This is a genomic window from Rossellomorea aquimaris (assembly GCF_001877785.1).
Classification (GTDB): Bacteria; Bacillota; Bacilli; order Bacillales; family Bacillaceae_B; genus Rossellomorea; species Rossellomorea aquimaris_A.
In genome coordinates this window covers 113,261-170,931 of sequence record NZ_MINN01000128.1, presented here as the reverse complement: position 1 = coordinate 170,931, position 57,671 = coordinate 113,261, and the positions used below count along the sequence as shown (strand labels likewise).

Annotated in this window: 56 protein-coding genes (2 of these 56 running past the window's edge); 15 read left to right on the top strand and 41 right to left on the bottom strand. The window is 46.8% G+C overall.

Annotated features, from left to right (window positions below):
* The 4 genes from BHE18_RS19315 to BHE18_RS19300 form a co-directional block, all read right to left on the bottom strand.
* Positions 1–552, bottom strand: partial view of an FtsX-like permease family protein gene (locus tag BHE18_RS19315; RefSeq protein ID WP_071620131.1) — the beginning only. Its footprint begins 1,392 nt before the window's first position; only the first 552 of its 1,944 coding nucleotides appear in the window; it begins with the start codon at positions 550–552; its stop codon lies off the left edge, out of view.
* Positions 542–1,303, bottom strand: coding sequence for an ABC transporter ATP-binding protein (locus BHE18_RS19310; RefSeq protein ID WP_071620130.1), 762 nt, complete (start codon positions 1,301–1,303; stop codon positions 542–544). The genes BHE18_RS19315 and BHE18_RS19310 overlap by 11 nt, the downstream gene beginning before the upstream one ends.
* Positions 1,304–1,403: 100 nt before the next feature.
* A complete protein-coding gene (locus BHE18_RS19305) occupies positions 1,404–2,408 on the bottom strand; it encodes a sensor histidine kinase (RefSeq protein ID WP_071620129.1) in 1,005 nt (334 codons plus the stop codon).
* On the bottom strand, positions 2,405–3,094 hold the full coding sequence (locus tag BHE18_RS19300) for a response regulator transcription factor (protein WP_071620128.1): 690 nt from the start codon (positions 3,092–3,094) through the stop codon (positions 2,405–2,407). The genes BHE18_RS19305 and BHE18_RS19300 overlap by 4 nt, the downstream gene beginning before the upstream one ends.
* A 151-nt stretch (positions 3,095–3,245) precedes the next feature.
* On the opposite strand from BHE18_RS19300, the gene BHE18_RS19295 reads away from it, so the two are divergent.
* The gene (locus BHE18_RS19295) at positions 3,246–3,629 is read left to right on the top strand and encodes a DUF2512 family protein (RefSeq protein ID WP_071620127.1); all 384 of its coding nucleotides are present in this window, start codon (positions 3,246–3,248) and stop codon (positions 3,627–3,629) included.
* 60 nt (positions 3,630–3,689) lie between these two features.
* On the opposite strand, the gene hflX is transcribed toward BHE18_RS19295, so the two are convergent.
* A complete protein-coding gene (gene hflX / locus BHE18_RS19290) occupies positions 3,690–4,955 on the bottom strand; it encodes a GTPase HflX (RefSeq protein WP_071620280.1) in 1,266 nt (421 codons plus the stop codon).
* Positions 4,956–5,472: 517 nt separating this feature from the next.
* Here hflX and BHE18_RS19285 point away from each other — a divergent pair.
* Positions 5,473–5,988, top strand: a complete 516-nt coding sequence (locus tag BHE18_RS19285) for a hypothetical protein (RefSeq protein ID WP_071620126.1) — start codon at positions 5,473–5,475, stop codon at positions 5,986–5,988.
* A gap of 47 nt (positions 5,989–6,035) precedes the next feature.
* On the opposite strand, the gene BHE18_RS19280 is transcribed toward BHE18_RS19285, so the two are convergent.
* From BHE18_RS19280 to BHE18_RS19240, 9 genes are all read right to left on the bottom strand, one after another.
* Positions 6,036–7,493 carry a CoA-acylating methylmalonate-semialdehyde dehydrogenase gene (locus BHE18_RS19280; RefSeq protein WP_071620125.1) on the bottom strand — a complete coding sequence of 486 codons (1,458 nt, stop codon included), beginning with the start codon at positions 7,491–7,493 and terminating at the stop codon, positions 6,036–6,038.
* A 61-nt stretch (positions 7,494–7,554) separates the two neighbouring features.
* The gene (locus BHE18_RS19275) at positions 7,555–8,754 is read right to left on the bottom strand and encodes an iron-containing alcohol dehydrogenase (RefSeq protein WP_071620124.1); all 1,200 of its coding nucleotides are present in this window, start codon (positions 8,752–8,754) and stop codon (positions 7,555–7,557) included.
* 250 nt (positions 8,755–9,004) lie between these two features.
* Entirely contained in the window at positions 9,005–9,460 is a 456-nt protein-coding gene (locus BHE18_RS19270) for a CotY/CotZ family spore coat protein (protein ID WP_071620123.1), read from the bottom strand.
* Between the two features lie 79 nt (positions 9,461–9,539).
* Entirely contained in the window at positions 9,540–10,553 is a 1,014-nt protein-coding gene (locus tag BHE18_RS19265) for a YheC/YheD family protein (protein ID WP_071620122.1), read from the bottom strand.
* Positions 10,554–10,565: 12 nt separating this feature from the next.
* Positions 10,566–11,768 (bottom strand): ATP-grasp domain-containing protein, encoded by a 1,203-nt coding sequence (locus tag BHE18_RS19260; protein ID WP_083573894.1) that lies wholly within the window; start codon positions 11,766–11,768, stop codon positions 10,566–10,568.
* 67 nt (positions 11,769–11,835) lie between these two features.
* Positions 11,836–13,104, bottom strand: a complete 1,269-nt coding sequence (locus BHE18_RS19255) for a nucleotide sugar dehydrogenase (protein ID WP_071620121.1) — start codon at positions 13,102–13,104, stop codon at positions 11,836–11,838.
* Positions 13,088–13,807, bottom strand: coding sequence for a hypothetical protein (locus BHE18_RS19250; protein WP_328585903.1), 720 nt, complete (start codon positions 13,805–13,807; stop codon positions 13,088–13,090). Before BHE18_RS19250 ends, BHE18_RS19255 begins: the two co-directional genes overlap by 17 nt.
* Positions 13,808–13,821: 14 nt before the next feature.
* A complete protein-coding gene (locus BHE18_RS19245; RefSeq protein ID WP_071620119.1) occupies positions 13,822–14,604 on the bottom strand; it encodes a glycosyltransferase family 2 protein in 783 nt (260 codons plus the stop codon).
* Between the two features lie 134 nt (positions 14,605–14,738).
* On the bottom strand, positions 14,739–15,824 hold the full coding sequence (locus BHE18_RS19240) for a YheC/YheD family endospore coat-associated protein (protein ID WP_071620118.1): 1,086 nt from the start codon (positions 15,822–15,824) through the stop codon (positions 14,739–14,741).
* A gap of 219 nt (positions 15,825–16,043) precedes the next feature.
* Here BHE18_RS19240 and BHE18_RS22755 point away from each other — a divergent pair, with 219 nt between their 5' ends.
* Both BHE18_RS22755 and BHE18_RS19235 read left to right on the top strand, forming a co-directional pair.
* Complete coding sequence (locus BHE18_RS22755) at positions 16,044–16,268, top strand: hypothetical protein (RefSeq protein WP_083573893.1); 225 nt, start codon at positions 16,044–16,046, stop codon at positions 16,266–16,268.
* A gap of 11 nt (positions 16,269–16,279) precedes the next feature.
* Positions 16,280–17,200, top strand: a complete 921-nt coding sequence (locus BHE18_RS19235; RefSeq protein ID WP_083573892.1) for a glycosyltransferase family 4 protein — start codon at positions 16,280–16,282, stop codon at positions 17,198–17,200.
* Between the two features lie 223 nt (positions 17,201–17,423).
* Here BHE18_RS19235 and BHE18_RS19230 read toward each other — a convergent pair whose 3' ends face one another.
* From BHE18_RS19230 to BHE18_RS19215, 4 genes are all read right to left on the bottom strand, one after another.
* Positions 17,424–18,812: a DUF2254 domain-containing protein gene (locus BHE18_RS19230; protein ID WP_083573891.1), complete on the bottom strand. Its 1,389-nt coding sequence runs from the start codon at positions 18,810–18,812 to the stop codon at positions 17,424–17,426.
* Positions 18,813–19,225: 413 nt separating this feature from the next.
* Positions 19,226–19,735: a mismatch-specific DNA-glycosylase gene (locus BHE18_RS19225; RefSeq protein ID WP_071620117.1), complete on the bottom strand. Its 510-nt coding sequence runs from the start codon at positions 19,733–19,735 to the stop codon at positions 19,226–19,228.
* Positions 19,736–19,912: 177 nt separating this feature from the next.
* A complete protein-coding gene (locus tag BHE18_RS19220; protein ID WP_071620116.1) occupies positions 19,913–23,242 on the bottom strand; it encodes a GH36-type glycosyl hydrolase domain-containing protein in 3,330 nt (1,109 codons plus the stop codon).
* Positions 23,243–23,260: 18 nt separating this feature from the next.
* The gene (locus BHE18_RS19215) at positions 23,261–25,426 is read right to left on the bottom strand and encodes a glycoside hydrolase family 3 N-terminal domain-containing protein (RefSeq protein WP_071620277.1); all 2,166 of its coding nucleotides are present in this window, start codon (positions 25,424–25,426) and stop codon (positions 23,261–23,263) included.
* Positions 25,427–25,796: 370 nt separating this feature from the next.
* On the opposite strand from BHE18_RS19215, the gene BHE18_RS19210 reads away from it, so the two are divergent.
* The 5 genes from BHE18_RS19210 to BHE18_RS19190 all read left to right on the top strand — a co-directional run bounded on the left by BHE18_RS19210 (position 25,797) and on the right by BHE18_RS19190 (position 32,130).
* On the top strand, positions 25,797–27,029 hold the full coding sequence (locus tag BHE18_RS19210; RefSeq protein WP_071620115.1) for a sugar ABC transporter substrate-binding protein: 1,233 nt from the start codon (positions 25,797–25,799) through the stop codon (positions 27,027–27,029).
* A gap of 131 nt (positions 27,030–27,160) precedes the next feature.
* Positions 27,161–28,060: a carbohydrate ABC transporter permease gene (locus BHE18_RS19205; protein ID WP_058297102.1), complete on the top strand. Its 900-nt coding sequence runs from the start codon at positions 27,161–27,163 to the stop codon at positions 28,058–28,060.
* Positions 28,061–28,092: 32 nt separating this feature from the next.
* The gene (locus tag BHE18_RS19200) at positions 28,093–28,911 is read left to right on the top strand and encodes a carbohydrate ABC transporter permease (protein ID WP_071620114.1); all 819 of its coding nucleotides are present in this window, start codon (positions 28,093–28,095) and stop codon (positions 28,909–28,911) included.
* Positions 28,912–29,416: 505 nt separating this feature from the next.
* Positions 29,417–31,054, top strand: coding sequence for a glycoside hydrolase family 13 protein (locus BHE18_RS19195; RefSeq protein ID WP_071620113.1), 1,638 nt, complete (start codon positions 29,417–29,419; stop codon positions 31,052–31,054).
* A gap of 89 nt (positions 31,055–31,143) precedes the next feature.
* Entirely contained in the window at positions 31,144–32,130 is a 987-nt protein-coding gene (locus tag BHE18_RS19190; protein WP_071620112.1) for a LacI family DNA-binding transcriptional regulator, read from the top strand.
* Between the two features lie 70 nt (positions 32,131–32,200).
* On the opposite strand, the gene BHE18_RS23885 is transcribed toward BHE18_RS19190, so the two are convergent.
* The 8 genes from BHE18_RS23885 to BHE18_RS19150 form a co-directional block, all read right to left on the bottom strand.
* Positions 32,201–33,133 carry a methyl-accepting chemotaxis protein gene (locus BHE18_RS23885; protein ID WP_083573890.1) on the bottom strand — a complete coding sequence of 311 codons (933 nt, stop codon included), beginning with the start codon at positions 33,131–33,133 and terminating at the stop codon, positions 32,201–32,203.
* A gap of 454 nt (positions 33,134–33,587) precedes the next feature.
* Positions 33,588–34,409 carry a DUF6612 family protein gene (locus tag BHE18_RS19180; RefSeq protein ID WP_071620111.1) on the bottom strand — a complete coding sequence of 274 codons (822 nt, stop codon included), beginning with the start codon at positions 34,407–34,409 and terminating at the stop codon, positions 33,588–33,590.
* A 116-nt stretch (positions 34,410–34,525) separates the two neighbouring features.
* On the bottom strand, positions 34,526–35,143 hold the full coding sequence (locus BHE18_RS19175) for a transporter (protein WP_071620110.1): 618 nt from the start codon (positions 35,141–35,143) through the stop codon (positions 34,526–34,528).
* A 150-nt stretch (positions 35,144–35,293) separates the two neighbouring features.
* Positions 35,294–35,575, bottom strand: a complete 282-nt coding sequence (locus BHE18_RS19170; RefSeq protein WP_071620109.1) for a glutaredoxin family protein — start codon at positions 35,573–35,575, stop codon at positions 35,294–35,296.
* Positions 35,576–35,591: 16 nt separating this feature from the next.
* Entirely contained in the window at positions 35,592–38,048 is a 2,457-nt protein-coding gene (locus BHE18_RS19165; protein ID WP_071620108.1) for a heavy metal translocating P-type ATPase, read from the bottom strand.
* An 18-nt stretch (positions 38,049–38,066) separates the two neighbouring features.
* Positions 38,067–38,282, bottom strand: a complete 216-nt coding sequence (locus BHE18_RS19160; protein WP_032086174.1) for a heavy-metal-associated domain-containing protein — start codon at positions 38,280–38,282, stop codon at positions 38,067–38,069.
* Positions 38,283–38,347: 65 nt separating this feature from the next.
* Positions 38,348–38,809 (bottom strand): CopY/TcrY family copper transport repressor, encoded by a 462-nt coding sequence (locus tag BHE18_RS19155; protein WP_071620107.1) that lies wholly within the window; start codon positions 38,807–38,809, stop codon positions 38,348–38,350.
* A 282-nt stretch (positions 38,810–39,091) separates the two neighbouring features.
* The gene (locus BHE18_RS19150) at positions 39,092–39,292 is read right to left on the bottom strand and encodes a cold-shock protein (protein WP_032086162.1); all 201 of its coding nucleotides are present in this window, start codon (positions 39,290–39,292) and stop codon (positions 39,092–39,094) included.
* A gap of 294 nt (positions 39,293–39,586) precedes the next feature.
* Between BHE18_RS19150 and BHE18_RS19145 the strand changes: the two genes are divergently transcribed.
* Positions 39,587–39,799: a hypothetical protein gene (locus BHE18_RS19145; RefSeq protein WP_071620106.1), complete on the top strand. Its 213-nt coding sequence runs from the start codon at positions 39,587–39,589 to the stop codon at positions 39,797–39,799.
* A gap of 108 nt (positions 39,800–39,907) precedes the next feature.
* Here BHE18_RS19145 and BHE18_RS19140 read toward each other — a convergent pair whose 3' ends face one another.
* The 6 genes from BHE18_RS19140 to BHE18_RS19115 all read right to left on the bottom strand — a co-directional run bounded on the left by BHE18_RS19140 (position 39,908) and on the right by BHE18_RS19115 (position 44,642).
* Positions 39,908–40,108, bottom strand: a complete 201-nt coding sequence (locus BHE18_RS19140; protein WP_032086162.1) for a cold-shock protein — start codon at positions 40,106–40,108, stop codon at positions 39,908–39,910.
* Positions 40,109–40,386: 278 nt separating this feature from the next.
* A complete protein-coding gene (locus BHE18_RS19135) occupies positions 40,387–41,082 on the bottom strand; it encodes an MBL fold metallo-hydrolase (RefSeq protein ID WP_071620105.1) in 696 nt (231 codons plus the stop codon).
* A 35-nt stretch (positions 41,083–41,117) separates the two neighbouring features.
* The gene (locus BHE18_RS19130; protein WP_071620104.1) at positions 41,118–42,362 is read right to left on the bottom strand and encodes a DUF418 domain-containing protein; all 1,245 of its coding nucleotides are present in this window, start codon (positions 42,360–42,362) and stop codon (positions 41,118–41,120) included.
* A gap of 123 nt (positions 42,363–42,485) precedes the next feature.
* Positions 42,486–42,689 (bottom strand): hypothetical protein, encoded by a 204-nt coding sequence (locus BHE18_RS19125; RefSeq protein ID WP_071620103.1) that lies wholly within the window; start codon positions 42,687–42,689, stop codon positions 42,486–42,488.
* 56 nt (positions 42,690–42,745) lie between these two features.
* A complete protein-coding gene (locus BHE18_RS19120) occupies positions 42,746–43,900 on the bottom strand; it encodes an ABC transporter permease (protein ID WP_071620102.1) in 1,155 nt (384 codons plus the stop codon).
* Entirely contained in the window at positions 43,890–44,642 is a 753-nt protein-coding gene (locus BHE18_RS19115; protein ID WP_071620101.1) for an ATP-binding cassette domain-containing protein, read from the bottom strand. The genes BHE18_RS19120 and BHE18_RS19115 overlap by 11 nt, the downstream gene beginning before the upstream one ends.
* Before the next feature lie 186 nt (positions 44,643–44,828).
* Here BHE18_RS19115 and BHE18_RS19110 point away from each other — a divergent pair, with 186 nt between their 5' ends.
* Positions 44,829–45,521, top strand: coding sequence for a LytR/AlgR family response regulator transcription factor (locus BHE18_RS19110; protein ID WP_071620275.1), 693 nt, complete (start codon positions 44,829–44,831; stop codon positions 45,519–45,521).
* A gap of 20 nt (positions 45,522–45,541) precedes the next feature.
* The gene (locus tag BHE18_RS19105; protein ID WP_141771941.1) at positions 45,542–46,525 is read left to right on the top strand and encodes a GHKL domain-containing protein; all 984 of its coding nucleotides are present in this window, start codon (positions 45,542–45,544) and stop codon (positions 46,523–46,525) included.
* An 80-nt stretch (positions 46,526–46,605) separates the two neighbouring features.
* On the opposite strand, the gene BHE18_RS19100 is transcribed toward BHE18_RS19105, so the two are convergent.
* From BHE18_RS19100 to BHE18_RS19090, 3 genes are all read right to left on the bottom strand, one after another.
* Positions 46,606–46,824: a hypothetical protein gene (locus tag BHE18_RS19100; protein ID WP_083573888.1), complete on the bottom strand. Its 219-nt coding sequence runs from the start codon at positions 46,822–46,824 to the stop codon at positions 46,606–46,608.
* A 441-nt stretch (positions 46,825–47,265) separates the two neighbouring features.
* Positions 47,266–48,030 carry a MerR family transcriptional regulator gene (locus tag BHE18_RS19095; RefSeq protein ID WP_071620099.1) on the bottom strand — a complete coding sequence of 255 codons (765 nt, stop codon included), beginning with the start codon at positions 48,028–48,030 and terminating at the stop codon, positions 47,266–47,268.
* A gap of 84 nt (positions 48,031–48,114) precedes the next feature.
* Positions 48,115–48,696, bottom strand: a complete 582-nt coding sequence (locus BHE18_RS19090; RefSeq protein WP_071620098.1) for a vWA domain-containing protein — start codon at positions 48,694–48,696, stop codon at positions 48,115–48,117.
* Positions 48,697–48,949: 253 nt separating this feature from the next.
* Here BHE18_RS19090 and BHE18_RS19085 point away from each other — a divergent pair, with 253 nt between their 5' ends.
* A complete protein-coding gene (locus tag BHE18_RS19085) occupies positions 48,950–49,438 on the top strand; it encodes a hypothetical protein (protein WP_071620097.1) in 489 nt (162 codons plus the stop codon).
* Positions 49,439–49,487: 49 nt separating this feature from the next.
* Here BHE18_RS19085 and BHE18_RS19080 read toward each other — a convergent pair whose 3' ends face one another.
* Entirely contained in the window at positions 49,488–50,360 is an 873-nt protein-coding gene (locus BHE18_RS19080; protein WP_071620096.1) for an AraC family transcriptional regulator, read from the bottom strand.
* 267 nt (positions 50,361–50,627) lie between these two features.
* On the opposite strand from BHE18_RS19080, the gene BHE18_RS19075 reads away from it, so the two are divergent.
* Together BHE18_RS19075 and BHE18_RS19070 are read left to right on the top strand one after the other, a co-directional pair.
* A complete protein-coding gene (locus BHE18_RS19075) occupies positions 50,628–51,245 on the top strand; it encodes a DUF47 domain-containing protein (RefSeq protein WP_071620095.1) in 618 nt (205 codons plus the stop codon).
* 15 nt (positions 51,246–51,260) lie between these two features.
* The gene (locus BHE18_RS19070) at positions 51,261–52,259 is read left to right on the top strand and encodes an inorganic phosphate transporter (RefSeq protein ID WP_071620094.1); all 999 of its coding nucleotides are present in this window, start codon (positions 51,261–51,263) and stop codon (positions 52,257–52,259) included.
* A gap of 230 nt (positions 52,260–52,489) precedes the next feature.
* On the opposite strand, the gene BHE18_RS19065 is transcribed toward BHE18_RS19070, so the two are convergent.
* The 5 genes from BHE18_RS19065 to BHE18_RS19045 form a co-directional block, all read right to left on the bottom strand.
* Positions 52,490–53,515 (bottom strand): fatty acid desaturase, encoded by a 1,026-nt coding sequence (locus tag BHE18_RS19065; RefSeq protein WP_071620093.1) that lies wholly within the window; start codon positions 53,513–53,515, stop codon positions 52,490–52,492.
* 191 nt (positions 53,516–53,706) lie between these two features.
* On the bottom strand, positions 53,707–54,885 hold the full coding sequence (locus BHE18_RS19060) for a DUF4145 domain-containing protein (protein ID WP_171910754.1): 1,179 nt from the start codon (positions 54,883–54,885) through the stop codon (positions 53,707–53,709).
* Positions 54,886–54,972: 87 nt separating this feature from the next.
* A complete protein-coding gene (locus tag BHE18_RS19055) occupies positions 54,973–56,466 on the bottom strand; it encodes an amidase family protein (RefSeq protein WP_071620091.1) in 1,494 nt (497 codons plus the stop codon).
* Positions 56,467–56,568: 102 nt separating this feature from the next.
* Entirely contained in the window at positions 56,569–57,003 is a 435-nt protein-coding gene (locus tag BHE18_RS19050) for a hypothetical protein (protein ID WP_141771940.1), read from the bottom strand.
* A gap of 122 nt (positions 57,004–57,125) precedes the next feature.
* A protein-coding gene (locus BHE18_RS19045; RefSeq protein ID WP_071620089.1) for a serine/threonine protein kinase crosses the window boundary here: on the bottom strand, positions 57,126–57,671 show its 3' portion. 120 nt of this gene lie beyond the right edge of the window; 546 of the gene's 666 nt are visible here — the last part of the coding sequence; the start codon falls outside the window, past its right edge; the stop codon is at positions 57,126–57,128.

Genomic DNA, 57,671 nt, shown 5'->3' with positions numbered 1-57,671 from the left:
GAATAACGCCAGAATACTCTGTCTCTTGATGAATAGGAAATTCATGAGCATGATCAGGATATAGATGGCGCTGAAGACAATAAACGTCTGAATCAGGGCCTGCAGAGAGAAATGAAGCTCAGCAATCGCATCCACACCCGTAATGTTGAACATAATCATGATGATCAGCTTGGAAAATGAAAATCCAATCATGATACCAAGTACCAGTGAGCCGAAATACAAGAGAAAATTCTCCATGGAAAGAATCCAGAATATCTTCCGTTTGGTCATCCCGATCAATTGAAAGAGACCGATTTCCTTGCTTCTCCTTTTAATGAAGATGGTATTCGCATAGAGCAGAAAGATTGAAACAATGGCTACCAGGAGGACCGACCCGGCTTTGATGGCCGCCCCTCCCTTGATTGATCCTTTCGCTGCATCCATCGATGGATCATATTGAAGGGTAACAAACGCAAAATAAAGAGCGACACTGAATACAAGTGCAAATACGTACAAATAGTAATTCTTCAGATTCTTCTTCAGATTCCTGAAGATGAGCGTATTAATGTTCATTCTGCACACCGCCCAGTACACCCTGTGTCTTCATTACGTCCTTGAAGAATGCTTGTCTTGATTGATCCCCTCTATTTAACTGGGTATAGATACGGCCGTCTTTAATAAAGATGACCCGGCTGCAATAGCTTGCTGCTACGGGATCGTGCGTGACCATGACAATCGTCGATTTCAGCTGGGAGTTCAGTCCCCCCAGTTTATTCAATAAGTCGGATGCCGATTTGGAATCAAGTGCCCCTGTCGGTTCGTCTGCGAAGATGATGCTTGGTTCGTGGATGAACGCCCGGGCGGCAGATGTGCGCTGCTTCTGCCCCCCTGAAATTTCATTAGGATATTTATCCTTTAATTCCTCTATTCCAAGTTGTTCAGCAAGCGCCGTAAATTTCATTTCAGCTTCTCTTTTAGGTGTTTTGGTGATCGAAAGCGGCAAGAGGATATTCTCCTTGACCGTCAGGGTGTCGAGCAGATTGTAATCCTGGAAAATGAAACCGAGATGATTCTTCCTGAACTCCGCAAGCTGCTTATCTTTCATTCTTGTCATCTCATTATTCTCGATCTTTATGGAGCCTTCACTCACTTTATCAATGGAGGACAATACATTGAGGAGAGTGGTCTTCCCTGATCCGGAAGGACCCATGATCCCGACAAATTCACCCTTGGTGATACGAATATCAATTCCTTTCAATACGTCCTGCTTGTTGAACTTATTCCCGTAGCTTTTGTGAAGTTTCACTGCTTCTAAAATCGTCATACTTAAAAACTCCTTTTGTTTGATACTTTTATTATAGAAAGCAGGAAAACCTTTTTCCTTTTATCCGCCGAACAAAATGGAAAAGCATGTGACATTTTTGTCACATGCCGATCGTGCCTTCAAAATCATTCCGCTCCGGGAAGGCGAGCGTGAATACTGTCCCTTTCCGCGGTTCGGATTCTGCCTTTACATTGATGTGCAGCGCATCGGCTGCTTTTTTTGTGAGGTACAAACCCATTCCTGTAGAAGCAGTGTTTTGGTGATCATCTGTGGACGTAAAGCCCTTTTCAAATATTCGGGGCATATCCTTCTGAGGAATCCCTCTTCCGAAATCGCGAATGATAAGGACGGTATGTCCATGTTCACGGCTGCTCCTGATTTCGATGTCCCTTTCACGGCTGTATTTTACCGCGTTCGTCAACAGCTGCCTGAGTATGAAAGCCAGCCATTTATTGTCTGAAAGAACGTCCTTCACTTCCAAATCGATGTCGAAGCCGATCCCTTTTTGGATACACCAGGATTGCACGGTTTTTATTTCTCCGTAAATCACTGTCTCAAGGTCTGTTTTCTCTATGTAAAGATCATTTTCAAGAAAGTCCATTCTCTTCTGATGAAGCTGCTGGTCGAGCAAAAGATGGATCCGGAGCCATTCGTATTTCAGCAGTGCACGTATCCCCGGATCATTCAATCGCTCAATGATAAGGCTCATCGCGGTCAACGGGGTCTTCGCTTCGTGGATCCAGGCGAGGAGCTCATCCTTTTCCTGTTCGATCATCCTTCTGTTCGAAGCGGCTTCCACCTTCAATTGATCCGCCTGCTCCGTCATGCTTTGGTGTACCACCTTTTCAAATGGAGTCCGGGGTTCAGGTAATCCCGTTATGTGCAGATTCGCATCCCAATCCTTCAGATTTTTGTAGTATTTTGTTTCCTTATGATAGCGGGCCACGGTAAAGAAGAAGAAAATAAGGCTTGAAAGGAAGACCACATAGAAAATCGATGATACTGGCAGAGAGGGATCAAGGTAAGCGACAAAAACCAGCAGCACCTGTAAACCGATAAAGATCAGAATCCAGCTTATTTTTTCCCGGATGAAATGACCGATCATACCGGATCCCCTTCCAGTGCCATATAACCCTGCCCCACTTTGGTTTCGATCTGATCACCCAGCCCGATTTCACCAAGCCGCTTCCGCAGCCGGTTGACATTTACAGTCAAGGTGTTATCGCTGATGAACCGTTTATCATCCCATAAAGAATTGATCAAGCTGTCCCTGGTGACGATTTTATTTTTCTGGCTGATCAATAGCTTCAGGATGAACATTTCATTTTTTGTAAGCTGGATGATGCCCTTATCATTCTTAACCGTATTCCTCTCATGATCCACAGCAGCCCCGCACCACGTCTTCAGGGTCACCTGTTCTGTATTGTAGTTGTAGACCCGCCTGAGGGTTGCCTGCACCTTCGCGATCAGTACATCAAAATAAAACGGTTTCTGGATGAAATCGTCCGCCCCGAGCTGCATCGACATCACCATATCCGTCGGATGGTCCCTGGAAGACAGGAACAAGATCGGCACATTTGAATGGGACCTGATCATCCTGCACCAGTGAAAGCCGTCGTACTTCGGGAGCTGGATATCGATTATCACAAGGTCCGGCTTCACATCGGAGAACCCCTTCATCACTTTGCTGAAATTCTCTATCCCATAAACATCGTATGACCATTGTGACAAACGGTTTTTCACTTCGTTATATAAAGTTGTATCATCTTCTATTAACAATATCTTGAACATCATTTTCACCACTTTTGTAAGGTACTTACAGTGTAGCGGAGAACGGAAGAATTTTCTAGAAGGACTTTTACTTTTCGTATGAGATGGTTAATTGTTTATCTTTCATCTCGGGCGGGAAAAACAAAGCACGTCCCGAAGGAGGAGATATCACATGAAGCATGCAAAAGCGTTCGCCATTAAAGGCATCATGATTCTGGCTGTGTTTTCATTCGTCCTGAGCCTCGGGTTCCGTATTTCTGCTGAAAGTACTGCCCTCATTGCCGTCCTGTTTGGAGGTGTCTCTTATGGTGTGGGTGATCTCGCCTTTTTACATAAAACGAATAATGTGGTCACCACCGCAGTTGAATTGATCATTGCCTTCATACTGGTATGGGCAGTGATTTCCATGATTGAAGGACTAGGCGCAGATGTCGCCCTGCCTTCTGCATTCATTTCAGCCCTGCTCATCGGTGTAGGGGAATATTTCTTTCATTTTTATATTTTTAGACATAAGCTTGGGTCGGTGGACGATAGGTCCGTTCATGTATCAGATTAATAGAACAGCATAACGAAAAGGACTTTACGCAGCCGTAAAGTCCTTTTCTCTGTTCTCTGTTTATTGCACCACATACTCCCGGTACTTCTCATAATCCGAACTCCTGCATTCCATCGTCAGCTTTGTGCCGTTCTCTTCATATTCGGTATGAAGCACGTTTGCATGCTCATTGAAATAAGATATCAGCTGTCCCTGGCTGAACGGGATGAGCATGTCGCATTTCTTATAGCCTTTAAAAATATGACTTTTGATGACATCGACCAGCTCATCAATGCCTTTTCGCTGTTTCGCGGATAGATAGATTCTGTCGTTCACAACGCTGCCAACCGATTCTTCATCGACTAGTTCCGCCTTATTGAAGGCGTAGACCATCGGGATGCCGCCCACTCCGATATCATCAAGCGTTTTGTTCGTGACTTCCATCATCGTTTCATGATGGGGATCAGAATAATCCACCACCTGGACGATGAGATCTGCCTCTGCCACTTCCTCAAGCGTCGAGCGGAATGCCTTCACAAGATGGTGGGGCAGCTTGTTGACAAACCCTACGGTGTCGGTCAGCAGGAAAGACTTATTATCAGGAAGTGTGATTTTCCTGACTGACGTATCCAATGTGGCGAACAGCATATCTTTTTCAAACACCTGTTTGTTTTCACCAGAATTGAATGTTTCTAGAAGGGCATTCATGGTCGTCGATTTCCCTGCGTTTGTGTAACCGACGAGTGAAACAACCGGAATCCCGCTCTTCTTGCGCTGCTTCCGCTGGGTCTTCCTCAGGTCGACAAGCGCTTCAAGCTCTTTGTTGAGCGCGGTGATGTTGTCTTCGATGCGACGTCGGTCGAGCTCAAGCTTTGTTTCACCGGCACCCCTGTTTGCAAGTCCGGATCCCCCTCCTTGACGTCCAAGTGATTCGCGTCTTCCGATCAGGCGGGGCAGCATGTATTGAAGCTGTGCCACTTCCACCTGCAGCTGCGCTTCCCTTGTCTGGGCGCGTTCTGCGAAAATATCTAGGATGAGCATGGTCCGGTCCATCACACGGATATCGAGTTTTTCTTCGAGCACCCGGATCTGTGACGGCGACAGCTCATCATTGGCGATGAGTACATCCGCTTCCATTTCTTCAATCAGAGGCAGAAGCTCATCGATCTTCCCTTTCCCGATATAATGCACATGATTCCTCTTTGGCAGGTTCTGCGTCATTTCTGCCAGGACATCAATGCGGCGGGCTTCGGCCAGCCCCTTCAATTCAAGCATATTGTATTCAAAATCTTCTCCCTTTTCCTTGGTGTTCACACCAACGGCGATGGCTCTTAAACGTTCTTCCATCATCTATCTTCACTTCCCATTCTTTTTTATATAGAAAAAAAACACAGGCCGCTGCCTGTGCTTTAGTAAATGGATCCGTCAACCGGCCACGTGCAGCTGTTTTCAAAGAAAACAACGGTCCGCGTCCTTTTCTTGCATGGGCCGGCATGACTTTAGGATACCCTTCTTCACCAAGTGGTAAAACTGACGGGAACCCATTTGAAGTCCACTATTCAGTTCTATTTTCAAGACACGAAAAAAGAGGAGTCTTCTCCCCCTCTTCTTCACCAACACGTTAAATGAAGTTTCCCTTAAAAATAGGCAGACCAATTCCATTTACCCTGCACACAGGCAGAGCGTCCGAACGTATTCAATTATCTGTTGGAATCGCGGAATCGTAGTCTGATTAAAATCAAAGGGAAAACCTCCATTTCTTGTAAGATATGATAATCTTAACATAGAATAGTCAGATTGAGAAGACCATGATGAAAGCACCTGCTTTCGATACTTGTAAATAGTAATGATGGGGGATGAAGAAATGGGAATCAGGCAAGCAAAGAAGAATGAAGGAAAAATTAATTTGATGATCCGCAACGGGGCGGCGGATCCTTCTGTGGATGTATCCATTACTCCTATTTACTGCGTGAGCTGCGACCGGCAGCTGCCTCACCTTTATGAACATACAGGTTCCCGGTACGGGCAGGTGGGGACAATCAATTGTGAATACTGTGAAACTCCCATTCACTGTACGGATGGTGATAATATTGTTTATGAACTAAGAACCTCGGGTTTTGTAATGAATTACTATCACCTTTATAGACTGGAAAAAGAAATATGGATAACTCTTAAAGAATCATATGGTTATGATATTTCAGCAAGGCACAAAGGCAGCACAATCACCTTGGAAACAGTGGTGGATGAACTTTCTAAAGAATTCAAGATACCTGCAGCCACAAGCAGGCAATACACCTCAAATGACGGGAAAATAACGATGTTCCCTAATGTTGTGGTGAAGTGGTTTTCTATCCTGGAATACTTTGATTTATACAAATAGAAAAGACAGCCTCCCATTCCGAAAATGAATGAGAGGCTGTCCTTCTTTTACCAGCGTGCAGTCAGCATCTTGCGTCTTGTATAAAATTCAACGCCATCCGGTCCGTTGGCGTGAAGATCTCCATAAAAGGAGTTTTTCCAGCCGGAGAATGGGAAGAATGCCATCGGTGCAGGCACCCCGATATTGACGCCGAGCATCCCGACTTCAATGAATTCACGGAAGTAGCGGACATCGCTTCCGTCCTTCGTAAACAGGCAGGCTCCGTTGCCAAAGTCTGATTTATTGGTCAGGTTAATCGCGTCTTCCAGTGTATCCACACGGACGATCGAAAGAACGGGCGCAAAGATTTCATCTTTCCAGATTTTCATGGCGGATGTCACATTGTCAAAGATGGTCGGGCCGATGAAGTAGCCGTTTTCCTTGAACGCTTCATCAGAACGGCCGTCACGGACGAGCGTCGCGCCTTCTTCAACACCGCATTCAATATAGCTTTCCGTCTTCTTTTTATGTTCATCGCGGATGACAGGACCGAGGAAGACATCTTCATCCATCCCGTTGCCGATCTTTATCGCATCCGCCTGCTCGTTCAGCTTCTTGATCAGGTTATCCGCAACATCCCCCACTGCGACTACAACAGAGCAGGCCATACAGCGTTCACCGGCAGACCCGTACGCTGCAGCTATGATTTCTTTTACGGCAGCGTCAAGGTCTGCATTCGGCATCACGATAGAGTGATTCTTCGCGCCGGCAAGCGCCTGGACCCGCTTGCCGTTCCCTGCAGCGGTTTTATAAATATACTCCGCCACCGGCTGAGAGCCTACGAAGGAAATGGCCGGGACATCTTTATGTTCTAGAAGGCCGTTCACTACGTCATGCGCACCGTGGACCACATTCAGCACGCCGTCCGGAAGGCCAGCCTCCAGGAAAAGCTCTGCAAGGCGGTTGGCAAGGAGCGGCGTCCGCTCGGAAGGTTTCAGGACAAATGTATTTCCGCACGCAATCGCCAGCGGGAACATCCAGCAAGGCACCATCATCGGGAAGTTGAACGGCGTGATGCCACCGACCACCCCGACGGGATAGCGGTACATGCCTGATTCAATATTCGTCGCGATATCAGGCAGCTGTTTCCCCATCATCAGGGTCGGCGCACCGGCTGCGAACTCGACGCATTCGATCCCGCGCTGCACTTCGCCATATGCTTCTTTAAAACTCTTCCCGTTTTCCTCGGTGATGAGTTTTGCAAGCTCGTCCCAATTATCGACAAGCAGCTGCTGATATTTAAATAAAATGCGGGCCCGTTTTGGCACCGGCGTCCTGCTCCATGATTTGAATGCTTCTTTTGCGGTATGGACCGCGTCATCCACGTCCTGACGGGTTGATATCGGAACCTGGGCCAGTTCTTCGCCCGTAGCAGGATTCGGTACGGATTGGTAATGGTCCGTTTTTGCATCCACCCATTTTCCGTTGATAAAGTTCTTCACGGTATTATTCGTTGCAGTCGCCATGAATGATTTCCCCTTTCGAGAGTTGTATTTCGGGCTGATCAGCAATCCAGGCTGTCCCCTTTTATCGCTTTACCTTTTCCTCTGTTGTGTACTGATAATCGTAGCAGCTGTGATACAGCGCCTCCAGTTCCTCTTTCGCCGGCACCCGGGGGTTGTTTGCGGGGCTGCCGCTGATGAAGGCATCTTCCGTCATTTTCCCCACTGCTTTAGTGAATGCTGATTCATCGATTCCCCATCCCTTCAGATTTGGAATGTTCAGCTTCCGGCAGAGTGCTTTGACCGAAGCCACCGCATTTTCGGCACATTCCCCGTTCGTCAGATGAACGCTGTCCTTCACGAATATCCGCCCGATATCAGCCAGCCGGTCGATGCAGTGGTCTTTGCTGAATTCCAGCACCGCCGGCAGCAGCATCGCATTCGAGTAGCCGTGCGGGACATGGAACAGTGCACCGATCGGGCGTGACATTCCATGGACCAGGCAGACGGAAGCATTGGAAAACGCCATTCCCCCCTGCAGGGCAGCAAGGCTCATCGCTTCCCTCGCATCGAGGTCTTCGCCGTCATCGTAGGCCTTCAACAGATTGTCCGCTATCAGTCCGATGGCAGCAAGAGCTGCTGTATCGGTCATCGGATGGGCTCTCCTTGACAGATACGCTTCCACCGCATGGCTCAGCGCATCGACGCCGGTGGCAGCCGTCACGGTTTTGGGTGAGGAGACGGTCAGGAGCGGGTCCACAATGGCGACATCCGGCATAAAGGCCGGCTGCTTGATCATCATCTTCACGTCATCCTGCGTATTGGTGATGACCGTCACATCCGTCGCTTCCGAACCCGTACCTGCTGTTGTAGGGATGGCGATGTGAGGGAGAGGTTTTTTATCGGCTAAAAATCTGCCGCCCATATAATCCCCGATATACCCTCCGTTCGAAGCAAGCACAGCGATTGCCTTGGCGGTATCGATGCAGCTCCCCCCTCCGAGTGATATGACCAGGTCGCAGCGCTCCTCCTCGAGCATCGCGAGGGCCTCTGCAACATACCGGTCTGTCGGTTCAGACTCAACCCCAAGATAGACGGCACCCGGAATCCCGTGATTCTGTAAATACTGACGGCAACGGCTCACATAGCCGAGCCCGTCCATGATTCCATCACTGACAATCAGGGCCTTTCCGCCCCGATCTGCCGCTTCCCTGCCGACATTTTCTAAAGCTCCCCGGCCGTAAAAAATCGTTTCCGGCACACGAAAACTTGCAAACTTCTCCACAGACTTGCACCCCTTTTATCGTTTGATAATAAGATTGGGTCTCTATGAAGTACGGCTTCTCAAGATGCATAACCCGTCAGTAAAATCTAAATATTTAAACTATTCGTCTAGTATAACAGAAAATTATACAATCGTCCCTTGTTACGCTAAAGCAACAGCGTACACGCATTTAACATGGCATGACGAGATGAACGGGAATAATGAACTGTTCCTTAAACGAGAAAAACGCACCTTGGGTAAAGGCACGTTTTCACCACTTCGGTTCAATAATTATTTTTCGTTTCAAGAGGTCGATATCAATGCATTGAACGGCACAAATACAGCTAACATCAATCGTTAGGCACGTATCGGTCCTTTTCAGCACGAGGATTTCACAGCATGAGTGTTTGTTTTTTCCGCATATACAGAGCGGACGCAGCAGGGATATCGTGGCACAGCCTGACTGTTCATGCAGCTTTTCCATACGGAAATAGCTTGTTTTAAAAGAAGCCTCTTCTCCGCATGGTTCTATATCAAACCCTGTGAAGGCAAGCTTTCCATCCTTTGTATATAACATAATGGGAACGGTATCGACACCTGTCATTTTTGAAAACACTTTGCCGAGATAAGGGATGTCAGCCTGGTTAATGAAATCCTGGAGTTTCTTCACTTCAGCCAGCGCTTTATGGATACACGTCAGATTGTTTTTCTCTTTTTCTATCTCCAAGTCCCTCCCCCCAATCAGCTACATATTTATTGTATGGGGAGTAAGCCGGCAGGTGTATGGGAGTGGCCAAAATGGACGTTTATCCACTCTTCTTCATTAAATACCTGCAATAGGGTATGAGCCTCTTCGCCACTTCGAATTCACGGTGTTTGCTCCCCGGCCTCCAATTCACTTCAAAAAGCCACAACTTCAAATCTTTATCGATTCCCACATCTATACCCAGTTCATCAAATGAATGGGGATAAAGCGCTTCAAAATGTTTCGGGAATGAAGCGGCAAATGATTCAAGCCTTCTCCTTACCTCTTCCCACTCTTCCCCGAACTCCTCTTTCATAAATGGAACCCAGTCACCCCGATATCCCCCGCTGCTCACGTTGCTGACAAGCTTACCCGTCCCGCTGATGCGTGGATAGATAAGGTTGATCTCCCATTTCCCTCTTCCATTTTTCTGCACATGAATCCGCATATCATACGTCAATCCGATTTTTGTCCTGCAAAGGATGAAAGGCTGAATCAGATAGCGGTTTTCCAGCAGCAGCTGATGGATCCATACTTCCAATTCATTTTGACTGTATGTTTGAGAGGAGTTTCCTTCTGTTATGACGTAGTGATCGCCATCCCTTTCAAGAAAGTAAACATTTTTCCCCTTATTTCCGGAGTACGGCTTGATGACAAGCTTCTTGTGGGATAAAAAGGAAGCTGCCACCTCTCCGAAACCGGAGAGCGGCAGGGAAGGAATCAGATAAGAAGAATATTTCTTCTTATTCTTCAACTTGTGATAGACTGTCATTTTGTTCCCGACTGAATGGCTGGTGAATATGCAGTGCCTTTTTAATTCTTTTGTAATGCTGGACTGTTTCTTTGTTTTCGGATTAGAGAGATTGATGACAACGCAAGGATACCCCAGCTTCTTCTTTTTCCACTTTCCTTCTTCATACATCCACCCACTAATTTTCTTGTCCTTTGTATTCACACCGCTGTAGGTGAAGTAGAAAAAAGGGACCCCCTCCAATTTTGCTGCAGCAGCACACGCGTATGCTTTTTTTACCCGGTGAGGCTGAGAACGATGGTGCAGCATCCCTGCCATTTTCATTTTTCATTCCCCCTAAAGAGGTTCCACATACAACCTCAAACGTTTCGCTGCATCCCTGGCGGCTTTCTTTGCATGCTGCATTGTGTCCGCAGCTGCAATAATGCAGGCAAACCGGTCCCCCATTGATTTTGGCGGCCTTACAATACACCCTCTTTCGGTCTTCAACAGCACATGCTCAATCCCATCAAGGTTCATCGCCTGCTCTATTCCGCTTATATGCAAAAGTCTTCCGGCAGTATTTACGGTCAAATACCTGGCATACGTGCTGCGGGGAATGGATTCATGGAAGACTGGTTCTTCACCTAGCTGCATCTTGAGGACTTCTTTCAGCAGGTTACCCCCTGTTCCCGTCTCAATGATCTTATTCATCCAACCTCCTGACATCCTGGGATTGATTTCAACCAGCTTCCACCTGCCTTTGACGTACCGCATCTCGAGATGACATGAACCATGTTCTATGCCAATGTGCTGAACGATATCCCGGACAGCATCGGTAAGTGACAGTGCAGCATCCCTGGAAAGTTCTGCCGGAAAAGCATAACCGGTAATGATGAAAGATTCATTCCATTCCTGCTCGATGACTGCAGCGATGAGGACTTCCCCTTTGTACACGGCTGCTTCGATCAAGTATTGTGGTCCGTCCAGATATTCCTCTGCCAAAATCGGCTGCTTATCTTTAAAAGCGTACAATGCTTCCTTCATTTCCCCCTCCGACTTCACAAGTTTTATATCTTTTGATCCATTGGAGACAGAAGGTTTCAGAATGAGTGGAAATCTTTCAGCGTGACAGAGTGCAAATCCACGGATATCGATTCCCTTATCAATCACGGAGAAGAAAGGGGAGGATTTTAGACCCTTCAATTTATTCCTGACTGCCGTTTTGTCTTCGGCCAGTGCCAATGCTCCCGATGAGAAATCCCCAAGTCCCAGCTCCTCTGAAAGCTGAGCCGCACAGGATACATACGGATCGATGAAGCTCAGGCAGGCAGCTATACGGTTTCCCTTGTCCTCAAGTTTCTTGAGACGGACCAAGATTTCATTTCTTTCTGCTAAATCCGGCACACAGATGAGTTCATCCGCTTCAGTGAGTCCAGAGCGATATCGATCTGAAATCAAAACCGTATAACAGCCAAGTTCTTTTGCTGTCTTTATCGCTTCATGACTGGTGCCGTATCCCCTGCTTCCAAGGAAAACAATCGTCTGCATCTTTTTCATTCCTTCAACTTCTTTATTGATTATTTTTATGAAAAGAATGCATGGGTTGCCACAAGGGCGGTTTTTTTTATAAATAATTCACTTTGGGATTGGCCAATTCGAGCACATGACGTGTATCGAGGATGCAATTGGAGAATTGAGCGATGGTTTCATAATCAAGGGAAGAGTGATTGGTGTGAATGAGGGTAAGATCGGCCCGGGATAGAACATCCTCTGTGAGATCTATCGTCTCAAGGGTATATCCATTCACTTGGAGTTCGGGGATGTACGGATCGTGGTACTGGATTTTGGCCCCCTTTTTAAGGAGGAGGTCCATGATTTTGAGCGCCGATGACTCCCGTGCATCATTTACATTTTTCTTATAGGCAGCGCCGATGATAAAAATGCACTTCCCTTTAATGGTTCCACTTCCGGTAAGTTTTTCGATTTTACTGATCACGTAATGGGGCATGGCTTCGTTAATCCTGTGTGCTTCTTTTATGAGCGACAGATTTAACTCGCTTTGTTCTGCTTTCCATAACAGGTACATGGGATCAACTGGGATACAGTGGCCGCCGATTCCAGGTCCGGGATAATAGGGGGTGAAGCCGAACGGTTTGGTGCCGGCTGCATCTATGACTTCCCAGAGATCAAGATCCAGTTTGGATGAAAGCAAGAGAAGCTCATTCATGAACGAAATATTGATCAGCCTCTGGGAATTCTCGACCAGCTTGCACATCTCCGCCGCCCTCGGAGATGAAACGGGTACGATGCTGTCAAAAATGGATCCGTATGCTTCGGCTGCCCTTCTCGTGCATTCTTCTGTCATGCCCCCGATTACTTTAGGGATCTGGTGCAGCGAGTACACTTTGTTCCCTGGATCGATTCTCTCAGGGGAGTAGGCCGCATAATAGTCTTTCCCCAGCGTGAACCCGCAGGCTCCGATTTCAGGACACAGCACTTCCTCGGTGGTCCCCGGATAGGTGGAGCTCTCCAAAATCATGAGCTGATCCTTCTGGAGAAATGGGACGCAGCCTGCCAGTGCCTTTTTCAAAAAAGTCAAATCGGGCTTGTGATCGGGGGTCAGGGGCGTCGGGATGCACAAGATCACCGTATCTACTTTACTGATCACCTCATAGGACGTACCGGGATGGAAGAGACCCCTTGAAAACAATCCTTTTATCTCCTCGTCGGTATAATCGCTGAGGTAACTTCTATGCTTCAACAAGCTTTCAATTTTGCCGGCGTCCACATCGATGCCGAACACTTCCCACCCTCCCTTCAAGAACAGCTCGGCAAGCGGGATCCCGACGTAGCCCAGGCCGACAATTGCCGCTTTTTTATTCATCTCCCCCATTGACCTTACCCTCCTCTTCTCTCAATTCAACAATGGCTTCATGCTTTTTCCCGTCAAGAAATCCCGCTTTCTCCCCTCTTTCATTCAACAGCAGCCCGATGGCTTCAACATGGTCACCCAGGAACACTTCATCGCACCTGACATCCCCTTCTGCGGTCTTTACTCTTACCGGGGCTGAAATCTTGAAGCCTGACAGCACCGCTTTCACATAGGCCACAGGTGGTTTCATCAAATCTTCCGGATCAAGGCTGTGGAGTAGCTTCCGGCTAATAGCATGGGGATATTCAGTGAGGGAATGATTAAGGAGCTTCGGACGCTTTAAAAGAATGTTCAGGAAGTAATGAATCGACGTTTTTGCATTCATCGGGTATTCCCCTAGTAAATATCCTTTATTGTTGAGTGTCAGGTCCCTGCCTGACTCTGCTTTTTTATAAAATCGATTAATCTCTTTTACGCTAAGCGGATAATTGCCATCCATGAATAATACGCTCTTTCCCGATGTTTGCCGGGCGGCAGCGAACCGCTCATAGAATAAGCCTTCCCTGCCGGTGATGGTGATGAGCTGCACGCGCGGGTCTTTCCCCCATCGTTCAGTCTTGGAATCTTGTTTATCCGTCACGATGATGATTTCCTTCACTTTAGCTTCAGTCAGCCGGTTGACCAGGAGCGGGATTGAGGCCTCCCTTCGCTTTGTGGCTGCGATGACTGCTGAACGTTTTACAGCGCGGTTTCCTGCGGCAGTCTCAAGATGATCTGGGAGTCCTTCATATAGACGGTCATCTGAAAACCCGCCCCTTGTCCCTTTTTTTCAATTAAATAATTCACACCAAGAGCTTGATCACCAAGTATTTCATCATGTGTGATCGAGAACGGAGAGCTTGGGGACTTCACCCTGGCCGCCTTTCTTCTGGCATTGTTTTTCAATACATTGATGAACGACGGGGAAACGATTTTCAGCCCGCTCATCATCGCCTCTCCATTCGCCACCCCCGTTTCGGCAAGGTTCCACCAGCCGATAGCTTCAATTGCACGCCTGTTCATCGCATGCGGGATGGAGATGAATGAATCGATATCATGTTCCGATTTATTCAGAAGGAGATTCAGTCCCTTCCTTGCGACAGCCGTACAGTGTGGTCTTTTCTTGAGTTTCAGCAAATACCTGAAATCATTCAGTGTGATATCAGCACCGTCTTCGATCGCCTTAATGAACGGTCTTAGCTTTTTGGCAGACAGGACTTGATCTCCATCGGTAAAGAGCAGGATATCACCCCTTGCATAGTAGGCACCGATCGCCCTTGGTACATTCCTCCCAAGAGCATATGGATACTCGATTACCTTTCCTCCATGTTTCTTGACGATTGCCTTTGTGTCATCCGTGGATCCATTATCGACAACGATAATTTCAAACGGATTCAGTTTGGAGATTTCTTCCATTACGCTGCCGATCATATTCGACTCATTCTTTGTCGGGATGATCACTGATAATTTAGTTCCTGTCAATGTTGTCACCTCTAATGATAGATGATGAATCTATAATTTTATTAAAATTCCATTCTTTATCCATAGTATTGGCCGACCCAATCTCTGTAACGGCGGATGCACATAGTAAAAAGCCGGTTTTCCGGCATTTACTGTCAACCCCGGGCTTCTGCGGCTTCCAATAGATGACAGGCATATCCTACCGGAGAAACATGTGTGTTCTTCCATTCCTCCATCATGCCCGCATTTTTGAAAGAGTACCTTAAATCCCTGCAGTTGCACTCGATGAACATTGGAAATCCTTCTTCCGTGATCCCCATATCAAAACCGAGATCTGCCAAGGGGGGAAGATGCTTTTCGAGCAGCCCGGCAGCACTGATGGCGAGTCCTTCCATATTTTCATATACTCCTTCAGGTGTAAGATGCGGAAGATCTTCCATTAGCTCGCGGAAGGTACGGCAAGATCCGCCGCGGGCTACATTGGTCATGTACCAGCCTTTTTTCGCCACCTTTCCCACAATGCCTGAAACCTGCCAGACTCCTACCCTGTTCTTTTGTACCGACACCCTCATATCGAATACACCGCCCCTGCTTTTGGCAAGCGGAATCCGCTGCTGGACGATGACATTCTTTCTTGAAAGCAGTTCTTTCAATCTCGGGGGAAATGTTTCAGAGAAACATTCACTGATCAGAGAATCTTTTTCCCTAAGGGTCAGTTCCCATACCCCGCCGCTCCTTTTGGAAAGTTTGACGATGCCGAGTCCGAGGGTCCCGCTGTTCGGCTTCAGAATCAGTTCATCGTGTTTTTTCATCATCAGCTTCACACTCTTCTCATCCGCCCTCAGTGTTTCCGGGACATGCGGCCGGAGTAATGGATCCCCGAAGAGAATGTCATTGACCTTCAGCTTTCTGTAGCGGTTATATTCATTGAAAAAGATGATTCCTTCTTTTTTCAGCTTTTTGATTTTTCTCCTTTGGGCCGGTTTCAATTTGAATACTCTATTGTGGATGACGTCAGGCCTCGGAACCGCCTGCAGGATGTAGGTCCCCTGTTCATTTTTCACATAAGCATTCACCTGTCTGACACCAGGGGTGATGTCTTCGAAACGGAAATAACATGGAGTCACACCGTATTTTTTTCCGGCTTCTTCATAAAAAGGCAGATGTTCGAATGCAGTCTGCCCTTTTGGAATCCCCCTGAAGACGGCAGCTCCGATCATGATCCCTATATATCTTTTCAAACACAATTCCTCCAGTTTAATCGTTTTCTTTTTTCTTCTTCACTCTTTTTAACAACTATATTCAGTTTGGACAGGAAGCGTATAGGCAGCTGGCAAACAGGGGCTGGTATCCGCCAGTGCGGGAATTCCGGGTTGGTATTCCAGTCAAATATCACCTGCAACATAAGAGGCAAACTGAATATGATGGGAGCATATATGAAGAAGGAAGGTGAATAATGAATGACTGATAAGCCCAAGGTGCTCTTCCTGACCCCGGGTTCGTTTCCGATCCCCTCCCCGGAATCAAGTTCAGTAGAGACGGTCGTGGAGAAAGTGGCAGCCGCATTGCACGGAAAGGCGGATGTCCACATTGCAGACAGGCAAAAGGATTTCCGCAAAGGGAAACGATCGGCGGGACCGCGTATTACCGCTTCCGGTTCAAGCATTGGCAGGAGTATGTCATAAAATGCCTTCCCATGATAAAAGAGATTGCCCCCGATATCATCCAAGTGGAAAACAGGCCGCGGTACGTGCAGCTTCTGAGGAGTCTGCTGCCCTATCAGAAGATTGTTCTGTCACTTCATTCCACTGCTTTCATTTCACCTCCTGCTCTCCCTAAAGAAGAATTGATCCGATGCATCAGGATGGCGGACAGGGTGGTGGTGAATAGTGAATTCCTGAAAGAAATCATCATCCAGAGAACAGGTTGTACAAAAGATAAAGTCTTTGTGAATCACCTCGGCGTGGACACTGCACAGTTTCGGTCAAAATGGCTTTCCAACTTAAAAAAACCTAGGAAGGCGTTCAAAAAAATACAGAATCTTGAAAGCAGGAAGGTCCTCTTGTACGTGGGACGCCTCCGTAAAATGAAAGGGATCCATCATCTCTTGAATGTCATGCCGGCACTTATCAAAAAACATCCGGATATCTGTCTTGTCATCGTCGGAAGTGCCTCATATTCCAGTGCCCGAAAAACGAAATATGTCCTTAAGCTTGAAGAAACGGCGGAAAGATTCCCAGGTCACGTCAAATTCATCCCGTTCATCCCCCATTCTTCCATTCAACAATGGTTCCAGCTGGCAGACATTGCCTATGTCCCTTCGACGGGAAAAGAGGCATTCGGTCTGGTCAATGTGGAAGCAATGGCCTGCGGCGTCCCGGTCATCGCTTCAAAGGCAGGAGGGATGAAAGAGATTATCGAGCATGGAAAGACAGGCTATTTGATTGAACTGAATCAACTGGAAGAGGGTCTGATCCACCACACAGAAGCTCTCCTTTCAAACCAGCAGCTCCAAAAGGAAATTGGCAGTAATGCACGTTCAGCCGTTCATCACCATTTCACCTGGGAACGCTGTGCCGAACGATTATTTGACTTATATTTGAGGGAAATCCCATAAAAAAAGAACTGCCTGAAGACTGCAGTTCTTTTTTTCGTAACGCTCTTTTCGCATATTTTGTTGCTTTGCACACAAGAAAATACCGGAACTTGGGTATTTTCGGCTTGTCCGTCCTTTTGTTGTTTGAACTGGAGTTGGAAAAGAGCACGTCCACAAGCTATATTCAGGCTGCAAGCCCTTTACGAAAAGCAACAATCTTTTAGAAAACAGCCTTTCGTAAAATTCAATTGGCCTTGTCGTCCAATTTATCCATCAGCTCTTTACATCCATCCTCATTCCCGGTCGTTTCCGCAATATCTTTCAGAAGATCTCTGAAGCGGTACATATCCAGGTCATAAAGCAGTCCTTGTTCAAAGCCGCTGATTGTGTACTTGGTGAAGTCCCAAACATGCTTATGATCCTTTTCATCAATCGCATGAGCAATGGCATTCAGAACGGACAGCAGTTCACCCGTGATGACGGCATCCTTTTTCGCATAGTGTCGGATCGATGCAAACCCCCGGTAAAGATAATCTGCATAGGTCAGATTTTTGAGGATGACCCGCAGATTCCCGTCTTCATCTGTGAGATAAGGTGAGAATACTTCCATTTCCGAAATTTGAATAAGAAGGTCTCCGATTTGATAGATGATATTCGTTGCGGTCTTAGGGTCATCATTCCCGAGTGCCCGGATGGCGATTTCCACGAATTTATTGATGCTGAATTCGATATCCTGGACTTCCGTTTGATTTTTACCAATCTCAAACATCCCTGAGTAGAGTCCTTCATCCAGCTCAAAATCAGGTGACGGGTGCCAGTACGTCAAAACCGGCGTTGACCGGAAGACGAAGCTTCCGATTCGGTTGTCCAGCCGGATGATCAGATTGTCCTCGGCTGCCTGCCGAATCAATGCATTGAAGTAGGTCTTCTGCAGATATCCGGACTGTTTGGCATACATCTGCTTTCCTTCACCGCCTGGCACCTGCATTTTTACATCATCGGGTTTTTCTGCCTTATGCGGCTTCAATTCATTGACAAGCGAACTTTCAATAATGTTCACGGATTCCTGCTTGATCTGTTCTGTCAGATTGGTCACCTGAAGCCAGTTGACGATATGATTGATGAAGATTGCGAAGGTACTGATCGTAAGCAGGGCCGTAAGTACAGCTGCAGACGGAATCAGACTATATGCCTGAGCCGTATCTTCGTTGATGAAAAACAAACAAAATAACACATATAGGAAGCTGCCGCTGAAGATCCCGAGCGTCCGCTGGGTCACTTTATTCATCATGAAGTTCTTAAGGATCCTCGGGGAGAACTGACTGGAAAACGTGGACAGTGCCCCAAGAACGCCGTAAAAGGTAAATGTGGTAAGTGATAAGATCCCTGCAGTCAATGTACTCAGAATCGTCTTGGTCAAAGCGTAGTCGACCTTTAAGAACGAAGGCATCCCTTTGTAGACGTTCATTTCAAGATCCGCCCAAAGCGTCACGAAGACGAATATGAGGGAGAGCAGCGCATAAATCATGGGAGTCAACCACAAATTAGAATAAAGGACGCTCCACTTTTCCAGTTTCGTCATCCTTGAAAATCGTTTTGCCTGCGAGGGCAGTTTTTTAAGTATGTATCGCATTCCGTTCCCACCCTGTTTAGAAAGTCTCCAGCTGAAAATGTTCAACTTTCCCGTAATCTTCCCTGATGCGGTCCGTCTTAAACTTGTAGAATATCCTTTATTTAAAAGGAGGAACCCGGCCGTGACCGGGATTCCTCCCGGGCCGGATTAAGCAGTGGTGTTACATACTCCGTTTCTCAGGCAGGTTAATACGTTGCCCAATAAACCGAGAACCCAGCAGATAAGGCTGCGAAGCCAATCCAAAATGCAAGAACTAGGAAGAGCTGCTCCCATTGTTCTCCCTCCTTTCTCTATGAAACTAGTAAATAATATTTACCACTATCTATTCTATTAATCGTTCATGATTTTTGTATAAACCCTTGTACCAGGCCATCCTTAAATTAGGCTGTAATACCATCAAAAAAAGGACCGTCTTAAACAGAACGGTCCCCTTCAAGTATCTTTCGATAGATTGCTGAAATTTCCTCTACTTTCATCCGTACAAGCCCGCTTGATGAGGGTGCAACAAAATCGCGTACCCCATGTACCGTCGATTCTTCCTGCCATCCCCACGGGACCTTTTTCTTCCCTGAAAACTGCTGATAGACTCCTTTGCCCACAAAGCATGCAATCCGGGGTCTATACGTTTCGAGTTTCTCTTTTAAAAGAATCCTTCCTTCCCGGTATTCCTCTTTCGTTATTTCAGAAGCGTCCTTTGTCGGTCTTTCTACGATATTCGTCAAGCCATATCCAAGTTCTAATAGACTGCCGTCTTCATCAGAATGATAGAGCCTTGGCGTCAAATCAGACTGATAGAGGATCTTCCAGAAGCGGTTGGTAGGATTCGCATAATGATGTCTCGTTTCACTCGACCTGATGCTGGGATTGAACCCGATGAACACAATATCGAGATTATGTTCCAGGTGATCTGGAATCTTGTTCATGAAATCACCACCTTCTTTTTCCCTTCCTATCATCCATGATAAACCATACGATATAGGAATCAAAACAGGGCAATTGCTCACGGGCTGCCCGCAGATACATACTGCGCTTTACAGAGATCTTAGTGAAGGGTGAAAGAAAGCCTGCTTCCGGATGGAGGCAGGCTTTCTGGTTTATGATCAGAGGTAGATATCGATTCTGTTATTTTCGCTGTTCAGCAGTTTTTCAAGTTCGTCTTTTGAAATCCGCATGCCGCCTTGACGGTAACGGTTGGATACAGGTGTGGCAGGAGCTTCCTGCCCGTTCATTTCTACACGGTTTCCGCTTTTTCCGAGATGATAGACGAATGTCACCGGCTGGTGATTGAATGTGAAGTCAAATTGAAGTCCGTCAAGTTTCTCCGTCAGAACCGGGTCTATCACAAGGTCCCCGCCTTCCTGGCGGATCCCCAGCGCATTTGAAATCAATTGATTCATATAAATTCCCGGTCCGCTTGAATAGATTCTCCATCCGCCTTTGACCGGCACAGAACCGTCACGCAGTTCACCGAACCGTTCCTGTGCTTCGTACCTCGTGTTGAATTTCCCGTCAGAAGAGCTGAAATACACATTGCTCTGACGGCGCTCCGCGTTCGGAACGGCATCCTTCAGGCCGACCGGATTGATGATTTCGAGGCCTTTCCATACCTCATCCGAATATCCGAGCTTCGCCATCGCTTCCACAAAGCGGATGTGGGCATGTACGTATTGAAGGCCGATTTCACGTCCGAAGTTCGAAGCCTGTTCAGCCCGCTTGAAGTGGGTGCTGACCCCGCCTTCATACTTCGCCGGGCGGTTCATCAGGCGGACCCCGTCCGGACAGTATAAATGCTCCTTCACCAATTCATAATGAGAAGCTGCCTGCTCAGGCGTGAATAGCTCTGAAATGATGCTTCGGTTCATCGGCAGCAGGCGGTAATGTATGCCGGTTTTTGTATCCTTCGGATGAACCATAAATTCAGGTTTCCCCGCCTCTTCCATATAGACGAACCCAGGGATTACGTCATCCTGGAGGATATACTTGTTGAAGTCCTGCTGGATGCCTTCCGCGAGAGTTTTAAACTCCTCTGCCTCCTCCTCTAAAACACCGTGGAGCACGGCGGAAAGCTTACCGATCACTTGATAGGTCAGGGCGACCGTCCAGCTGCTCGCCATGTATTTTTTCAGGTTGGCGTTAGCAGGCTGAAGCGTATCGTCCCAGTCCCCGTCACCGTAGGAAGACAGGAACGTGTCATGAAGGAAGTTTTCCTTGATATAGGAAAGCTCCTTCCTGATATGAGCGAGAAGAGTCGCTTTCCCTTCAGTTAAACCGAAGCCTTCCCGCTCTGTATAAGGAATCTCTTCCTGTAAAATTCCGTAGTCATTCGTCGCCGCGAGGTAGTCGCTTACCACTTTCAGCGGCCAGACGATAATATCCCCGTGGCTGTCATCCTGCTGAAATTTATAATACTTGTCAAACATGAACCATTGCGGCCAGTTGCCATCATCTTCATATTGATGCGAATAAACGGTTTTGATGATTTCCTTCACGGACTCGTAGTTCTGTGTCGCCATGAAATATTCGGTCGGACCCTGACACACATCGCGTGTCCCCCAGGCTGCACCGCCGTATTGCTCCAGCCCGTGCGGAACGGAGTAGTGGACCAGCATATTATGAGTGTACCACCAGGCGAGCGCATTCACTTTTTGAAGGGATGCCGGCAGCTCATCATTTTTTGAAAGATTGAAGCCGTTCATGACGCCTCTGTAATACTCACGGTACTTCTCGATCTCTTCATTGTGGTCGCGCTTCACGAAATCGCGCTCTTCCCCGTACAGCAGCCCCTGGACGGTCAGGTTCCATTCTGCGGACGCACTTACTTCCATCACAACGAGGGAAGCGGCGCCTTCTTCAACATCGTCCGCAAGCTTCTCTTCACGGCCGGTTTCCACATCCGCACCGTCGATTTTCAACCTGTAGGAAAGATGCGGGAACGTCTGACTGCTGTCCGCTTCCGGATCGGCAGTGATTGTCAGGATCCCGTCTTCCTGCTTCAGGTTGAAGCCTTTTTCATATTCATTGTTATTCATCGTCACCTGATTCGTCACGACATAACGGTACGATTTGCCGTTTTGTGATTGCACGTTCAGCTGCACTTCAGGTGAATCGACCACAGTATAATTCGAAATGACGATCATATCGTCCTCAGTCTTATAGTACCAGCGGACGTAATTGAAGCCGATTTCGAACATCGATGGCAAAGTCATCAGCCTGTACTCTCCGTTCACTTCTATATAGATGCGCTGCCCCGATGTTTTCGACACATTCAAATGACTCCGCTGGTTCGTCAGCATTTTGTTAAACGACGTATTCCCCACCACAAGCTGAGAGTTGAACAATCCGTACATGAAAGAGGTCGTCGTGATCGTATCTTCTTTCATGCGGTGATTTTCACCCGACATCAAAATATGACCGTGCGGGCGCTCCACCATCAATTCCTTTTCCTTCAAGACGACATGCTCATGCGTATCCGTGAAGAAAGATAATAATTGGCCGCCTTCCCGTTCCTCATTGTGACGGTGAGCAAACAGTTCTTCTATTTCGGTTCCAGTCATGGAAAGCGTTTGGAGGGGCTTGCCGAATTCCGGTTTCATTTTTACATATTCACCGGTACCCTTATATTCTGTTCCCCCGGCCTGCGCCTCTTCCCATGCCGCTTCGATTTCGTCTTGGAATCCCAATTCTTCAATCGCTCCAGCATGATCTTCCTTGAAGACCCCGTAGAACGTAAATCTTTGTTTGCCTTTTAGTATTGCCTTTTGGGACTGCAGGGCCGTATAGGCGAATTCATACTGGTAGATTTCATTTGCCAGCGTTTCTTTCGTCAACACTTCAGGTACATCACTTTCTTTATAAGACAGTCCGTAAAATTGGAACCCGTCCGTCGAATAGCCTGCCGCTTTCCCGATTGCCCCCTGTTGGATATAAGGGAATCCGCTTGACTGCGGCTGATTCTGCCTTGAGCAGACTGTGAAGCCCTTCTCTTCACTTCCAAACACACGATGATCGATATACTGGGACATATAGGCTTCATTGGAGCGGACGGCCCCCTTGTCGGCAAGCCCGAGATCCTGTCCGTAAATGACATCGACTTCGACTCCATTGCCTTCTACCTCTGCATCCCAGAACCAGATTCCGCGGTCCGTCAATGTGAAGGTCACTTCGTAGGTCACGCCTTCGAAAGATCCGCTCCATTTCACGCGGGAATCAGCCCATTCCACCTTGCTTCCCGATTTGACCCCGATCATCGGCTTGAATGTGATGCCATCCTTTCCGTGAATGCGCAGATACAGATTGTTCATCGAACCGTCGATCGGGTTGGTCATCAATCCATTCACCATGATATCTTTATGTGTAAGGGCAAATAAGTCCCCGCCCGTTAAAAAAGTAAATGTCAGGTCTCCTGCTGAGAGTACAACGTTTGTGTTCATTTCTTTCCCCTCGCTTCTCTATTTTTCCAGTTTAAAGGATGCCTCCATGACGTCCCTGCTGTTTCCTCCGATATATGCGATAAAAGTACCCCGGTCGCTTCTAAATGAAAGATCGGAATGATGGTACCTTAGCTGCTCCTCTATCAGGGTGAAGCCCACTTCCTTCGATTCCCCCGGTTCCAGGCAGATTTTTTCAAAAGCTTTAAGCTCCTTCAGCGGCCGTACCACTTCGCCGCTTACATCGCGCACGTACAGCTGAACGACTTCTTCCCCTGCAACCGTTCCGCTGTTTGTCACTGTGAGTGTCAGATTCAATGGTTGATCGCACGTCATTTTTTCACTTGACAGCTTCATGCCGCTGTAGGTGAATTCCGTATAGCTCAAGCCGTAGCCGAACGGGAACAGCGGACTGTTAGGGATATCCAGGTACTGTGAAACATAGCGTTCCTGTGCGTCCGGAGCTCCCTTCGGACGTCCGGTATTGTAGTGGTTATAATAAACCGGGATCTGGCCCGCACTGTAAGGGAAGGACATCGCCAGGCGTCCGGATGGATTTACGTCACCGTATAAAAGGTCTGTAATGGCGGCGCCGCCTTCCGTTCCCGGATACCATGCTTCAAGCACGGCATCGGTTTCATCCCACACACCATGAAGATCGAGCGGACGGCCGTTGAAGAGCACGGAGACAATCGGCTTGCCGAGCTGCTTCATGCGCTGTATCAACTCGAGCTGTGCTTCGGGGAGCCGGATATCCGCGCGGCATCCCGCTTCCCCGCTCATTTCCGAGTCCTCGCCGAGTGCAAGGACGATGATGTCTGCGTCTCTCGCTGATTCGAGCGCTTCTTGAATTTGTTCCTCTGAAATCGTTTCAATGTCACTGCCGCCGGATACAGTCAGCTTGGCCCCATCGATTTTTTGTAAGAACCCTTCCTTCACCGTCACGGCATCCTCCTTCGATCCAAGCCAAGACCACGGTCCAAGAATGTCACCGCTATCTGCAAATGGACCGATCAGGGCAATGTTTTGTTCTTTTCGAAGAGGTAAAACGCCTTCATTTTTCAGTAAAACTGCTGATTTCCCGGCGAGTTCCCGGGCAGCTTCGCGGTGGGCACTGCTCATCACAACCTCTTTCTCGAGTTCCTCATCCGCTCCCCTGTATGGGTTTTCGAATAAACCAAGCTTTTCTTTCAATGTCAGGATCCGGAGGACGGCTTCATCGATCAGTGCCTCATCAACCTGACTCTCTTCCACTAATACCTTTAAGTATCTCACATAAGCGGCAGTCATCATTTCAATATCTACCCCGGCCGTAAGGGCTTTCAAAGCAGCTTCCTTTTCATCTTCTGCAACGCCGTGAGGAATCATTTCCTTCACTGCACCCCAGTCGGAAATCAGCACGCCGTCAAATCCCATTTCTTCGCGGAGGATGGACCGCATCAGCTTCTTATTTCCGGTTGCCGGGATGCCGAACACGGTATTGAATGCGGTCATCACCATCTCGCAGCCTTCGTCGAGCGCTGCTTTATACGCTGGCAGATAACTTTCCCGAAGCTCACGTTCAGACATATCCACCGTATTATAATCACGGCCGCCTTCTGCTGCCCCGTATGCAGCGAAATGCTTCACGCAGGCTGCTACGCGGTTCGTTTCATTAGTCAAGTCGTCCCCTTGAAATCCGCGGACGAATGCCCTTGCAAACTCACTGTTCAAATAGGGATCTTCCCCGGTCGATTCCATCACCCTGCCCCAGCGGGGATCCCGGACGAGGTCGACCATTGGAGCGAATGTGACATGTACACCGGATGCCGATGCTTCCCGTGCAGCAATCTCAGCACTTTTCTCCGCCAGTTCAAGGTCCCATGAGCAGCCGATTGCAAGCGGTACAGGAAAGATCGTTTTATACCCGTGCACGATATCGGACATCACCAATAGAGGGATGCCCAGCCGGTTATCTTCCAGATGCTTCCGCTGGATGTTCTTCACTTCCTTTGCTCCGGACGCACCGAGTACCGACCCAGCATTCCCGATCGTCTCGTCGCTGATTCCCATTTCGGCCATCGGACCGGTGATCTGCCCCCCATCGCTCGCCCCTTTGAAAAATGGTGTCGCAAGCTGTGTCAGCTGGGCAATCTTTTCATCCAATGTCATTTCGTTTACTAATGAAGCAAGCTTCTGTTCATTCATATTCATATTGGAACCTCCGGATTTTAGGATTTTGTGGTGCAGTTCTTTATTTAGTGAAACGTTTCAATAATCAGTTGAGTCGAATTATAAGCGTAATCCCTCTTGTAGTCAACAAAGATCTGGATCCTCCCGAATTACCAAAATCATCTATTTACAGTGTTCCCAACCTATTAAACAACATTTTTCAATGATCTGGATTTTAACAACCCACAATTTTTCAAAAAGTGGTTGAAAGCGGATTCACGTTTGATTATAATATAGTCATCGAAACGTTTCAATAACGTTGACTGATTTCCCTGTTTGCTTCTTAATAGCAGGCAGCATTGTTTCAGGATGTAAAAAACAATCATAATAGAATGGAGATGGGAGAATGAGAAAGAAATCATGGACACTGTTATTGGTCGCGATGATCGCATTATCGACTGTACTTGCTGCATGCGGAGGCGGAGGCGACTCAAAAGACGGCAAGAAAGAAATTACCGTCTGGGCCATGGGTGAAGAAGGCAAGAAACTGAAGGAAATGGCTTCTAAATTCGAAGAAGAAAATAAAGACATCACCGTAAAAGTACAGGCGATTCCTTGGGGCAACGCTCACGATAAACTTTTGACAGCCGTTGCTTCAGGAAATGGACCGGACGTTCTTCAATTAGGGACAACCTGGGTGCCTGAGTTTGCAGATGCCGGCGCTTTGCTTGATTTAAAGCCATATCTAAAGGATTACCCGGAATTCAAACCTGAGAATTTCTTCGAAGGTTCCGTCACTTCCATGAAGTATGACGACAAAATCGTCGGGGTTCCATGGTACATTGATACACGCGTTCTATACTACCGCACAGATTTATTGAAAGAAGCTGGATACGACAAAGCCCCTGCAACATGGGATGAACTGAAAGATGCAGCTGAAAAGCTGAATGCCCGCGGAGACGATATGTACGGACTTGATATCGACCGCAACGACCAGATCACTCCATTCATCTTTGCTTGGCAAAATGGATACGAATTCGAAGGCAAGGATAAAATGAACTTCGACAGCCCTGAATTCAAGGGAGCAATTGAATACTATGCGAGCTACTTCAAAGAAGGCTTAAGTCCGACTGCAGAAGGAATCGACATCGTACAGGCATTCAAGAGCGGATCGAAACCAATGTTCTTCAGCGGTCCTTGGATGATCAACATCATCAACGACCAGGCTCCAGATTTGAAAGATAAATGGGCGGTTGCTGTAATGCCTAAGAAAGAAACAAACACATCAAGCATGGGCGGATCGAACCTGTCGATCTTCCACAACTCTGAACATGTCGATGAATCCCTTAAATTCATCTCTTATATGAACGAAGTAGACACACAAATGGAATGGCTGGAAATGTCCAACACACTTCCTTCACGAACAGAAGCTTGGGAAGAGCCTAAGCTGAAAGAAGATCCATTACTTTCTGTGTTCGGTAAACAGCTGGAAAACACTAAAGCATCACCGCAAATCAAAGAATTTGAAAAGATTGCACAGGAATTCCTTTCTTCCATCGAAAGAATCACTGTCGGCGGTGCGGATATTGATAAAGAGTTAGAGCAATTCAATAAGAAAGCAAATGACATTGTCGAGTAAGATTAAATACTAAAAAGCATTCGCTCTTAATAAGGAAGATAGTTGGAGTTACAGGCATATCCCGCTCCGGGATTGCCTGAACTCCATTTTTAAAATAAACCTTCTGCGGTGTTTTGGTTAGGTGGGATATCATGAGCAATGGATTAAAAAATATCAGAACAAATAAGCATCCATACGTGTTTATTGCTCCTGCAGTCATCATATTGGCTGTTTTCAGCATCGTTCCGATCATAGTGGCCTTTCTGATCAGCTTTACCGACCTGGATCTTGCCGGGCTTGCCAACTGGTCGAATGTGCACTTTGTCGGCCTGGAAAACTACTCTGCATTGATTTCAGACGAACTCTTTCATAAATCGATTTACAACACGTTTTTCTATGTCATCATCGGGGTGCCTCTCGTCATTGTTTTCTCATTGGGGATCGCCCTTCTCCTCAATTACGGGACAAGCAAGCTGTTCACGGTGTTCCGCGGGGTCTATTATATGCCTTCGATCACGAACATCATCGCCGTGGCGGTTATTTGGGGCTTCCTTTACAATACCGAGTACGGATTATTCAACTACTTATTATCTCTTTTGGATGTCGAGAAAATCCCTTGGTTAGGAGAGCCAACGATCGCCAAGCTATCGTTGATTGTTTTAGCTGTATGGAAAGGGATCGGGATCAACATGATCATCTTCCTCGCGGCACTCCAGGGGATACCGAAATCTTACTATGAAGCAGCCGAAATGGACGGGGCCAACCGCTGGCAGGTGCTGTGGAACGTGACCATTCCATTACTGAGGTACGCTACGTTCTTCGTCACCGTCACGACCCTCATCGGATGGCTACAGTTCTTCGAAGAGCCGTTCGTCATGACAAACGGAGGACCGCTTGACGGGACGATCTCGATGGCACTGTTCATCTACCAGAGGGGCTTCCAGTTCAGTGAATTCGGATACGCGGCAGCAGGATCATTCATTTTGTTCGTGTTCATCATCATCATTACCTTGGTTCAATTTAAAATTAGAAAATCTGATACAGAATACTAAGTTTGTAAATACACAGTATCGGGGTTGAAACTATGAAAACATTTAAAATGGAACGGCTTTTTGTCATCATCCTCCTGATCCTCGGCGGAATCATCGTATCCGTCCCGTTCATCTGGATGATCTCAAGCTCATTCAAGCCGGAAAGCGAAGTGCTTCAAATACCGCCTACGCTCATTCCTGAAAATCCGACGCTCGAAAACTACGCCAATCTGTTCGAAAGCATGAACTTCGGCGTCTACTTGAGAAACACATTGGTCATCGTGCTCTTCTCCTTTGTCGGCCTGTTCTTCAACGCCATGGCCGGCTACGGTTTTGCAAAATACCAATTCAAAGGAAGGGAAAAAATCTTCTACATTGTGCTGGCAACCATGATGATCCCGGCACAGGTAACGATGATTCCCGTTTACCTGATCCTGAATGAAATGGGGCTGACCAATACGATGACAGGGATTGTGCTGCCGGGGCTTGCAGCCGCCTTCAGCATCTTCCTGTTCAGGCAGTTTATGACGACGATCCCAACCGACCTGATCGAGGCTGCACGTCTTGATGGTGCCGGAGAATTCTATATCTTCTTCCGGTTAATCGTACCGATTGCGAAACCAATCTTCGCGGTGCAGGGGATCCTTACCTTCATCGGAGCCTGGAACAGTTTCTTATGGCCGCTGATCATCGCGAATGATGAGAGTCTATACACTCTATCTGTAGGACTTTCCCTTCTGCAGGGGCAGTATGCCAATAACTTTGGATTACAGATGGCCGGCGCGGCATTCATGGTCGTACCGATCATCATCATCTTCTCTTTCTTCCAGAAGTATATCGTGGAAGGATTTACGATGTCGGGGATTAAGTAGTTGATTTGTTGGGGGTTGTGAGGTTGTTTTAGGTGTGTACCTGGTACAGTCGGGGTTGGTTGTACCTGGTACAGGGTTGTGGGGTTGTACCAGGTACATAGTTGAGGTTTTGTACCTGGTACAGGGTTGTGAGGTTGTACCAGGTACATAGTTGAGGTTTTGTACCTGGTACAGGAGCTGCAGATTGTACCAGGTACACCAGCTCGGATTTGTACCTGGTACAATCCTTTTTTAGAATGGTGGCGGGCTTCGTTTCGGTGAAATGAGCCTGGCACCTTTTGGTGTATTTTGAGCCAGGCTCGAATGAGGGGATGTTTGAACCAGGTCCGAACGCGCCGGTGTCAGGCACAAATCAAACGTATTGTGCCTGGTACAATTGAGCCGTTTTGTGCCAGGCACAATCCCTCCCTTTTGTGCCTGGCACCACAAACGCAGCCTCCCCATCAAACACCCTCCCCCCCCCTCCCACCGCATCACAGCAACCTACTTATTAAAGGAGGCAGCCATGGAGAAAAAATGGTGGCACCGCTCGACGGTGTATCAAATATACCCGCGCAGTTTTAATGACCACAACGGCGACGGAATCGGGGATATTCCCGGTATTATAGAGAAACTCGATTATCTTGCTTTTCTCGGGATTGATATCATCTGGCTGAGCCCGGTTTATCAATCGCCGAATGACGATAACGGATATGATATCAGCGATTATTATGAAATCATGAGCGATTTCGGTACGATGGATGACATGGATACATTAATCGAAGAGGCCCGCAAACGGGATATCAACATCATGATGGATCTAGTCATCAATCATACTTCGGATGAACATCCTTGGTTCATCGAATCCCGAAAGTCAAAGGATAATCCTTATCGTGATTATTATGTGTGGAGGGAAGGCAGCGGCGGTCCGCCGAGCGGCATCACCTCTGTTTTCAGCGGTCCTGCATGGGAATATGATGAAGCGACCGGGGAGTACTACTTCCATCTTTTCAGCAAAAAGCAACCTGACTTGAACCTTCATAACAAGGAAGTACGGGAGCACCTTTATAACATGATGAATTTCTGGCTTGATAAAGGAGTGAGCGGCTTCCGGATGGATGTGATCGATTTGATTGGTAAGGAAATCGATGACAAAGTTCTGACAGACGGGCCAAAGCTGCATGTCTACCTGCAGGAAATGAATCGGGAAGTCCTTTCAAACTACCCGACCGTCACTGTCGGTGAAACGCCTTCTGCCACGCCTGAGACGGCGAACCTTTATACAGGTGAAGGACGGAATGAGCTTGATATGGTCTTCACCTTTCAGCATATGTCTCTTGATGAAGTTGAAGGAAAAGGAAAGTGGGCGTTAAAGCCGCTTGATCTGCATGACTTGAAACAAACACTGGGGAAATGGCAGACTGAGCTTCACGGGAAGGGCTGGAACAGCCTGTACTGGAATAATCACGATCAGCCGAGGATCGTCTCCAGGTGGGGCCATGATGGTAAATACCGGGTGGAATCGGCGAAAATGCTTGCCACCATCCTTCATATGATGCAGGGCACCCCCTATGTTTATCAAGGTGAGGAAATCGGGATGACGAATATCGTTTTTGATGATATCCGTGACTACCGTGATATTGAGACGATCAATTTTTATAATGAAAAAGTTTCGGAAGGCATCCCGCTTGGCATCATCATGAAATCCATCCATGTAAAAGGAAGGGATAATGCCCGCACCCCTTTCCAGTGGGATAGCAGTCTTCACGGCGGCTTCACGACCGGGACACCGTGGCTTGAAGTGAATGCTAATCATAAAGAAATCAATGCGGAAGACGCATTGAGAGATGAGGACTCCATCTTCCATTACTATAGAAAGCTGATCCGATTAAGAAAAGAACACGACATCATCGTATACGGCGGGTACGAGCCGATCCTGGATGACCATCCTGAAATTTTCGCCTATAAGAGAAAGCTCGGAGATGAGACGCTAGTTGTCGCCGCAAATTTTTATGGAAACGAACCGGAGCTCGAACTGCCTTCAGATTTCGACGGCACCAGCTGTGAACTCTTGATAAACAATTATTCCGAAGCACCAGATCGGCCTTCCGGACTGAAAAAATTGCGTCCGTATGAAGCGATCGTCTATCTCATAAAATACTAAACCGCTCACAATTCATACCAATAATTGTATAATAAGACATATACATGAAAGCGAACTGATAAGCCTTATGTTAAAAGGAAGTGAACAACATGGCCACCATAAAAGATGTAGCCAAGCTTTCCGGGGTCGCGGTCTCAACCGCTTCCTACGCGCTCAATAACAGCAAGAAGGTCAGCGAGGAAACCCGGCAGAAAGTATTGGCCGCAGCAAAAGAATTGAATTACCAGAAAAACGGACTCGCTTCCGATTTGAAAAGGACAAGCACAAACACGATCGCCCTGATCCTGAGCGACCTGTCGGGACCCTATTACTCAGAACTGATCAAGGGCGTACAGGACGTTGCGTCGACGAACGGATACGATTTGATCGCCTGCAGTTCGATCGGCGGGGCCCAGTCCACCGCCGTGAAGTTCCTGCGCGAAAAGCGTGTGGACGGTGTCATCATCCTTGCCCATAATATTGATGACACCACCATCCTTGAGTCAGCCCGGGAAGGATTCCCGATTGTCGTCCTCGACCGGAGTGTACAGAATGAACATGTCGTCCAGATTGAAGTTGACAATGAACACGGGGCATTCATGGCGACAGAACACCTGATAGAAAAAGGCAGCCGGGACATTGCTTTTGTAAGCGGACCTTATAACTCGCATGACAACGAACTCCGTTTCAAAGGCTATCAGGCCGCACTCCAAAAGCATGGAATCGATTATCGTTCCAAATGGAAAGTGTCCGGCGGCTTCACGAGGGAAGGCGGCTATCAGGCGACGAAGATGCTCATCGCCCAAAAGGATGTCCCGCAGGCCATCTTCTTCGCCAATGATGAAATGGCCATAGGAGGACTTCAGGCATTGAATGAAAAGAAAATCTCTGTCCCTGATGACATATCAATCATCGGATTCGACGATATCCAGCTTTCAGAATATGTCTCCCCTCCGCTGACGACGATGCGCCAGCCTAAATACGAAGCCGGCGCCCTGGCAGTCCATTTGATCTTCCAGGTACTCTCAAAGGAAAAAGTCGACCACAATTACAAACTGACGACGGAACTGATCGAACGGAAATCTGTCAAAAGATGATGGATTGGTCCGCGACATGACAAAGGCCCGTCCCGCATTGCTTTAAAGCGATGCGGGACGGGCCTTCATCTTATAGGATCTTTTTAAAATTCCGTGCCTGCAGATCGAGCTGGCGGGCTGCATGGCCTATTTCTTTGAATGCGGCGACTGCCTGTCCGTTAAGATCCTGATTGTTTGAGATCCCTGCCTGTGAGCGGATCGTCCCTTCACTTACCTTGTTGATTTCAGAGGTGATTCCCTCGATGCGGGCATTGACTTCGCCGATCGAATCCTGTACGCGGGTCGCAAGCTTCCTTACTTCACCTGCCACAACATTGAAGCCTCTGCCATGTTCACCAGCACGGGCGGCTTCAATTGCTGCATTCAATGCCAAAAGATTCGTCTGAGCTGCGATTTCCCTTATCGTCTTCACAATGCTTTCAATCGATTTTGCTTGTGATTTAAGAGATTCCATGATATCGAGATTTTCCTTTGACTCTTCGACGAGTCTTCCAATCGCTCTCGCCGCTTCTTCACTCCGAAGGATGCCGTCCTCTGCTTTACCACTGAGTTCTTCAGACATCTCTTGCAATTGAGATGCCACCTTCACAGCTGTCTTTTCCCGTTCTGTGATATCCGTTGCCACTTTTACCACACCCACGACCCTCCCGCGTTCACCTTTGACTGGTGTATAGGTGGCCTCAAGCCAGATAAGGTCACCGCGCTTCGTCACACGCTGGATCTTCTCCTGAAAACTTCTCCCGTTCCGCAAATTCCTCCATAACTCCTGATACTCGCGGCTTTCGGCAAATTCAGGTGTACAGTATTCCCTGTGCCTCATGCCGGGCATCTCTGCTGATCTATATCCGACCGTGCCCGCAAAATTCTCATTCGCCCGCAGCACATTTCCTTCCGGGTCGAATTGAATCATCGCAAGCGACCCGTTAATCGCGTCCATTACCTGTTCTGCCCCAAATCCCTGATTTCTTTCTTCGATTTCTGTCAGTGTACTGTTCATCCTCATCCTCAGCCTCTTTTCCGGAATCAAGCATCTTATGTATCTTCAACCGTGAGTTACCATCACATTCTGCCAATCGCAAGACTATCGTACTAGGTAAATTCAAATTTAACAATTTACAACTCTCGAAATCGAACTATTTTTTTAAAAATAGATGTATGGAGATAACTTTAAAGCTAAGGCCTAAAGACGAACATTTAAAGTGGCCTCTAAACACCGCTAATGATTTCCATGCAAGACTTCGCTTTCCGCAGGTGACCCGTGAGCCTCGTCGCTGCGCTCCTGCGGGGTCTCGCATCAGCTACTCTTCCCGCAGGAGTCTCCGTCTTGCACTCCAATCAACCGCTGGAAAGAGCTAATTTCTAAATGTACTATAAACAAATTAAAAACCCGAACTAATTTGCAAATTAGTTCGGGTTTTACTTAGACTTAATCACTTTTGTCCCAGCTTATATACTCCTTATTCACCCTGTAAAGCTGCTTCATCCATTTGCACGGCATTCTCTTTTACTTCTGCCGGAATCGTGATGTCGTCGATTTCATTGATCTTGGAGTAGCTTCCCTTCATTTTCTGGACGGACTGCACTTTATCTCCTTCGATCTCCATGTCGAAATCCATATCCACTGTGAAATTCAACGGATGATAGGTTTCTTTGTCGATTTCATAAGAGTAGCTCAGTTTGTTCACTTTCAGCCCTTCCAGCAGCTCTTTCGGCATCATCCCTTCTGGCATCGTGGATTCAACCGTCTCCTCTACCAGACTCTGATATTCTTCACCGGAAGCCGAGAAAGAAATCAGATAATGATCGTCTTTTTCTTCGAATTTCACGTCTTTGATATATTCCTTAAGCTGCTTCAGCTGCTCGGTCGCATCCGCTTGCTTCTTGCTCATTTCAACGATAGAATCGGACAATTCCTTCGGTGCAGCCTGCCATTGATCACTCATTGAATCCTTCGTGTAAAGGCCCTCTTCGGTGAAATAGGTTTCCGCTTCAATCGGCATCCCCATCATCGTCATTTCTGTTGTTTGATACAGTCCGAGCGGCTCTGTGACATAATCCATTTCGATCGTCGACTCCTGCGTCACTTTTTCAGCATCTTCCGCAGCCGGGATGATATCCTGCTCCATCTCCATTTTCACATGAAAACTTTCAAGCTTCTCCGACGCAGCAATCGATGAATTGATGATGTCTTCCACATCTTTACCGCTCGTTGTCGTGCCGCATGCCGTCAATCCAAACGCCAAAAATATCGCTGAACCCAGTCCCATTAATTTCTTCATAATATCCTCCTCTTGTATAATTCAGTCTGCCTTTATATACGGATACGCACGAAGAAAGTTTCAAAAAAAAGGAAAAAAGAGTCGAATTCCCTTTTTCCAATTATTTCCTTACATCTTTATTTTGATTGCCTGCTGTTAAGCAGTCCTCTATAAATTCCTTCAAGTTTGGTCATGCCCCACTGCAGTGCGAGCCCCTGAAGGGAAATCCCGATGATTGCCGTAACGGTCAATAACCACATGGATACCCCGCTCTGAAGGTTGACGATCGTGCTTCCCATATAAATCAAATGTCCAAATACCACAACGATCCCATCATAAAAACTGCCGATTGTTTCTTCTATTAAAAAAATGATAAATGATTCCGCAAGCAGGAAGCCGAGCAAAATGGAGATGAGGAGCGTCCAAGATTGATACGTAAGCTTTTCAACATAGGGAGAAATATAATATTTTGTAATGGTCTTCAACCTGAATAAGTAAATGACCCTCACAATCCTCGCCATCTGGAAAAACTGGTCGAATGGAAGAATCGCTATGACCAGGAAGGGATTTTCCTTCAGGAACTCCCACTTCTTCTCTGCCTTTAGCAGCCTTACCACAAAATCCGCGAAAAAGATTCCCCACACAAGCCAGTTCAAAAGCGAATTATGATTGTCTTCCTGCCACAAGTTGATGATTGTAACCATCACAAGAAGGAGCATGAACATCTCATATATGATTTTCAATACCTTTTGCATAAATGCCCCTCCTTACCTTCGACTTTTATGTATTTATATTGTACCAAAGTTGGAAGGGTTATCTGTGTTGAGGTTGGATAATCGTGGAAGATTCCTGTTCTTCTCAAAAAAAGAGCCTCCAGCCCGTGGGCTGGAGGCAAAGCTTCATTCTTATTTCATATCCAATAACTCTTCAATCTCTTCTCGGTTTTGTTCAAATCCAATCAAACTCTTCACCATCTTTTTCTTACCAAGCAGGCCTTTCTTATAAAAGGCAAATGCCGGGACAATCCGTGAGCCGAATGTTTCTTTCATCTCTGCTTCGAGTGTTTCATCCGCCCCAACATCTTTGTGATTGTATTCGATATGCTGTTCCGCCAGGTACTCTTTGGCAGCCTGACAGTCGGAGCAGGTCGGACGTGTATAGAGTTCAATCATTAATTCCTGACTCATATTGATGGTTCACTCCTCAAACACGTGATGGTCTGAAACCTTTCAGTCGCAGGGCATTGAGCAATACCGATACAGAGCTGAAGCTCATGGCAGCCCCTGCGATCATCGGATTCAATAAGGGGCCTCCGAACAGGTAAAGCACACCCATCGCAACCGGAATCCCGAGAATGTTATAGGCAAATGCCCAGAAAAGATTCTGTTTGATGTTTCTTATTGTTGCTTTGCTCAGTTCGACGGATGTCGGTACGTCCATCAGGTCGCTTCTCATCAGGACGATATCGGCTGATTCCATGGCAACGTCCGTACCGGATCCAATGGCAATCCCGATGTCTGCCTGCGCCAGGGCGGGTGCATCGTTGATGCCGTCACCGACCATGGCGACTTTCCGTCCTTCTTCCTGCAGTTTTTTGACTTCATTCGCTTTGTCTTCCGGAAGGACTTCGCTCAGAACCCGGTCGATTCCGACCTGCTCTGCGATGGCCTGAGCCGTCCGCTTGTTGTCACCCGTGATCATGGCGACTTCGATGCCCATTTTATGAAGCTTTTCAATGGCCTTGAAGCTCGATTCCTTGACAGTGTCAGCGACAGCGATGGTACCGGCGATTTCTTCTTCCACTGCAATATACATCGGGGTTTTCCCTTCCGCTGCGAGGCGGTCGGACGTTTCTTCGAGGTCACCGAGATCCACATCATTTTCATCCATGAGCTTCCGGTTTCCGAGCAGCAGGTCTTTCCCGCCGACTGTCACCTCAAGCCCCTGGCCTGTGACCGCATCAAAGAAATCCGTTTTCAGGAGAGACAATCCTTTTTCCTCTGCTGCCCTGACGATGGCTTCACCAAGCGGATGTTCTGACCCCTTTTCAGCAGAAGCGGCAAGCCTCAGGAGTTCCTCTTCCCCGATGTCCCCTGTCGTCACGATGTCTGTCACGACAGGCTTCCCTTCAGTGATCGTACCGGTTTTATCAAACACGATGGTATTGATTTTGTGGGTGGACTCGAGTGCACCCCCGCTTTTGATGAGCACGCCATTTTCGGCACCTTTTCCGGTTCCGACCATGATGGCGGTCGGAGTGGCGAGACCAAGGGCGCACGGGCAGGCAATAACGAGAATGGAGATGGCTATCGTAAATGCGAACAGACCTGTTTCACCGCCGATGAACCAGGCGAGGCCCGTCACGATGGCAAGGCCGATGACGATCGGCACGAAATAGCCGGAGATGATATCTGCCATCTTCGCAATAGGTGCTTTTGATCCCTGGGCATCTTCGACCAGTTTGATGATTTGAGAAAGGGCTGTGTCCTTCCCGACCTTGGTCGCTTCGTAACGGATCGAGCCGTTTTTATTGATGCTTGCGCCGATCACTGCGGATCCGGCTTCTTTTTCCACAGGGATGCTTTCACCTGTCAGCATCGACTCATCAACCGACGTCTTCCCTTCAACGACCACACCGTCCACCGGCAGCTTTTCCCCCGGCTTGACGATGATGATGTCACCGACTTCCACTTCTTCAATCGAAACCTCGGTTTCCGTGCCGTCCCGGACGACCGTCGCTGTTTTAGGGGCCAGCCCCATCAGCTTCTTAATCGCTTCAGACGTTTTCCCTTTTGACAGTGCTTCGAAATACTTCCCTAACGTAATCAGCGTCAGGATGACCGCAGCCGATTCATAATAAAGATCCTGCGCGTAGCTCTCATTTCCCGATACGATGAAAATGGATGCGATGACACTGTATACAAAAGCAGCGCCTGTACCGAGGGCCACCAGGGAATCCATATTCGGGTGGCGCTTGATCAGTGTCTTGAATCCGACCGTGAAGAATGGTTTCCCCATCACCATCACCGGAATCGTCAGGACGAGCTGAATAAGTGCAAATCCTGTCGGGTTCATCATCGGATCGATTGCATTTGGCAGCGGCATCCCGAGCATATGACCCATTGAGACAAGCAGGAGCGGGATCGTGAAGACTGCCGAAACCAAAAAGCGTTTCCACATATGCTTGATATGCTGTTCTTTCTTATCCCTGTCTTCTTCGGCTTTATCTTCTTTCTCCATATCTTCCTGGGCTTCATAGCCCACATCGGATACCGCTTTTTTGATGTCGGAAGAGGTGACGACTGAAGGATCGAACTCAATGACCAACTTTTCGGTCGTCAGATTGACACTTGAACGTTTCACGCCATCAAGCTTACCCACAGTCTTTTCTACCGACTGTACACAGGACGCGCAAGTCATGCCCGATACGGAAAATGTTTTCTTTTCCATTTCCGAGACGGCTTTGTAACCCGCCTCGTCAACCGCTTCCTTTATCTGATCCAGGGTAACTTCACTTTCATCATACGTGATCCTCAGTTTTTCAGTGGCCAGGTTCACATTCGCTTCCTGGACCCCGTTCAGTTTACTGGTTGCTTTTTCTACCGTCTGTGAACACGACGCACATGTCATCCCTTCGATGCTCAATGTTTTTTCCGTCATCGTGCAAGACCACCTTTGTTAGTTTTTCGGTTCTGTTTCATAGCCCGCTTCCGTCACGGCTTTGCTCAGGCTTTCGGGGGATTGTTTTGTTTCGTCGTATTTCACTTTTGCAGATGCATTTTCAAGGTCGACTTTGGCTTTTTCCACTCCGTCGAGCCCGTTTAGTGTGGTTTCTACTTTCTTTACGCAGTTTCCGCATGTCATACCTGATACGTTCAGTAATGTTTTTTCCATGATTGAACACTCCTTCGTTTTTTAAAACAATTCTTTTGATTTTGTTAAATACTTTGCTTTCTTAATCAATGCCGGCAGTTCATGCCGTGCTCTTTTTTGCAGGTGCACTGGCCGGGAACGCAGTTGCAGACGACTTCGGCGACGGCGTCTTTCTTCTTATTTCGCAGGACTTCCTCCATCATGGCGATGTCATCATGACTAAGAGTCGCCTCCCCGATCAAATCGGCAATTGTCTTCCCCACTGCACGGCTGCAAATGTGATGGAACAGCCCTGCTTTCAGAGTGTTAAGACTGTCTTCTTCGCTAACCGCGGCTGTGTAGATGAACCGGTTGCCTGACTTTTCGGTTTGCAGCATCCCTTTTTTGACGAGACGCCCGATGAATGTCTTGGTCGTCGCAGGCTTCCAGTCCATCTTTTCCTGCAGAACCTGGCTGATTTCCTTGCTGGTCACTTCTTCAAGGGCCCACACGACCCTCATGACTTCCCATTCAGAATCCGTGATTTCCGGTTTTTCTTCATTGGGCAAATGACAACACCTCCTAAATCGTTTACATTTGTAGTTAACTTATATTTAAAGTTTACAACTGTAATCGTTTTTAGTCAATCATTTTGATTTATTTTATTAAAAAAAGGCTCAAGCCCATCTTTCCTTACTATTCTGTACCACTGGCGGTATGTTATAAACTGCATGAAAAAAATGCATTTTTACCGGGTAAAAGCTTTGCAGGGAAGCCGGTCAGCACTCCTTTGTCCGTTGAAAACAAAAAAAAAGGACCCTCGAATGAGAGTCCTTTTCCATTAAAAGCTATTATGCTTTAACGACGTTAGTCGCTTGAAGTCCACGTTGACCTTGTTCAGTGTCAAACGTTACTTTTTGACCTTCGTCTAAAGATTTAAATCCTTCGCCTTGGATAGCTGAGAAATGTACGAATACATCTTCTCCACCTTCGATTTCGATGAAACCGAAACCTTTTTCTGCGTTAAACCATTTTACTGTACCTTGTTGCATAATTATTTCCTCCTGCGTGGATTCGAATCCACATTTTATTACTATTGTTGCTCAAGTTAGATATCAAAGGCGAAAAGTTTAAATACTTTCATTCCTTACAGACCGAACAAAAATAATTCTTCCTTAGAATAACAGGTGTGATTATGAAAAGCAAGCATTAGAAAGCCCTATTTTCCAGGTACTGCTAATTCATACTTGCTGTAACAGGATTGATCGAAAAATTCCGTCCTGAAATTGGTATTTAGAGGGGAACGTGTCCTTTATGTCGAATAAAGAAAGAAAGGGGATGACCCAATGGATAAAAATCGATTACTGAAAGAATGTATTCAGGCCAGCCGTGGGAATTTCTTTTCTTTAGAAATCCCTGCGAATTCAATCGCGGATGGAGAAGACATCGAGCAGATGGCAAGGGAATTGGAGAAAGAGGGAAAAATCAAGATCAGAGATTGCGTGCACAATGATATCTTCGTGTATGTACATGGCATCGTCAAGTATGCCTCAAATTAATTGAAAGAAGTGCCGGCACTTCAAGCGTTTTATATGTATAAGCTGGCGGTACTTTTTTCGCCAAAACAAAAAGGACCCTCGGATGAGAGTCCTTTCCTATTAAAGCTATTACGCTTTAACGACGTTAGTCGCTTGAAGTCCACGTTGACCTTGCTCAGTGTCAAACGTTACTTTTTGACCTTCGTCTAAAGATTTGAAACCTTCGCCTTGGATAGCTGAGAAATGTACGAATACATCTTCTCCACCTTCGATTTCGATGAAACCGAAACCTTTTTCTGCGTTAAACCATTTTACTGTACCTTGTTGCATAATTGTTTCCTCCTGCGTGGAATCCGAGTCCACATTTTATTACTATTATTGCTCAATTAGATATCAAAGGCGAAAAGTTTAAATACTTTCATTCCTTACAGACCGAACAAAAATAATTCTTCCTTAGAATAACAGATGTTGCGTAGAAAAGCAAACTTTATTTTACGGAACTTCGTTTTTTTGCTCAGCAAAGCTGCTTTAATCATGTACTGCCGATCAATAAAACGGCATCATATGAGCCTTTTCATCAGACACGGCCGGATGAGTACTGGAAATTATTACTTTGCTTCCAAGTTCAACTGATTCCCTGCTTCACTCACAAGCTCTTCCACAAATTCATTCACTTCCCCCACAAGCACCCCTCCATGACCCGTGCACATGATCTCCGACTGAAAATGAAGGAGAATCTTCAATGCCTCAAGAAACCCGGGTAAGTCGGAAGACGAAACGCCGCCGCTCTTCAAATAGTCAACCCATGCTTGACGGAGCTCTTTCCCTTCTGAAACAAGCCCTTCCTTTGACAACGGATCACCGAAAAAGCACAGCACATCACCAGTAAAAAGAATGCCGGACGGACGATGGTAGTAGATGACAGATCCGGGAGAATGGTAGCCGGCAAGCATATAGTCGAACTCCCCGACCACTCCCTGGTCACTAAGTTCATCGTCAAATTCCCCGATCTCTTCACCTTCTTTCGGGTGAATGATTTTCTTCGCATTTTTAAACATCTCTGCACCTTCTACATGATCTTCATGTCCATGGGTAGCCAGAACAAGCTTCACATCGTCTGCCGTTTTCCCCAGACGATGGATGGCTTGAAGAAGGTACTTGCTGTGTTCTGCTTTACAGGAATCAATCATGATGACTCCGTCTTCCTCCAGAACAAGATAGCAATTATTATAGGATTTCCACTCCGTATCCCAAAAGGCGATAGCATATATACGGTCTTTCACTTTATCCACTAGAAAATCCATGGCTCACTCTCCCGTCATCCATCTACTTTCTTACCTCAAACTGCTTTGCCTTTCCCTTCTTCTCCCAAGCCTTCTGTCTTTCTCATCGGCTGGAAGCTGAGATACGTAAACGATCTCCACAGCCATTCGAACGGTCCGAAACGGAACTTCTTCAGCCACCATGTGCTGAAGACCATTTGCAGGGAGAAGATGACAAGGCAGATGACGGTGCCGACCCAGAGGCTTACATCCCCATAAAAGCCAAATCCCACAAAGATCCCGACAGACAAGATGGTTTGCATCAGGTAGTTGGTCAGCGCCATCTGACCGGTGTATCCAAGCGGACGGAGCTTACGCTGCCACCCTTCTCTTCTCAGGAAGAGCGTCAGGGATGAGATATAAAAGAAGCAGAGAGTCAGCCCGCTCAAGCTGGTGAACAGCTGCACGACGAATTCCTGTTTCACCCCGAGGTCCCAGACCTTTGTCATGTACATGGCAAGAATGAGGACCAACGGTACACTGATCACGAACGATAACGTACGGATTTTCCTGATGAACCCGATATGCTTTTCAACATCACGGAAGATACCTGCTTTACCTGCTGCCAGTCCGAACAGGAACATGGCAAGGACAGGGAACATCGACGGAATCAGGTTTGCAAGCATGGCTGAAACTTCGGTTCCCAGCCGGTAGGAGACCCATTCGATATAGTTTCCATGTTCATACACATGCAAATATTCTTCCATACTCCCGTACAGCATACTTGCGGCGGAAGCTGATTCAGTCTGTTCAAGGAAACTCGAGGGGATCAAGAGCATCAGGGCGAATAATGCGTTGATGGCAAACAGTAAACTGAAAGCCCAAATGACCATCGTCTTGATCTTCCTTCTATAGAAGAAAATAAGGAGCAGCCCGGCAACCGCATACGTATGAAGGATATCACCGAACCAAAGCCCGACCAGATGTGCAATCCCGAAAAGCAGCAGGGCGAAGATCCTCCTCAGGTATAGGCGGTTCATGCGGTGCCCCTTCTCCTCGGCGCGGCTCATAAAAATATAGAAACCGAGTCCGAATAAGAAAGAAAAAATCGTGAAAAATTTCATGTCCACAAATAAAGCAAAAAACACATCGATCCAGTGATCCGCTCCACTATAATCGACAGGGATGCCGTACATTGATTTCATGAATTCCGGGGAATGGAACGCAGGCATATTCACCAGGAATATACCGAATAAAGCAAATCCGCGGATGACATCAATGGTGACCATCCGTTCTTTCCCTAATACAGGTGACGATTTCATTTGGTTTCTCCTCTTCATTTTGTATATATTTTACAAACTGATCTATAAAATTATATACCAAATGAAGAGGTGAAGAGTACAACTATTTTAATAAAATCATTTGCTGGAGTTTAAGAGATTGAACTATCTCTCTGCTGTTTTCCGCTCATCCCTGATATGTTTCAGGGTCACGATCAGACCCGTGAAACCTGCAGTGAAACACCCCGGCAGACTGTATAATAAATACTTCCAGTTTCCCGTCATCATTGAAACGAACGTAAAAATCACCGGAAAACCAACCAATACAAACAATGCGATAAAAAGGGCGATTTTCGTCCCGGTTTTCATATTGACCTTCCTTTCTCCATCACAGGGGAGCGGTGATATCTTCTCCCCTGCCGGACTTAGTTCAGGACCCACTTATCTTTCATGAACAGAATGCGCCCGATGATGAACACAACGAGCATCACAATCAAGTTGCTGGAAATCGTGATTGCAAGATGCTGATAATCGACGATTCCGAACAGCAGCTCTTTCATCTGGCTGAAAAGATTCAAGATCGGGATGGCGAAGTGATGGACTTCAAGTTCGTTCACCCCGAGGCTGCTGATGATCATGCCCGGGAACATCGCAAGCATCGAAATAGGTGTATAGTAGCTTTGCGCTTCCTTCACTGTTTTACCCATGATGCTTGTGATCATCATGATGGAAGCATTAAATACGGCATAGACCAATATGACAAGCAAAGAGATACCGGCGATCAAATAAAGATTATCTCCAAAAGAGATGGCTTCTTTCAATTTTTCCGTGAAGAAAGTGATCTCGATCATCATGACCAGCAGGGTGATGAATCCCATAAGCGTGCTCAATGTCGAGATTGCGAGCCATTTTGCCAGGACAAGGGTCGAACGGTTGACCGGAGTCATCAGCAGGGCTTCCATCGTCTTCTTTTCTTTTTCCCCGGCAAATAACTCAACGGCAGATGGACTGGCCCCGATTCCGATCGCGATGGCAAGAATGAGCGGAACCAATAAAGCGAGCATGTTGACGCTCAGGTCCTCAGACATTTCTTCCTGGTTCACTGTAAACGGCTGAATGACTGAAAGATCCGTTCCCTGTGCCTCAAGGCGGCGGGCCGTGATTTCTATTTCAAGAGTGGTGAATTCATTGGTGACAATCGCGATCAGACTTGACGATTTCTGGCTGAAAGAGTCCCCTATGACGGTTACCTCCGCTTTTTCCCCCTGTTCTACCGATCTCATGAAATCACCGGGGACGATCAGGCCTGCAAGCGCATCTCCGTCGCCGACCATTTCTGCAGGATCGGATGATTTTTCGACTTTCACATTTTCATAAGAAGAAATCCTGGCAAGGATCTCTTCGTCGGCATCCTGATTCACGGCCAGCGTATACGTATCTCCGTTATCATCGGATAACATATTTTCATAGAAAAAAGTCAATCCGCTCATCATCAGAATCGGAAGCAGGACGATCAGGAACAATGTCCTCCTGTCCCTGAAACTGTCTTTCATTTCCTTGAGATAAATTCTACGAAGCATAATGTTCATTCCCCCTGACAAGCTTACTCATGAAGATATAGTTTAAATCACGGCTTTTTTCATTCTTATAGAGTTCTTCGATTTCCCCTTCATAGACGAGCTCTCCTTTGTGGATCATCGCTACCTTGCTGCAAAGCATCGATACTTCCTCCATGATATGGCTCGAGAAGATGATCGTTTTCCCTTCCCTCTTCAGCTGATGAACAAGCTGCCTGAACACATTGGAAGAGGTGATATCAAGGCCTGTGGTCGGTTCATCGAACAGGATGATATCAGGATCGTGGATAAGCGTCCTCGAGATGGCGACTTTTTGCCTCATCCCTTTTGAAAAGCCCCCCACTTTCCGGTCCAGGTAATCCCTCATTCCGAACATCCGGGCGAGTTCATCGATCCTGACCTTTGTCTGGTGTTTGCTCAACCCATACAAGCCAGCGAAATATTCGAGATTTTCACGGGCTGTCAATCGTTCATACAGACCGGTTTCGCCCCCGAACAGGACGCCGATTTTCCGTTTGATTTCATTCGGGTCCTTGACGGTATCATATCCTGCGACCGTCACCGATCCTTCAGTCGGGGTCAGGAGCGTCGCGATTGTTCGGAGGAGGGTCGTTTTCCCTGCCCCGTTTTCCCCGAGCAGCCCGACGACCTCCCCTTCCTTCACTGAAAACGTCACATGCTTCAGCGCGGTCACATAGTTCTTTTTATCTTTGAACTGCTTTGTCACTTCTTGAATGTCAATCATTCCATCCACCTCATGTTTTATGTTCTTGTCATCATCTTACAAACAAACGAAGGAAGAATCTGCCCTTTTGTCGTGAAAATTCCATTTCATGTCGCGAAAAGGTCAAATCGGGATGAAAACATGATAAGATATATGTAACCTTAATTGGAATATTTTATCTCTTTGCACTCAGAAAGGCTGAATGAAATGAAGATTGGATTGGTTGATGACCGGCTGATTGACTTAGATAAATTGAATGCGATCGTGGCAGGAATGACCGGGATTGAGATCGTCTTTTCCACTACGTCTGCCGAGGAAGCCTATGAACAGATCAAGAGGGAAACGGTGGATGTGTTGATCGCCGATATTGAAATGCCCAACCTTTCCGGTTATGAGCTTGCCGACATCATTCACTCCCATGCACTCAATATTTCCGTTATTTTCGTCACAGCCAACAGCGGCTACGCGGTCCATGCATTCGAGCTGAATGTCCACGACTATATTATGAAGCCTTATTCCAAAGAGCGGCTGACCGGTTCAATCGAACGATTAAAGGAAAAAACGAAATCCGCCGAAATGACAGGCAGGCTCTACCTTAAACAAAAGAATGATATCCACATCATCCAGAAGAAAGATATCATCTTCATCGAACGATCAGGAAGATCGACCACCATCCATACAAAAGATGAGGAAATCAAGACCTACCTGTCACTTAATGAGCTTGAAGGCGAGCTGAGGGAACGGGACTTCATCCGGTCCCACCGCTCATTCATCATCAATATTCACTTTGTTAAAAACTTCTCACTCTATGCCAAAAATTCGTACATGATCCGTTTTGAAGGCACAGAGGCGCAGGCAATGATCACGAAGGAAAAAGTCGACTTCCTGCAGCAACATTAATTTTAAAAGGTGGCAGAACGTTGAAGCATCAGAATTTATGGTATTGGACATATATAGCACTATTCAGTTTTATTCATTTGCACTTTTCCCTTGAAGGATTTTCCCTCGAGCTTCACTATGCCGTCCTGATCCTGTTGATCCTGCCGGTTACCTTTCTCCTTTATCTGAAGATCCATCTCTCCTTATGGTCTTTGGGAGCAAATTGGAATTACAGTCTATGTGTCTTGCAGATTATCATCATCACTGTTTATTTAGGAACGGGCCCCGCACCGGTGCACGGAGTCCTATTTTTGCTTTTTATCGGTTTGGAATTTTTGAGAATAGCAGGAGCCTGGAGAATCTCGGGTCTGACTCAATCGAACAGACAATTGGAAGATGAGCAAAAACAGCTTAATGATACGTTCAGGGTCGTACGAAGTGAACGCCATGACTTCCTCAAACATATCTCCGCCCTTCATTTCATGCTGGAGCACGATGAGATAAGGGAAGCGAAAATGTATTTAAATGATCTCGTGGACGGCTATGAAGAAACCAATTTGTCCATCCGCGGTGAAAGGGGCAGCGCTGCCGGCATCCTTCACGATATGTACAGGAAGGGCAGGAAAGTCGGAATCGAGATGATTTATGACCTCGATATGCCGCTGTCAACCTTGCCCTTGTCCGATAAAGATCTCGTGACCCTTCTCGGAAATCTGCTGTCCAACAGCCTGGAAGCCTGCGAGGAGTTCCAGAAACACAAAGGGAAACAGGCTGAAATCAGCTTACAATTCTATAAAAGGAGCGGACTGTACATGCTGATTTGCAAAAATGACTCACTAGAGATTCCCCCTCATATAGTAGATAAACTTTATGCAAGTTATGGACATACGACGAAAACAGGTACACATGAAGGACTCGGGACGATGATGATTGATGATGTGGTGAAGAAACACGGGGGTTATTTGGATTTTATCCATAAGAATGAAACCTTTATGGTAAAAATCAAATTCCCGGCGGTTCATTAATAGGGAGTGAATGGCTGCGTTCCGGTGCAGCCGGGATCTTTTTTATGAAAAAAGCAGACAGTAAAGGGGTGTGTGCTTCCTTACTGTCTGCTTGACCGTTCAATTTCTGCTTCTGCTTTATATACTCTTTTGTTTAAAGCTTCTGTTCTGTTGTCAAGATGGTCAACTATTCTATCGGAATGTATGGACAGGATTTCTGCCAACTCTTTCTGGAATCTCTCTTGACCCTTTTCCATTCTGAGTTGGCTTTGTTTTATCTCATCAAGATTTTTCTCAAAATTGGACTTGCTCTCTTTCATAATAGACTCTCCTTTTCTAATTTTTTTCATATATACATGTTATAGAATGGTTGAAACAAAACTTAAAATGCCATGTCTAAAGACAAACATTTTAGAGCGGACTCTAAACAACGCTAATGATTTCCGTGCAAGACTTCGCTTTCCGCGGGTAGCCCGTGAGCCTCCTCGGAGCTAAAGCTCCTGCGGGAAGAAAAGCGGAGGGGCTTTGAAGAGAGGCGGTTGGCATAAGGCGAATCGTCCAAGAAGGCGCTCTTTGCCTTCTTGGACGAGTTGACTTATGACATGTGCCTCTAAGCCCCGCAGCTAGACAAGTCTCACATAAGCTACTCTTCCCGCAGGAGTCTTCGTCTTGCACTCCAATCAACCGCTGAATGAGCTAAACCCTAAATGTACAATGAACAAATTAAAAACCCGAACCAACTTGTTTCAGCCTCATTGCAACTATTTCTTCATCCCAGTATAAACGTAGATTGCATCTCTCAGGAATTCCGCCACACCGTCCTGTTCTTTGTCATAGTAGGCTTTGAAGCGTTCATCAGCGACATACATATCACCGAGGCCGGCGTGTGCTTCCTTGCTGTATTGCGGCCAGTACATGGATATCCATTGTTTATGCAGCTCAGCCGCTTCCTGCGCGGCATCGCCTGCTGGATCCCCGGTTTTGAAGGCTTCCGCTAACTTTTCATGGATTTCTTCAGCGAGTTTGCTGGCACGCTCATACTCTTCCTGAGACATGTTTTGAAGCTTTGCGTTCGATTGATCAACCGTATCGTCGCCATACTTCCCTCTTACTTCTTTTCCATACTTGCGTTCATTTTCATCGATCATATCTTTTTTGAAGCCTTCGAACTTTTCTTTATCAGACATCGTTATTCTCCCTTCCTTTACGGCAATGGTTTTATCGACATTGGCAATCAGAAGATCAAGCTGTTTTCTTCTTTCCAGGAGTTGTTCCCGGTGTTCAGCCAATGCGCTTGAAACGTCAAAAGCGGGATCTTCAAGAATACCTTTTATTTGGTGAAGCTCAACGCCAAGTTCCTTGTAAAAGAGTATTTGCTGCAGCTTATCGACTTCCTTTTCCCCGTAGATCCGGTATCCGGATGAATTGATCCTGGCCGGCTTCAGGATTCCAATTTCATCATAATACCTCAGGGTCCTTGTGCTGACGCCTGCAAGCTTTCCAAGCTTCTTCACGGTATATTCCATTGATCTCACCTCCTGACAATTTCACTTTACACGTTGACGCCGCGTAAAGGTAAAGGGGTTTTTGAAAAAAAAATTACTTTACCCTTAGTCTATCCGTCTGTCCGTCACCGCATCACACACCATGTCATACATTTTTCCGACACCCTCATGTGTGGCCTCGAACGAAAACGAATCTTCCTTATGGATACCGAGGGACTGCGCTTCTTCTGATGCATCCATGTTAGCACCTATGAAAATGAAATCCCAGCTGTATTTCTCCTGCTGATGGGAGATCATCTTTTTGACTTTTTCATACGTGTACTCCCGGCTGGCATTTTCCATGCCGTCGGTCGTGATGACAACGATCACTTTACCAGGCCTTTCTCCTTCTTTGGTTTGCGACAGTCTTCTTCCTGCTGCCGAAATGGTTTTTCCGACTGCATCGAGGAGTGCCGTGCAGCCTCTCACATAGTACTCCTCTTGCGTCAATCTGGCATGGCGGGCATCAATCCCGTCCCATAGCACCTCCATTTCGTCATCGAACAGGACGGTCGTCAGCCTGGTTTCCCCTTCTTTACACTGCCTGTCGATAAATGCATTAAAACCGCCAATCGTATCGCTTTCCAGACCACCCATGGATCCGCTCCTGTCCAGCAAGAAAATAATTTCAGTCAGTTTCTTATTCATGTTCATCTTCCTCCTTTTGGTTCATGATATAATCATAATGGAATACATCCATTATTTGGTCGCCTTGAAAGCGACATATGAGAAATGCGGAAGCTCCTTGTTCAGCCCCGGCAAGCGTTGGAAGGCTGAGCATTGAAGTCGTTCTTTGACTTCAGTGCTCCGTCTGAAACATCTCGAGGGGCCATACGCCGGAGCTGGCCATTTCTCAAGATTACGATCACTTTTTGATAACTGTAAAAAGGGGGCTTTTCCTTTGCTTCAAAAAGAATGGTTGATTGAACTTGAAGAATACTTGGACCTTCACCTTCGAGACAGCACCCTCTACTGTCTTGAAGCTCCCCTGGATATCTGCAGGGAGGACATTGCAGCCAGCGAATTGGATGATTTCATCGAAACCAACCGGAAACCCCCGTTCAACCAGGTTCTTTTTCAGTACATCGATGAAAAAGGGGTAGGGGACTCTGTGATCTATAAGAAAGCGGGCCTTGACCGCAGGCATTTCTCCAAAATCCGCTCAAACCCGGCATATCAACCGAAAAAAGCCACCCTCATTTCCCTCGCGCTCGCACTTGAACTGGACAGTGATAATACGGAAGATCTGTTGAGTGCAGCCGGATACTCACTTTCATATAGTGACAAATTCGATTTGATCATCCAGTTCTGTCTGGAGAAAGAGATCTATGACCTTCAATCTGTAAATGAAATACTGAATCATTATGGAATGAAGCCGTTAAATGTGTAAAACAGGTAAAAAGCAAGCCCCGTGCAGTTATGGAGCTTGCCTTTTTTCATTATTTTTTCCTTACCGGTATCCAGATTTCACTCTTGAACACCGGAGAACCGGTGTCCTTACTCTCGTTCCAGAGGATTTCCGGGCCCTCGGCCTGTTCATAGTTCGAAGATGGGAACCATTCTGAATAGATGCGTCCCCACACGTTTTGAAGTGTATCCGGGAATGGGCCGACGGCTTCAAATACAGCCCACGTCAGGGCAGGCACCTCCAGCTTTTCAAAATGGTCCGGGCACTCTTTTACTGTGGCTGCCCCAATGTAATGGTCGAGTTCACCCTTCTCCTCCATCCTTCCTTCGGAAAAGTTGGCAGATGCGCTGATGATACCCGATGGCTCAATCGAAGAGAGGCTCTTCATCTCTTTGATCCTTTCCTCATTCAAGCTGTTCCACATGGACGCAATCTCCGGATTGACCCCGCTGAATTGAATGGGGACGCGCTTCTTAATGCCCACGATGCGAAAGGCTTCTTTTTCCACGATACGATAATTCATTTCTTTCCCTCCATGTATGGTTAATTGGAAGGTCATCTTTGGAAAGGCTTTGAGTGCACTCCGGTCTTCCCTTGCAGCCGTCGGTGTGCAGCCGTGAAACTCCTTGAATGCACGCGTGAATGAGTCCGCCGAACGGTACCCGAATTTTACGGCTGCATCGATCACCTTCACGTGCTGATCTCTCAGCTCCTGGGCAGCCAGGGTCAATCGTCTGCACCGGATGTATTCAGACAGACTGACGCCTGACAGATAAGAAAACATCCGCTGGAAATGATATACAGAACAGACCGCACGCCTTGCGACTTCTTTCATATTAATATCCCCGGCCAAATTCTCTTCGACATAACTCAAAGCCTCATTCATTTTCTGTAATGAATCCAATCGAATAACCTCCTTTACATCCATAGAATAACAGGGTTTTGAACGGACCATCCGACAGTTCATGCCGGGTTTTGCAGGCCTCTCCTTTCAGTTGATTATCATTATATATTTCTCACTATAATAGAAAGGAATTCAAATCGCGAAGGAATACTTGGAAAATTTTTAGACTATTATTTTCGTGATACAACTACCTCTTTTCGACATTTTACGCTATGATGATATAGTTTAGTAATTTAAATTAAGATGTATGTGGAGGTTTTAAACGAAATGGTTTTCAAGAAAAAAGACAAGTTTGCCCTTCTTTTGAGCAGCATTGCGGGTAATTTAAAGGAAGGCGCCCATTATTTCGCAGACTATAAAATCACCAATATCAGTGATTTAAAAACCTTTTCCGGCCATATGAAGGAACTTGAGACGAAGGGTGACAGTTTTGTCCACGATGTAATCAAGGATTTGAATAAAGTCTTTATCACACCGATTGAACGCGAGGACATCCTTGCGCTTGCGATGAGTATGGACGATGTATTGGACGGCCTTGAGCATACTTCTGCCATGTTCGAAATGTACAGTATCACTCAGGCAGACGAATATATGCTGAAGTTCGTGGCAGCCATCCGTCAATGCAGTGATGAAATCGAAGCGGCTGTCGAACTGCTGTCAACGAAAAAGTGGACACAGCTACGAGAACATTCCATCAAGATCAAAGATTTGGAATCAAAGTGTGACGGGATCCTCCGACAATCCATCAAGCATCTGTTCAACACTGAAAAAGACCCGATCCGCATCATCCAATATAAAGAGATATATGAAGAGCTCGAACAGGTTGCAGACTACTGCCAGCATGTAGCCAATACATTCGAAGCCATCATCATGAAGAATGCGTAAGGAGCGTAATCACGTATGGATACAGTTTTAATTTTAACGATTCTCATCGTGGTCGCTGCCCTGGCATTTGATTTCATCAACGGATTCCATGACACGGCCAACGCCATTGCGACTTCCGTCTCGACCAAGGCGCTTAAGCCGAGACATGCGATCATCCTTGCTGCCGGGATGAACTTCGTCGGCGCGATGACATTCACAGGAGTGGCAAAGACGATCACGAAGGATATTGTCGATCCGTTCACGCTTCAAAACGGGACAACCGTAATTCTCGCTGCCCTTCTTGCAGCGATCGCATGGAACTTGATTACCTGGTACTACGGAATCCCGAGCAGCTCCTCCCATGCCCTGATCGGGGCGATTGCAGGGGCGGCCATAGCAGCAGCAGGGTTCAATGCGTTGAACTACACCGGGTTTATTAAGATCATTGAAGCACTGCTTCTTTCTCCGATCCTTGCGTTTGTGGTCGGTTTTATCGTTTACAGCATCTTTAAAGTGGTGTTCAAGAACAGGAATCTGGCAAAAACAAACCGGAACTTCCGTTTCATCCAGATTGCGACGGCGGCCCTCCAGTCGTTTACACACGGGACAAATGATGCGCAAAAGGCGATGGGGATCATCACGATGGCCCTGATTGTGAACAATTATCAAACATCCGATGACATCCAGACATGGGTTCAGTTCTCCTGTGCCCTTGCGATGGGGCTCGGAACATCCATCGGCGGGTGGAAGATCATCAAGACCGTCGGAGGGAAAATCATGAAGATCCGTCCGGTCAACGGAGTGGCTGCCGATCTGACTGGCGCTGCCGTGATCTTCGGTGCGACCGCGATCCATCTGCCGGTCAGTACGACACATGTCATTTCCTCCTCCATCCTCGGCGTGGGTTCAGCCCACCGATTGAGAGGGGTTAAATGGGGTACGGCACAAAGAATGCTGATTACATGGGTGATCACCCTGCCGATTTCTGCATCCCTTGCAGCGATCATTTACTATCTTTTGAATTTGTTCTTTTAATAAGGCACTTTTCGCATATTTTGTTGCTCTGAACATTAGAAAATACCGGAACTTGGGTATTTTCTAGTGTCCGTTCTTTTGTTATTTAAGTGGAGTTCGAAAAGAGCAAGTCCGCAAGCAGCATTCAGGCTACTAGCCAGTTTACGAAAAGCAACAATCTTTTAGAAATCAGCCTTTCATAACAAAAAGGTCTGTCCTTCAACTTGCTGAAGGACAGACCTTTTATTTGTTTACAGTTCAGGTTTTGCCTGTGTGGAAATATTCGTTTTTGGAAGTGATTTGACATCCCTGAAACTGACGAAATTCTTTCTGTCTTCATCCCATAAACGGAATTTAAGGGATGTCAGGCTCGTTGCCAAAGTGATCGTTGGCACATGCTGAAGTTCAGGAATGCTGTTATGCGTTTCTTCCAGTCTGTAGTTCGGCACCCTCGGGCTTAAATGGTGAATATGGTGGTAACCGATATTACCGGTAAGGAACTGAAGGACCTTCGGAAGCTTGTAGTAAGAGCTTCCTTCCACTGCTGCCAGCACATATTCCCACTCTTTGTCTTCTTCAAAATAAGAGTCTTCAAACGTATGCTGAACGTAGAACAGCCAAATGCCGGCTGCTCCCGAGATCATAAAGATCGAACCCTGTACGATCAGGAACTGCTGCCAGCCGACTGTCACACATAAAAGGGCTGCGGCTGCTGCAATCAGTACGTTGACAAGATATGTGTTCTTGCGTTCTTTTTTCCTGGCATTCTTGCGGTTGAATCGATTTTTAATCAGGAAGACCCAGATCGGTCCCAAGACAAACATGACGATCGGACTGCGGTAGAATCGATAAGCCAGGCGCAATTTAAGCGGCGATGCCTTGTATTCATCGACTGTGAGTGTCCAGATGTCGCCGGTGCCGCGCTTATCCAGGTTGCCGCTTGTTGCGTGGTGGACGGTATGATCATGTCCCCATTGATCGAATGGAAACAGGGTGAGGACGCCCATAACGGTACCCACGATCCGGTTCGTACGGCGGCTCTTGAAGAAGTTATAATGCGTACAGTCATGGAAAATGATGAAAATCCTTGTCAGGAATCCCGCAGCAATCACCATTGGCACTAAAGCAAGCCAATACGATACGGAAAGACTTTGATAGGCAAGGACCCATAAAATAATAAACGGTATCACCGTGTTGATCAGCTGCCAGATACTTTCTTTTGTTGTCCCTTTTTCAAAAGGTGCTACTTGTTTTTTCAATGTTTTAAGATTTGTCATTTGTTCAGATCCCCTTTTCATTGGGTTGTAAGAACAACTATATAGGAAGCAGGAACATATTTTTAGTAGTAGGTGTCATAGCCTCGGTATGACAAGTGTCATATTTTGATTGAATTGACACACAAAAAACGCCTGACCCCCGTTGTATTCATGCTTTAGCATGCCCGGGATCAGGCGGATAACTCGGAAATTCAGTTGATTTTTGTCAGGCTTCCCACCTTCATCAGGAAATCGCGTAAATCAGAGGAATGATCAAATTTATATGAAAAACCGTAGCTGATCGGCGTTTTCCTATCTTCCGATTCTTTCGGGAAACGTCTTAATGCGGTACTGTAGTTTGGTTTTTCGGGGATTTCAAAATGTGCAGCCGCAGTATCCGGATGAATAACGACTGTCGTCTGTTTATTCGGAAGCAGATACACAATTTCTTCATTCTCTTTATGTTCAAATTCTGCGGCTTTTTTAGTCTTATTACTCAAAACAAATCCCGCACTTGTAAATACATTATAGATCTCATCGTTTAATTGCACTGTATTGGCGGCCGTCTTCATGTCTGAAACAATCTCCGTCCCTTTCATTAATAAAAGCTGCTCCCAAAACTTGTCCATAGAATGTGTACCTATCCCCCTCAGTTCCATATGCAATTGGTCAAGGGAACCAGGCAGTTGTTTAAGAGAGTTCATTCCAACGCGTGCTAATTCAGACAACAAATACTTACACCCGGGAAGCGGCAGCTCCTTTAGTGGCTTCCCGGCTGTCTCATCTGGAATAGTAAGTGTATTGTTTTTGTATCGCAATTGAATGACTGCTGTTGATGGTGAAGGAGAGGCTTCTTTACCACTTTTCAGATCGTCAAGCTGGCGGTGGATTTCTGCCCACATACTGTCCAATTTCTGATCTACATAAGGTTGAATGAACCGTTCTATATCCTCCACACTTGCTGCAGTTGAACGGAGAGGAACAGGAACTTTGTAGACAGGCGCCTCAAAGGTATGAGACACATATACCTGCATGTACCACACACTTATATCAAATAGTAAACGGTGGGCCTGGAGCATGTCTGTCATGTTGGCGTCTGTCACTTCATGCACCGCTTTATTCCCTTTTTTACGTATCCACTCAAACTTCATGTACATCTCTTCGTCAATCGCATTCGCACGAAACAATTTATGTATGCGTTCTCCATGCTTAAGCGCATAAACGGTTTCCATCTCTTCTTCTTCACTGATTAATTTCACTATTTCCTCATTATATAAACGGGCCTGCATCAACGCAGCTTGAGGCTCTTCAAACATTTTGCCTTCAATGCGTACGGCAAGATCCGCGAGTTTAATAGAAAAATCTTTCACAAATTCAAATAATAATGCCACCATCATCTCTCCCGACTACTTTATTTACCATAAAATGCACATTACCAGTTTATCAGAAATAAGGTAGGCATGAAGACTAATTTCATCTTAATCGTCAAAACCCGGACGCGCAGCTTTCCAATCATCTGCCTGCTCAAGTTCTCCAGCCAATTGAAGAAGCAGCTCTTCGCGTCCTTTTGCCGCAGTCACCTGGACTCCGACCGGAAGCCCCTCTGCCGTCATATGCATCGGGATTGACATAGCAGGCTGTCCTGTCAGGTTTGCGAGTTGGGTGAACGGTGTCCGCATCAAATTCTTTTCAGCAATCCTGTCAACGATCCCTGCTTTTTTTAACAGCCCGCCAAGACCCAATTTACCAATCGTTTTGATTAGTGCTTTTTCTGAAGCAGCCGGCTCCAATTCCCCTATCTCAGCAGGTGGATAGGCAGTCGTTGGAGTCAGGTAGAAATCATAGGCTTCATGGAAAGTTTCCATATGATATGCTGCTTTGTCCCATTCCCGGATACTGAGGACAAATTCTTCAGCAGTGGTCGCTTTTCCCAGCATTCCCAACAGCCAGGTTGCCGGCTCCACATCAGCAAATGCCGCTTTACGTCCCAGAACTTCTTCAAGTGAAGCGATAGCAGCCGCGGTCTCTCCAAAATACATGGTCAAGTAACTTTTGGCGATTTTCCTTCCATCCACCGGCGCATCTGATTCCTCTACTTCATGGCCCATGCTTTCTAATAACGCTGCCGTTTTCAAGACGGCTTCCCTACACTCCGAATGTACCTCCGTACCGATCGGTGATGCAGTTGAGAATGCAATTTTCATAGGTTTTCCCAACGGGGTCCCAGCTGCTTGCAGATAACTTCCTTTAAAAGGAAGGGCATGATAAGCAGCCGCTTTTTCATAAGTCTTTAATTCATCAAGCATGGCTGCGCTGTCCCGCACCGACCTCGTTAAAACATGTTCAACCGATGCCCCCTGCCAGTACCGTCCATAGTTTGGCCCCACCGGCGTTCGTCCCCTTGTCGGCTTCAATCCAAAGAGACCGCAATAAGCAGCGGGAATTCGGATGGATCCCCCTCCATCATTAGCCCCTGCAATCGGGACCATGCCTGAAGCTACCGCAGCAGCAGAGCCTCCGCTCGAGCCGCCAGGCGTATAAGAATGGTTCCAGGGATTTCTGGTCGGACCGTATTGAACGGGTTCTGTGACAGCGACCAGGGCGAACTCAGGCACATTGGTCTGTCCAAGAAAAACAGCACCTGCTTTTCTCATCTTCCTAACATATTCCGAATCCGTTTTTGCACGGTAGTTTTGATAGGCTTTTGAGCCAGCAGTCAATGGCTCGCCTTTCAATTCCTGAGTGATATCCTTTAACAAAATTGGTACACCTGCGAATGCACCTTGGGGCTCCGCCTTCGCTGCTTCTCTTGCCCTTTCATACATCTTATGAATGACTGCATTCAAATCTGGATTCAAGGCTTCGATGTATGTAATCGCCTCCTCCACCAATTCTAGTGGCAGGATTTCTTTTTTCTTCACTAACTCCGCAAGACCTAATCCGTCATGTCGCCTGTAATCGAACCCCTTCAACTGTATCCCCCCTGATTCTATATACCTAAGGATTTCTCCATCGTTGATTGATATCCTTTTATAATCGTACCTAATAAAAAAAAGACCCTCTAAAAGAGTCTCCTAAACGCTTTGCTGAATCTGTTTCTCTCCTGCTTCGGCTGAGCCCTCCATAGCGCTGGCAAGGAGCAGCCCCATTCCTGCAATGAATGTGTACAGGACTCCGTACATCATCGAATCCACCATTTCCCCGGTGCTGTAAGCGAGCAATACAATCATATACAGCAAGCTCACGGAACCAGATACGAAAGCCGCAATCCGGCTGTAAAACCCATTATTCTTGAATGCCAACACAACTGTTATCACGCCGAACACGGGAAGGAAATAGAGTCCTTTTAACAGACCGAAATCTGCTAAGCTTCCACCGATGGCCCCCAGTTCGCCTATCAGTGTAGGAAACCTCGCACCCGTCACCGTATCAGCAACTGCATCAAACCATGGCAGAAAAAAAGAAATCGATAAAGCCGCACCCAGTAAGATTTTTGTCCATTTCATCACTGCACCACCTCCTGATGTAAACTTTATGTTGAATAACCCCTTTTTATGAGGGGGCTGCAGGAAAAAGTACCTAAAAAAAGACGCCCCCCTGTCATACAGGGAAGCGCCTCTCTATCGTCATCCTATCGAAACGAAGTGAACTTCAAGACAATCTTCATGAATTCATCATAAGACGAATTCCACTGGTTGTACCATTTGCGGACGGTTTCGACCAGCCAGAACGGGACCGCTTTCCCGTCAATCAGCTGATAATAATCCTCATAGCCCTTTTTCAGATGCTCCCAGCGGAAATCGTTTCCCGGAAGTATATATTCTGATACATCGATGATCTTCGCCCGCCCGTCCTTCATCAGGATGTTTTTCAAATGGATGTCGCGGGGGTTCAGGCCCTTTTCACGTACGTAATCCCGGGCATCTTCTACATCTTTCACGACCTGCCGGGGGATATGGACACCTTGCAGGATGCAGTCAAAGAGTGTGATGCCTTCTTCATAACTCAGGACGAGAAAGGTATCATAAGCAGCATAGCAGGTGGAGAAATAAGGTGAATCCCCGATCATGCCGTAGACCTTTTCTTCAATCTTTATTTTGTCAGCCTTTTCTTCTGCATACACTTTAAAAGCAAATTCCGGAACATCGAGATGCTGGAAAACAGCCGCATCCGTCCC

Excerpts from the sequence above, each read along its gene's own strand:
- BHE18_RS19090 (WP_071620098.1), bottom strand. The coding sequence starts at position 48,696 with ATGAATAAGAAACTGACTGAAATTATTTTCTTGCTGGACAGGAGCGGA.
- BHE18_RS19300 (WP_071620128.1), bottom strand. The coding sequence starts at position 3,094 with ATGTTCAAGATATTGTTAATAGAAGATGATACAACTTTATATAACGAA.
- BHE18_RS19265 (WP_071620122.1), bottom strand. The coding sequence starts at position 10,553 with ATGAAAATGGCAGGGATGCTGCACCATCGTTCTCAGCCTCACCGGGTA.
- BHE18_RS19205 (WP_058297102.1), top strand. The coding sequence starts at position 27,161 with ATGAGCAATGGATTAAAAAATATCAGAACAAATAAGCATCCATACGTG.
- BHE18_RS19260 (WP_083573894.1), bottom strand. The coding sequence starts at position 11,768 with ATGAAAAAGATGCAGACGATTGTTTTCCTTGGAAGCAGGGGATACGGC.
- BHE18_RS19190 (WP_071620112.1), top strand. The coding sequence starts at position 31,144 with ATGGCCACCATAAAAGATGTAGCCAAGCTTTCCGGGGTCGCGGTCTCA.
- BHE18_RS19295 (WP_071620127.1), top strand. The coding sequence starts at position 3,246 with ATGAAGCATGCAAAAGCGTTCGCCATTAAAGGCATCATGATTCTGGCT.
- BHE18_RS19195 (WP_071620113.1), top strand. The coding sequence starts at position 29,417 with ATGGAGAAAAAATGGTGGCACCGCTCGACGGTGTATCAAATATACCCG.
- BHE18_RS19160 (WP_032086174.1), bottom strand. The coding sequence starts at position 38,282 with ATGGAAAAAACATTACTGAACGTATCAGGTATGACATGCGGAAACTGC.
- BHE18_RS19140 (WP_032086162.1), bottom strand. The coding sequence starts at position 40,108 with ATGCAACAAGGTACAGTAAAATGGTTTAACGCAGAAAAAGGTTTCGGT.
- BHE18_RS19175 (WP_071620110.1), bottom strand. The coding sequence starts at position 35,143 with ATGCAAAAGGTATTGAAAATCATATATGAGATGTTCATGCTCCTTCTT.
- BHE18_RS19150 (WP_032086162.1), bottom strand. The coding sequence starts at position 39,292 with ATGCAACAAGGTACAGTAAAATGGTTTAACGCAGAAAAAGGTTTCGGT.
- BHE18_RS19210 (WP_071620115.1), top strand. The coding sequence starts at position 25,797 with ATGAGAAAGAAATCATGGACACTGTTATTGGTCGCGATGATCGCATTA.
- BHE18_RS19075 (WP_071620095.1), top strand. The coding sequence starts at position 50,628 with ATGGTTTTCAAGAAAAAAGACAAGTTTGCCCTTCTTTTGAGCAGCATT.
- BHE18_RS19220 (WP_071620116.1), bottom strand. The coding sequence starts at position 23,242 with ATGAACACAAACGTTGTACTCTCAGCAGGAGACCTGACATTTACTTTT.
- BHE18_RS19200 (WP_071620114.1), top strand. The coding sequence starts at position 28,093 with ATGAAAACATTTAAAATGGAACGGCTTTTTGTCATCATCCTCCTGATC.
- BHE18_RS19180 (WP_071620111.1), bottom strand. The coding sequence starts at position 34,409 with ATGAAGAAATTAATGGGACTGGGTTCAGCGATATTTTTGGCGTTTGGA.
- BHE18_RS19135 (WP_071620105.1), bottom strand. The coding sequence starts at position 41,082 with ATGGATTTTCTAGTGGATAAAGTGAAAGACCGTATATATGCTATCGCC.
- BHE18_RS19110 (WP_071620275.1), top strand. The coding sequence starts at position 44,829 with ATGAAGATTGGATTGGTTGATGACCGGCTGATTGACTTAGATAAATTG.
- BHE18_RS19170 (WP_071620109.1), bottom strand. The coding sequence starts at position 35,575 with ATGAGTCAGGAATTAATGATTGAACTCTATACACGTCCGACCTGCTCC.
- BHE18_RS19225 (WP_071620117.1), bottom strand. The coding sequence starts at position 19,735 with ATGAACAAGATTCCAGATCACCTGGAACATAATCTCGATATTGTGTTC.
- BHE18_RS19165 (WP_071620108.1), bottom strand. The coding sequence starts at position 38,048 with ATGACGGAAAAAACATTGAGCATCGAAGGGATGACATGTGCGTCGTGT.
- BHE18_RS19215 (WP_071620277.1), bottom strand. The coding sequence starts at position 25,426 with ATGAATGAACAGAAGCTTGCTTCATTAGTAAACGAAATGACATTGGAT.
- BHE18_RS19280 (WP_071620125.1), bottom strand. The coding sequence starts at position 7,493 with ATGGCGACTGCAACGAATAATACCGTGAAGAACTTTATCAACGGAAAA.
- BHE18_RS19145 (WP_071620106.1), top strand. The coding sequence starts at position 39,587 with ATGGATAAAAATCGATTACTGAAAGAATGTATTCAGGCCAGCCGTGGG.
- hflX (WP_071620280.1), bottom strand. The coding sequence starts at position 4,955 with ATGGAAGAACGTTTAAGAGCCATCGCCGTTGGTGTGAACACCAAGGAA.
- BHE18_RS19065 (WP_071620093.1), bottom strand. The coding sequence starts at position 53,515 with ATGACAAATCTTAAAACATTGAAAAAACAAGTAGCACCTTTTGAAAAA.
- BHE18_RS19100 (WP_083573888.1), bottom strand. The coding sequence starts at position 46,824 with ATGAAAGAGAGCAAGTCCAATTTTGAGAAAAATCTTGATGAGATAAAA.
- BHE18_RS19230 (WP_083573891.1), bottom strand. The coding sequence starts at position 18,812 with ATGCGATACATACTTAAAAAACTGCCCTCGCAGGCAAAACGATTTTCA.
- BHE18_RS23885 (WP_083573890.1), bottom strand. The coding sequence starts at position 33,133 with ATGAGGATGAACAGTACACTGACAGAAATCGAAGAAAGAAATCAGGGA.
- BHE18_RS19120 (WP_071620102.1), bottom strand. The coding sequence starts at position 43,900 with ATGCTTCGTAGAATTTATCTCAAGGAAATGAAAGACAGTTTCAGGGAC.
- BHE18_RS19095 (WP_071620099.1), bottom strand. The coding sequence starts at position 48,030 with ATGGAATATACCGTGAAGAAGCTTGGAAAGCTTGCAGGCGTCAGCACA.
- BHE18_RS19305 (WP_071620129.1), bottom strand. The coding sequence starts at position 2,408 with ATGATCGGTCATTTCATCCGGGAAAAAATAAGCTGGATTCTGATCTTT.
- BHE18_RS19310 (WP_071620130.1), bottom strand. The coding sequence starts at position 1,303 with ATGACGATTTTAGAAGCAGTGAAACTTCACAAAAGCTACGGGAATAAG.
- BHE18_RS19255 (WP_071620121.1), bottom strand. The coding sequence starts at position 13,104 with ATGGGGGAGATGAATAAAAAAGCGGCAATTGTCGGCCTGGGCTACGTC.
- BHE18_RS19285 (WP_071620126.1), top strand. The coding sequence starts at position 5,473 with ATGGGAATCAGGCAAGCAAAGAAGAATGAAGGAAAAATTAATTTGATG.
- BHE18_RS19125 (WP_071620103.1), bottom strand. The coding sequence starts at position 42,689 with ATGAAAACCGGGACGAAAATCGCCCTTTTTATCGCATTGTTTGTATTG.
- BHE18_RS19130 (WP_071620104.1), bottom strand. The coding sequence starts at position 42,362 with ATGAAATCGTCACCTGTATTAGGGAAAGAACGGATGGTCACCATTGAT.
- BHE18_RS22755 (WP_083573893.1), top strand. The coding sequence starts at position 16,044 with ATGACTGATAAGCCCAAGGTGCTCTTCCTGACCCCGGGTTCGTTTCCG.
- BHE18_RS19115 (WP_071620101.1), bottom strand. The coding sequence starts at position 44,642 with ATGATTGACATTCAAGAAGTGACAAAGCAGTTCAAAGATAAAAAGAAC.
- BHE18_RS19235 (WP_083573892.1), top strand. The coding sequence starts at position 16,280 with ATGATAAAAGAGATTGCCCCCGATATCATCCAAGTGGAAAACAGGCCG.
- BHE18_RS19070 (WP_071620094.1), top strand. The coding sequence starts at position 51,261 with ATGGATACAGTTTTAATTTTAACGATTCTCATCGTGGTCGCTGCCCTG.